Annotated in this window: 58 protein-coding genes, 1 tRNA gene and 1 pseudogene (1 of these 60 only partly in view); 37 read left to right on the forward strand and 23 right to left on the reverse strand. The window is 38.7% G+C overall.

The window, feature by feature from the left end; all coding sequences use genetic code 11:
* The 5 genes from HWV58_RS19695 to HWV58_RS19715 all read left to right on the forward strand — a co-directional run.
* Positions 1-10, forward strand: partial view of a Maf family protein gene (locus tag HWV58_RS19695; protein WP_175635733.1) — the 3' portion only. It extends 557 nt beyond the left edge of the window; 10 of the gene's 567 nt are visible here — the last part of the coding sequence; the start codon falls outside the window, past its left edge; it ends in the stop codon at positions 8-10.
* 94 nt (positions 11-104) lie between these two features.
* The gene (locus HWV58_RS19700) at positions 105-623 is read left to right on the forward strand and encodes a hypothetical protein (RefSeq protein WP_175635734.1); all 519 of its coding nucleotides are present in this window, start codon (positions 105-107) and stop codon (positions 621-623) included.
* Positions 624-671: 48 nt separating this feature from the next.
* Entirely contained in the window at positions 672-1,058 is a 387-nt protein-coding gene (locus HWV58_RS19705) for a hypothetical protein (RefSeq protein ID WP_175635735.1), read from the forward strand.
* Positions 1,059-1,088: 30 nt separating this feature from the next.
* Positions 1,089-1,574 (forward strand): hypothetical protein, encoded by a 486-nt coding sequence (locus HWV58_RS19710; RefSeq protein WP_175635736.1) that lies wholly within the window; start codon positions 1,089-1,091, stop codon positions 1,572-1,574.
* A 54-nt stretch (positions 1,575-1,628) separates the two neighbouring features.
* A complete protein-coding gene (locus tag HWV58_RS19715; protein WP_175635737.1) occupies positions 1,629-2,315 on the forward strand; it encodes a hypothetical protein in 687 nt (228 codons plus the stop codon).
* 79 nt (positions 2,316-2,394) lie between these two features.
* Here HWV58_RS19715 and HWV58_RS19720 read toward each other — a convergent pair whose 3' ends face one another.
* From HWV58_RS19720 to HWV58_RS19760, 9 genes are all read right to left on the reverse strand, one after another.
* Entirely contained in the window at positions 2,395-3,309 is a 915-nt protein-coding gene (locus tag HWV58_RS19720) for a Ppx/GppA phosphatase family protein (protein WP_175635738.1), read from the reverse strand.
* Between the two features lie 175 nt (positions 3,310-3,484).
* Positions 3,485-4,198: a DUF72 domain-containing protein gene (locus HWV58_RS19725; RefSeq protein ID WP_175635739.1), complete on the reverse strand. Its 714-nt coding sequence runs from the start codon at positions 4,196-4,198 to the stop codon at positions 3,485-3,487.
* A gap of 162 nt (positions 4,199-4,360) precedes the next feature.
* A complete protein-coding gene (gene dnaJ / locus HWV58_RS19730; protein WP_124562278.1) occupies positions 4,361-5,524 on the reverse strand; it encodes a molecular chaperone DnaJ in 1,164 nt (387 codons plus the stop codon).
* Between the two features lie 153 nt (positions 5,525-5,677).
* Positions 5,678-6,259 carry a nucleotide exchange factor GrpE gene (locus HWV58_RS19735; protein WP_175635740.1) on the reverse strand — a complete coding sequence of 194 codons (582 nt, stop codon included), beginning with the start codon at positions 6,257-6,259 and terminating at the stop codon, positions 5,678-5,680.
* A 128-nt stretch (positions 6,260-6,387) separates the two neighbouring features.
* Positions 6,388-7,071, reverse strand: a complete 684-nt coding sequence (locus HWV58_RS19740; RefSeq protein WP_175635741.1) for a cell division ATP-binding protein FtsE — start codon at positions 7,069-7,071, stop codon at positions 6,388-6,390.
* Between the two features lies 1 nt (position 7,072).
* The gene (locus HWV58_RS19745) at positions 7,073-7,276 is read right to left on the reverse strand and encodes a hypothetical protein (RefSeq protein WP_039476747.1); all 204 of its coding nucleotides are present in this window, start codon (positions 7,274-7,276) and stop codon (positions 7,073-7,075) included.
* Positions 7,277-7,327: 51 nt separating this feature from the next.
* Positions 7,328-9,271: a gliding motility-associated C-terminal domain-containing protein gene (locus HWV58_RS19750; protein WP_175635742.1), complete on the reverse strand. Its 1,944-nt coding sequence runs from the start codon at positions 9,269-9,271 to the stop codon at positions 7,328-7,330.
* 87 nt (positions 9,272-9,358) lie between these two features.
* Entirely contained in the window at positions 9,359-9,784 is a 426-nt protein-coding gene (locus HWV58_RS19755; protein ID WP_175635743.1) for a hypothetical protein, read from the reverse strand.
* Between the two features lie 24 nt (positions 9,785-9,808).
* Complete coding sequence (locus tag HWV58_RS19760; protein ID WP_175635744.1) at positions 9,809-10,822, reverse strand: acyl-CoA reductase; 1,014 nt, start codon at positions 10,820-10,822, stop codon at positions 9,809-9,811.
* A gap of 78 nt (positions 10,823-10,900) precedes the next feature.
* On the opposite strand from HWV58_RS19760, the gene HWV58_RS19765 reads away from it, so the two are divergent.
* A complete protein-coding gene (locus HWV58_RS19765) occupies positions 10,901-11,251 on the forward strand; it encodes a 4Fe-4S dicluster domain-containing protein (protein ID WP_090770007.1) in 351 nt (116 codons plus the stop codon).
* A gap of 164 nt (positions 11,252-11,415) precedes the next feature.
* Here the strand turns inward: HWV58_RS19765 and HWV58_RS19770 are convergent, their stop codons facing one another.
* Entirely contained in the window at positions 11,416-11,868 is a 453-nt protein-coding gene (locus tag HWV58_RS19770; protein ID WP_175635745.1) for a universal stress protein, read from the reverse strand.
* Between the two features lie 111 nt (positions 11,869-11,979).
* On the opposite strand from HWV58_RS19770, the gene HWV58_RS19775 reads away from it, so the two are divergent.
* From HWV58_RS19775 to HWV58_RS19785, 3 genes are read left to right on the forward strand one after another with little or no spacing between them, the layout of a single operon-like run.
* Positions 11,980-12,765, forward strand: coding sequence for a C40 family peptidase (locus HWV58_RS19775; protein WP_175635746.1), 786 nt, complete (start codon positions 11,980-11,982; stop codon positions 12,763-12,765).
* Between the two features lie 38 nt (positions 12,766-12,803).
* Positions 12,804-13,565 carry a hypothetical protein gene (locus HWV58_RS19780; protein WP_175635747.1) on the forward strand — a complete coding sequence of 254 codons (762 nt, stop codon included), beginning with the start codon at positions 12,804-12,806 and terminating at the stop codon, positions 13,563-13,565.
* A gap of 17 nt (positions 13,566-13,582) precedes the next feature.
* Positions 13,583-14,338 carry a carboxypeptidase-like regulatory domain-containing protein gene (locus HWV58_RS19785; protein ID WP_175635748.1) on the forward strand — a complete coding sequence of 252 codons (756 nt, stop codon included), beginning with the start codon at positions 13,583-13,585 and terminating at the stop codon, positions 14,336-14,338.
* A 115-nt stretch (positions 14,339-14,453) separates the two neighbouring features.
* On the opposite strand, the gene HWV58_RS19790 is transcribed toward HWV58_RS19785, so the two are convergent.
* The 10 genes from HWV58_RS19790 to hisG form a co-directional block, all read right to left on the reverse strand.
* Entirely contained in the window at positions 14,454-15,350 is an 897-nt protein-coding gene (locus tag HWV58_RS19790) for a WD40 repeat domain-containing protein (RefSeq protein ID WP_175635749.1), read from the reverse strand.
* A gap of 82 nt (positions 15,351-15,432) precedes the next feature.
* Positions 15,433-16,035, reverse strand: coding sequence for a bifunctional phosphoribosyl-AMP cyclohydrolase/phosphoribosyl-ATP diphosphatase HisIE (gene hisIE, locus HWV58_RS19795; RefSeq protein ID WP_175635750.1), 603 nt, complete (start codon positions 16,033-16,035; stop codon positions 15,433-15,435).
* Positions 16,036-16,095: 60 nt separating this feature from the next.
* Positions 16,096-16,851, reverse strand: coding sequence for an imidazole glycerol phosphate synthase subunit HisF (gene hisF / locus HWV58_RS19800; RefSeq protein ID WP_175635751.1), 756 nt, complete (start codon positions 16,849-16,851; stop codon positions 16,096-16,098).
* 88 nt (positions 16,852-16,939) lie between these two features.
* Positions 16,940-17,143 (reverse strand): hypothetical protein, encoded by a 204-nt coding sequence (locus HWV58_RS19805; RefSeq protein ID WP_175635752.1) that lies wholly within the window; start codon positions 17,141-17,143, stop codon positions 16,940-16,942.
* Between the two features lie 46 nt (positions 17,144-17,189).
* Positions 17,190-17,939, reverse strand: a complete 750-nt coding sequence (hisA, locus tag HWV58_RS19810; protein WP_124562288.1) for a 1-(5-phosphoribosyl)-5-[(5-phosphoribosylamino)methylideneamino]imidazole-4-carboxamide isomerase — start codon at positions 17,937-17,939, stop codon at positions 17,190-17,192.
* A 1-nt stretch (position 17,940) separates the two neighbouring features.
* Positions 17,941-18,534 (reverse strand): imidazole glycerol phosphate synthase subunit HisH, encoded by a 594-nt coding sequence (gene hisH / locus HWV58_RS19815; protein ID WP_175635753.1) that lies wholly within the window; start codon positions 18,532-18,534, stop codon positions 17,941-17,943.
* A 184-nt stretch (positions 18,535-18,718) separates the two neighbouring features.
* Complete coding sequence (gene hisB / locus HWV58_RS19820) at positions 18,719-19,852, reverse strand: bifunctional histidinol-phosphatase/imidazoleglycerol-phosphate dehydratase HisB (protein ID WP_175635754.1); 1,134 nt, start codon at positions 19,850-19,852, stop codon at positions 18,719-18,721.
* The gene (gene hisC / locus HWV58_RS19825) at positions 19,852-20,892 is read right to left on the reverse strand and encodes a histidinol-phosphate transaminase (protein WP_175635755.1); all 1,041 of its coding nucleotides are present in this window, start codon (positions 20,890-20,892) and stop codon (positions 19,852-19,854) included. Before hisC ends, hisB begins: the two co-directional genes overlap by 1 nt.
* Before the next feature lie 119 nt (positions 20,893-21,011).
* Positions 21,012-22,334, reverse strand: a complete 1,323-nt coding sequence (gene hisD, locus HWV58_RS19830; RefSeq protein ID WP_175635756.1) for a histidinol dehydrogenase — start codon at positions 22,332-22,334, stop codon at positions 21,012-21,014.
* Positions 22,335-22,383: 49 nt separating this feature from the next.
* Positions 22,384-23,235 carry an ATP phosphoribosyltransferase gene (hisG, locus tag HWV58_RS19835; protein WP_175635757.1) on the reverse strand — a complete coding sequence of 284 codons (852 nt, stop codon included), beginning with the start codon at positions 23,233-23,235 and terminating at the stop codon, positions 22,384-22,386.
* A 277-nt stretch (positions 23,236-23,512) separates the two neighbouring features.
* Here hisG and HWV58_RS19840 point away from each other — a divergent pair, with 277 nt between their 5' ends.
* The 26 genes from HWV58_RS19840 (at position 23,513) to hscB (ending at position 46,875) form a co-directional block, all read left to right on the forward strand.
* Entirely contained in the window at positions 23,513-25,075 is a 1,563-nt protein-coding gene (locus HWV58_RS19840) for a L,D-transpeptidase family protein (RefSeq protein WP_175635758.1), read from the forward strand.
* Positions 25,076-25,094: 19 nt separating this feature from the next.
* Positions 25,095-25,499 (forward strand): hypothetical protein, encoded by a 405-nt coding sequence (locus HWV58_RS19845; protein WP_175635759.1) that lies wholly within the window; start codon positions 25,095-25,097, stop codon positions 25,497-25,499.
* 65 nt (positions 25,500-25,564) lie between these two features.
* On the forward strand, positions 25,565-26,257 hold the full coding sequence (locus HWV58_RS19850; protein ID WP_175635760.1) for an NUDIX hydrolase: 693 nt from the start codon (positions 25,565-25,567) through the stop codon (positions 26,255-26,257).
* A gap of 68 nt (positions 26,258-26,325) precedes the next feature.
* Positions 26,326-27,159: a ribose-phosphate diphosphokinase gene (prs, locus tag HWV58_RS19855; RefSeq protein ID WP_175635761.1), complete on the forward strand. Its 834-nt coding sequence runs from the start codon at positions 26,326-26,328 to the stop codon at positions 27,157-27,159.
* A 6-nt stretch (positions 27,160-27,165) separates the two neighbouring features.
* The gene (locus HWV58_RS19860) at positions 27,166-27,651 is read left to right on the forward strand and encodes a nucleoside 2-deoxyribosyltransferase domain-containing protein (protein WP_175635762.1); all 486 of its coding nucleotides are present in this window, start codon (positions 27,166-27,168) and stop codon (positions 27,649-27,651) included.
* Between the two features lie 11 nt (positions 27,652-27,662).
* Positions 27,663-29,147: an ADP-ribosylglycohydrolase family protein gene (locus tag HWV58_RS24455; RefSeq protein ID WP_235972774.1), complete on the forward strand. Its 1,485-nt coding sequence runs from the start codon at positions 27,663-27,665 to the stop codon at positions 29,145-29,147.
* Between the two features lie 54 nt (positions 29,148-29,201).
* Positions 29,202-29,615: an ADP-ribosylation/crystallin J1 gene (locus tag HWV58_RS19875; protein ID WP_175635763.1), complete on the forward strand. Its 414-nt coding sequence runs from the start codon at positions 29,202-29,204 to the stop codon at positions 29,613-29,615.
* A complete protein-coding gene (locus tag HWV58_RS19880) occupies positions 29,612-30,124 on the forward strand; it encodes an O-acetyl-ADP-ribose deacetylase (protein ID WP_175635764.1) in 513 nt (170 codons plus the stop codon). Before HWV58_RS19875 ends, HWV58_RS19880 begins: the two co-directional genes overlap by 4 nt.
* Positions 30,125-30,128: 4 nt before the next feature.
* Entirely contained in the window at positions 30,129-30,680 is a 552-nt protein-coding gene (locus tag HWV58_RS19885) for an RNA 2'-phosphotransferase (protein WP_175635765.1), read from the forward strand.
* 3 nt (positions 30,681-30,683) lie between these two features.
* Positions 30,684-30,809: a metallophosphoesterase gene (locus HWV58_RS24320; protein ID WP_217707033.1), complete on the forward strand. Its 126-nt coding sequence runs from the start codon at positions 30,684-30,686 to the stop codon at positions 30,807-30,809.
* A gap of 30 nt (positions 30,810-30,839) precedes the next feature.
* On the forward strand, positions 30,840-31,412 hold the full coding sequence (locus HWV58_RS19890; protein ID WP_217707034.1) for a metallophosphoesterase family protein: 573 nt from the start codon (positions 30,840-30,842) through the stop codon (positions 31,410-31,412).
* A gap of 2 nt (positions 31,413-31,414) precedes the next feature.
* Positions 31,415-31,885 carry a macro domain-containing protein gene (locus HWV58_RS19895; RefSeq protein WP_175635766.1) on the forward strand — a complete coding sequence of 157 codons (471 nt, stop codon included), beginning with the start codon at positions 31,415-31,417 and terminating at the stop codon, positions 31,883-31,885.
* 11 nt (positions 31,886-31,896) lie between these two features.
* Positions 31,897-33,360, forward strand: coding sequence for a nicotinate phosphoribosyltransferase (locus HWV58_RS19900; protein ID WP_175635767.1), 1,464 nt, complete (start codon positions 31,897-31,899; stop codon positions 33,358-33,360).
* A 167-nt stretch (positions 33,361-33,527) separates the two neighbouring features.
* On the forward strand, positions 33,528-35,567 hold the full coding sequence (locus tag HWV58_RS19905; RefSeq protein WP_175635768.1) for a BatA domain-containing protein: 2,040 nt from the start codon (positions 33,528-33,530) through the stop codon (positions 35,565-35,567).
* Positions 35,564-36,820: a dihydroorotase gene (locus HWV58_RS19910; RefSeq protein ID WP_175635769.1), complete on the forward strand. Its 1,257-nt coding sequence runs from the start codon at positions 35,564-35,566 to the stop codon at positions 36,818-36,820. The genes HWV58_RS19905 and HWV58_RS19910 overlap by 4 nt, the downstream gene beginning before the upstream one ends.
* 132 nt (positions 36,821-36,952) lie before the next feature.
* Entirely contained in the window at positions 36,953-37,621 is a 669-nt protein-coding gene (locus HWV58_RS19915) for a hypothetical protein (RefSeq protein WP_175635770.1), read from the forward strand.
* 16 nt (positions 37,622-37,637) lie between these two features.
* On the forward strand, positions 37,638-38,207 hold the full coding sequence (locus HWV58_RS19920) for a DUF4199 domain-containing protein (RefSeq protein WP_175635771.1): 570 nt from the start codon (positions 37,638-37,640) through the stop codon (positions 38,205-38,207).
* 45 nt (positions 38,208-38,252) lie between these two features.
* Positions 38,253-38,843: a zeta toxin family protein gene (locus HWV58_RS19925; RefSeq protein WP_235972775.1), complete on the forward strand. Its 591-nt coding sequence runs from the start codon at positions 38,253-38,255 to the stop codon at positions 38,841-38,843.
* Positions 38,844-38,848: 5 nt separating this feature from the next.
* Positions 38,849-39,016, forward strand: a complete 168-nt coding sequence (locus HWV58_RS19930; RefSeq protein WP_175635772.1) for a hypothetical protein — start codon at positions 38,849-38,851, stop codon at positions 39,014-39,016.
* Positions 39,017-39,187: 171 nt separating this feature from the next.
* The gene (locus HWV58_RS19935; RefSeq protein ID WP_175635773.1) at positions 39,188-40,138 is read left to right on the forward strand and encodes a glycosyltransferase family 2 protein; all 951 of its coding nucleotides are present in this window, start codon (positions 39,188-39,190) and stop codon (positions 40,136-40,138) included.
* Between the two features lie 73 nt (positions 40,139-40,211).
* Positions 40,212-41,180, forward strand: coding sequence for a glycosyltransferase (locus tag HWV58_RS19940; protein WP_175635774.1), 969 nt, complete (start codon positions 40,212-40,214; stop codon positions 41,178-41,180).
* Positions 41,177-41,965 (forward strand): hypothetical protein, encoded by a 789-nt coding sequence (locus tag HWV58_RS19945; RefSeq protein ID WP_124562309.1) that lies wholly within the window; start codon positions 41,177-41,179, stop codon positions 41,963-41,965. The genes HWV58_RS19940 and HWV58_RS19945 overlap by 4 nt, the downstream gene beginning before the upstream one ends.
* Before the next feature lie 51 nt (positions 41,966-42,016).
* Positions 42,017-43,516 (forward strand): GH3 auxin-responsive promoter family protein, encoded by a 1,500-nt coding sequence (locus HWV58_RS19950; RefSeq protein WP_175635775.1) that lies wholly within the window; start codon positions 42,017-42,019, stop codon positions 43,514-43,516.
* 163 nt (positions 43,517-43,679) lie between these two features.
* Entirely contained in the window at positions 43,680-44,840 is a 1,161-nt protein-coding gene (locus HWV58_RS19955) for a 1-deoxy-D-xylulose-5-phosphate reductoisomerase (RefSeq protein WP_235972776.1), read from the forward strand.
* Positions 44,841-44,869: 29 nt separating this feature from the next.
* Positions 44,870-46,258, forward strand: a complete 1,389-nt coding sequence (gene rseP / locus HWV58_RS19960; protein ID WP_175635777.1) for an RIP metalloprotease RseP — start codon at positions 44,870-44,872, stop codon at positions 46,256-46,258.
* A 77-nt stretch (positions 46,259-46,335) separates the two neighbouring features.
* Positions 46,336-46,875 (forward strand): Fe-S protein assembly co-chaperone HscB, encoded by a 540-nt coding sequence (gene hscB, locus HWV58_RS19965; RefSeq protein WP_175635778.1) that lies wholly within the window; start codon positions 46,336-46,338, stop codon positions 46,873-46,875.
* A gap of 80 nt (positions 46,876-46,955) precedes the next feature.
* On the opposite strand, the gene HWV58_RS19970 is transcribed toward hscB, so the two are convergent.
* The gene (locus HWV58_RS19970; RefSeq protein WP_175635779.1) at positions 46,956-47,117 is read right to left on the reverse strand and encodes a hypothetical protein; all 162 of its coding nucleotides are present in this window, start codon (positions 47,115-47,117) and stop codon (positions 46,956-46,958) included.
* 58 nt (positions 47,118-47,175) lie between these two features.
* On the opposite strand from HWV58_RS19970, the gene HWV58_RS19975 reads away from it, so the two are divergent.
* Entirely contained in the window at positions 47,176-47,487 is a 312-nt protein-coding gene (locus tag HWV58_RS19975) for a DUF3817 domain-containing protein (protein WP_175635780.1), read from the forward strand.
* Between the two features lie 79 nt (positions 47,488-47,566).
* Positions 47,567-47,646: transfer RNA gene (locus HWV58_RS19980), tRNA-Leu, on the forward strand.
* A gap of 728 nt (positions 47,647-48,374) precedes the next feature.
* On the opposite strand, the pseudogene HWV58_RS24630 reads toward HWV58_RS19980, so the two are convergent.
* Both HWV58_RS24630 and HWV58_RS19990 read right to left on the reverse strand, forming a co-directional pair.
* A pseudogene (locus HWV58_RS24630) lies at positions 48,375-48,776 on the reverse strand (recombinase family protein); the annotation flags it as partial.
* A gap of 58 nt (positions 48,777-48,834) precedes the next feature.
* Positions 48,835-48,989 (reverse strand): transposase (locus HWV58_RS19990; protein ID WP_175634835.1); only part of this gene is annotated, 155 nt, incomplete at its 5' end.

Here is a 48,989-nt window from a genome sequence, read left to right on the forward strand (position 1 = left end):
ATTTGTTTAACAGCTAAATATGCTAAATATTTGCCATATTGATTATGGAAAATATTTAAAAAGCTCATCATCTGTTTCAAATGCTAATCTAAATTATAGCCATTATGAAACAGATCCTGATTTTGCTGATTTCTATTTATTCATTTAACTGCTCAGCACAAACCGAATTCCAAAACACCGATAATACCCTTATTTATCCTGACAGTACGGTTAAAAAGTTGAAATTCATTGTCGACTCATTGAATTTGAAGTTCAAAGTCTGCGATCTTAACCGAACATTCCACGCAAAACCGCAAACCAGAGCTAACTACATATCGTTTTCGGGAAAAAATATAATTGAAGCAAAAAAAGATCTTGAAGCTAATATTTCGTGGGATAGCTTTTTAAAAAAGTACCCTAATGTAAAAGCTGAAAACGAATTGCTGATAATTAAATTCAGTTATAAAAACTATCAGCAAAAACCGGTTATAGAATTTAGCAGCATGGAGCTGAATGGTAAATTTCAGCATAGTCTTGTTTTTGAACAGCATCTGGATCGCTATGCGGTTATTCCGAAAAATTCGTGGATTATGCTTTACGAGCCTGCCACCAGGTATTCAACCGAATCGTTAAGTGCATTTTAAATTACTGAAGATTTTAAACAAAATCCGCTTCCGGCGCATTACGCTAAAATGTTTCAGTATTCGGATTGTTTAATTGATACCTCTACTCAAATCTTCGCTAAAAAGGCAATAAGAAGTGGCGTATACTACAATGCAAAACAAACTAAGATAGGGGAGTTTGAAACCTATATTTTTGGAAAAACACAGAGGCCTGTTTATGCGAGTGAAGATAAAAACTATAATAAAAAGATAGAATTATGGTATTCGAACAAGGCCTCCAAAATTGACAGCTTAAGGAAACAGGATGGCCGTTTTACTGAGCTGTTTAATGCAGCACTTGCTGAGGCGATAGAAAAAGGTGGTGGTAATGATGATTTTGAAGAAATGGTGGCCTTATATCACAATAAAGAAATGGCCCTTCAATTAAAAAGAAACAGGATTGTTGTTGGCACGTGAAGTATGGATGATAGTCCGAGGCGACATGCCATGAATATTGCCAAACTCTCGGCAGAGACAGCCAAATGGGAGATATTTCTCCGGGCTCATCTTGATATTATGAACGATCGGTTTGATAGAATGAGTGATGGAAGTTATGCCCAGGCCGGACGAAAAACATATATCCGCGAGCTGGAAGTTTTAGATATTAATGTACTCGATTTATTGCTCGGAATTAGTTTGCGCGTTGAAGACGCAAGCAATAACCACTATTATGGCAGCATTAGCAGATTGGGTAGGGCATTGTCAGAAACAAAAGATAGGACCATTATTGAAGACAAAATGTTAAGCACTATTGCCGACAGTAACCTTGACGACTACAACAGGATGCTGATTTATTACCTGTATCTTAATTATAATGGAAATTTAAGCGATAAAACGCTACAGAAAGCCAATTCGAAAAAGCTGGATTTAGCTGTTAAAACTTTGCCAAACTATTTAGCAAGTAAGTTAGGTGCCAATGAAAAAGGTAAATAATTTTTTTGTTATGGAATTTTTTAAGGATTGTCATCATACCTGAAACCAACACCAATGAAAACAAGAATTTCCGAAATAACCATAGCCGAACCCTGCACGCAAAACTGGGATGAAATGGAAAAAGGTGCAGGCTTTAATTTCTGTACGGCCTGCAGTAAAAATGTAATCGATTTCTCGGGTTATACCAACGCCCAAATCATTCAAACACTGGCGGGCGCCAGTTCAACGGTGTGTGGACGCTTGACTCAGCTGCAATTAAACCAGCTCAACTACCATTTAATCGTTGTACCTGCAAAGAACAGGAACTGGATGAAATACCTGGGCGTATTGGCCATTGGAGCGAGCATTTTAACACAGAGTACACATGCAACACCAAAAAGGGAATCTGTTGAGCTTATTAAGCCAAAAAACGATCATCAGGCAAATAAACCTGATGAGCCTGTTATTTTGAGAACATTTTATGGTTATATGTTTTTGAAAAATAACAACGCCAATGTTCCAATGGCTGGTTTAAAACTCAGGTTAAAAGGTACCAACCTTACCACAGTTACTGATAAAAACGGACGTTACGAATTTAAAGTAGACGACAGTTTATACTGGAAACATAATGAGTTAATTGCTGAAGGCAGCGAATACCTGGTTGCACTTAAATTGGATAATAAAACTGTTAAGCAGCAAGATTATTATCCATATAAAGCAGAATATGCAATTATGGGCAAGATTAATGTTTCCTATAAATAGCCCTCTTATTAAAAAACACTAAATATAAATTACGCTTTCATTCTCTCAATGATCTGTACATTTTGTATGGATCATTTTTTTATATCTGGCTGGCCAAAACGCCCATTTTTAGATCATAAGTAGAAAGTGTAAGCCTGTTTATTTTACAACGGCCTAAAACATAATTCGTAATCAGGGAGGCAATTACAATCATATCTACCCGTAGCGGAATAATTCCGGGCATTTCTACCCTTTGCTGGTGGGTAGAGTTGATCAGCCTCAGCGCTATTTCAATGTAATCATCATAGTTAAACAGATAGGTTTTGATCTGTGCAATATCTATAGCCTCGTTATGCTTTCGGGTAAGGAGTTCGGCGAAGGTTTCGAACGCACCAGCCGAACCAATTAAAATTTGCGGTTTATATTTTTCACAGATTTCAAAAAGATCTGTCAGTTGTTCCTGAATGCGAAAGAGTATGGCTTGTTTATCTTCGTCAGAAAGGGGATCAGATTTAAAGAACTGTTGCATCAGGCGTGCCGCCCCAATGTTATAGCTTTTTTTCCAGATCAACTGTTCCGCGTTGCAGAGAATAAATTCTACGCTGCCACCACCAATATCCATAATTAGCGATAGCTCTTGTATGGCACCACTTAATTTTACGCCCTGGTAAATTAATTCGGCCTCTTCATCGCCGCTAATCGTTTCGATACTGATGCCGGTGGCTTCTTTAACAGCCTTTACAAAATCATTTCCATTCCCGGCGCTTCTCACTGCCGAAGTTGCAGTTGCCCTTACACGATCTACATTATACTCAGCAATAGTATTTTGAAAGTTTTTAAGGCAGTTTACACCTCTTTCAAAAGCAGCTGGGATAATAACATTATCGTTAATTCTGCCTTCACCCAGCTTAACCGGAACATTGGTTTTGTACAGAATTTCAAATGTAGTTGTATTTACTTCTGCAATAAGCAAATGAAAGGTGTTAGTGCCCAGATCGATAACAGCAATGCGCATAATAGTAGGTTTGTGAAAACAAAAATAAAGGACCTTCGGTACTGTAAGTCCTGCTATCCGTTAAATTTTGTTATTGTTGGTGCTAAATTAAGGTTCGTATAACAAAATATCATGGTTAACGGGCTTATTTTATTTCAGTTTTACCATTAGGTATATAAAATAGCCTGAAAATTTATTACACTGCCATTTGTAATTGTCTGGCATTATGCAGTGCCGCTGTGCCCCATGTATTGTTAAAATAAACATAAACTTCCTTAATATCTGCTTTAATTTGCATGGCGAAAGCATCAATCAATGCTTTATCATATTCCGATTTGTAAAGTACGGGCTTGCCATGAAAGCGATAATACACCTTATCCGTATTTTGGATCACCGTATCTGGTAGATCAGCAGGGTAACTCTGACCGCTAAAAATAATGTCACATTGAGAAAGTTCCTGATAAATCTCCTCGTTAAACCAGCTGAGATGACGAAACTCTACAACATTCTGAAAATCGGGATTTAGATTTTCGATTAGCCTGGCCAGCCGATCGGTTGTATATTCAAATTTGGGTGGAAACTGAAATAATATACAGCCTATTTTCTCTTTTAAGCCTGATTGAACTGCGGCATAAAAATCGTTAATGAGTGTTTTACAATCATTAAGTTGTTTATAATGTGTAATTAAACGTGGAGCCTTGATGGTAAAAATAAATTCGCCGGGACTTTCATCATACCATTTGTCGAATGATTTTTGAGGTGGCATTTTATAAAAGGTAGAATTGATTTCTATCGTATTAAAATGCTCACAATAATACTTAAACCAATCTTTTTGCACCAAGCCTTTCGGATAGAAGACTTCTTTCCATTCGCGGTAATAAAAACCAGAACAACCAATTCGCCATTTCATTTACAGAAAACAGTGTATATACTGAAAGGTTTATTAGAAACGAAAATGGTGACAGATTACATAAAGTGAATATTATCACTCTTTCTCTCGAGCCGAAATTACGCCTTGAAAACAAAAAACCGATGCTTGCGACACCGGTTTTTTAAATTTATGTGGAATTAATTACTCAAAATATTCTTTCATTCTTTCGAAGAAGCTCTTGTCGTTTTTGCCAGGTTGTGGCTTAAAGTTTGGAGATTCGCGTAATTTCTCTAAAGCACTGCGTTCATCGCTGCTTAGCGCTTTAGGTGTCCAGATGTTGATGTGGATAATTTCATCACCTCTGTGGTACGAGTTCACCTCTGGTAAACCTTTGCCTTTTAAACGCAATAGTTTTCCGCTTTGGGTACCCGGATCAATTTTAATTTTGGCTTTACCATCAATTGTAGGTACTTCTATGCTCATTCCTAAAGCAGCATCTACAAAACTTAAGTGTAAATCGTAAACAATATTGTTGCCTTCGCGTTTTAAGGTTTCGTGTGGAGTTTCTTCAATTAAGATAATCAAATCGCCCGGAATACCGCCGTTTGGTGCTGCATTTCCTTTACCGCTCATGCTCAGTTGCATGCCTTCGCTCACACCTGCAGGAATGTTAATGGTAATAGTTTCTTCACCACGTACCACGCCATCACCATGGCAAACATTACATTTAGCTGTAATTTGCTGACCGCTTCCGTTACAGGTAGGGCAGGTTGATGCAGTTTGCATCTGGCCTAAAATGGTATTGGTTACCCTGCGTACCTGGCCGCTGCCACCGCAAGTACCACAAGTACTTACCGATGATTTATCTTTTGCACCAGAACCGTCGCAGGTTTTACATACAATCAGTTTATTAACCTTAATTTTCTTTTCAGCACCGTGCGCAATTTCTTCAAGTGTTAATTTAACCTTAATGCGTAGGTTAGAACCTTTAGCTACACGTCGGCCACCACGTTGCTGGCCACCGCCGCCACCACCAAAAAAGCTTTCGAATGGGTTATGACCACCAAAAATATCCCCAAAATTACTGAAGATATCATCCATGTTCATGTTGCCACCACCATAACCACCAGAGGCACTGCTGCCTACACCGGCATGGCCAAACTGATCGTAACGCTGTTTTTTCTCCGGGCTGCTTAAAACTTCGTATGCTTCTGCAGCTTCTTTAAATTTATCCTCAGCGGCTTTATCTCCCGGGTTTTTATCTGGGTGATATTTGATCGCCATCTTACGGTAAGCTTTCTTTATCTCGTCAGCAGCTGCGCTTTTGGTTACGCCTAATACGTCGTAATAATCTCTTTTACTCATTTTCTTTATAAACGTTAAAATGTTTGAAGGTTGAAACGATCAACGTTATGCTACCCAACAAACATTCTATTTATTATTTTATGGTTTGGAACTGGTTATTGAAATTATTGTCTACAACATTCCAACCGATAACCTTCCAACTTTTCAATTTTTCTAAGCGCCAACTACTACTTTAGCAAAGCGGATTACATTATCATTTAAAGTATAACCTTTTTCAACCTCATCAATAACCTTACCCTTTAATTCTTCGGTAGGGGCAGGGATATTGGTAATGGCCTCGTGGAAATCGGTATTAAAAGGCTGGCTGATGCTTTCTACATCTTTTAAACCTTTTTGCGCCAAAGTGTTTTTTAATTTGGTGCTAACCAATAAAACACCTTCTTTAACCGGAGCAACCTCACTTGCGCTTTCCATTGCTTTTAATGCACGGTCAAAATCATCTAAAACCGGTAAAAGCGAAACAATTACATCTTTACCAGCGGTTTGTAACAACTCTACGCGTTCTTTTTGTGTACGGCGTTTGTAATTGTCAAACTCTGCATATAAACGCAGGTATTTATCATTAAGTTGTTGAACTTCTGCCTGTAATTTCTCTTCAGCAGTTAGTTCCGGAGCCTGCTCAGTTACATTTGCAGCAGCATCAGTATTTTCTACATTTTCAGTAGGATTTTCTGATGTATTTTCAGTATTCATTATATTTTCTTCTTTATCGTTATTTTTCTTCTTATTAAACATAATACCAGGCTGAATTTTTTTGTGTTAATCTCAACTATTTTGCCATAAACGGAAATCAGCCAAGCTGTCAGATTTATTTGTAATTATCTGAACAGTTTGGCTGATTAGCTGACGGATGTCAGAATTTTTTATGCTATTTGTGCATCTTCGTGAACAATACCATTTTCGCATTTGATGATACGCGATGGGAAAGTACGTATGATGTGGTAATCGTGTGTAGCCATTAAAACGGCGGTTCCGGCCTGACTGATTTGTTTCAATAGCGTTACAATTTCTTCCGAAGTTTCGGGATCTAAGTTACCTGTCGGTTCATCGGCCAATATAATTTCCGGATCGTTTAACAAGGCCCTTGCAATTACGATGCGTTGCTGCTCGCCACCAGAAATTTCGTGTGGCATTTTTTTAATCTTCGAGCGTAAACCCACTTTATCCAAAACATCTTTTACGCGCTCGTTAATCAGCTTTTCGTCTTTCCAGCCAGTAGCTTTGAGTACAAATTCGAGGTTTTTTTCAATTGTCCTGTCTGTAAGAAGCTGAAAATCCTGAAAAACCACACCCAGTTTACGACGTAAAAAAGGCACCTGGCTTTCTTTCAGGTTTTTAAGGTCGAAGCCTGCAATGTTACCTTCGCCGCTACCAATATGCAAATCGCCATATAATATTTTAAGCAAACTACTCTTGCCCGAACCGGTTTGACCGATTAAGAATATAAATTCGTCTTTTTCGATGTGTAAATTTACGTTTGAGAGTACCAGATGTTTCTGTTGAAAAACATCAACATTGCTTAAATGAATTACTGCGTTACCTGTCATATTATATTTCTAATTTTGCAATCTGCCCAAAAGGCAGGTCTTTAACCATTTCCATAATGTAATCCTGTTTGTCACCCAAACCCAGTTTTTCCAACGATTTATCAGGCCTGTCTACCCTAAAATAAGCTAAAAGTGTAAACTTGTCATCTCTTAACTGTACGTAATCCGGAATTTTGGCTATGCCTTTAACTTTAACGATATACATTGTGCTCAAAAATAGCATTTCCAAATGATAAGCGAAAGTATGAAGCCCTTTTTATCTGACCAACATGAGCCAGCCGGTGTAGGTTTGGAAATCTTCGTTTAAATAAACCGAATAATAATACACTGCAGGAGGAAGTTCTTTCCCGTTCATTTTGCCATCCCAGGGCTTAAATGGTCCGGTACTTTGGTAAACCAGGTTGCCAAAACGATTGATAATTTTGACTACCGGATTAGGGAATGACGCTGCTGCTGGTATATTCCAGGTATCGTTTACGCTATCGCCATTTGGTGAAAAAGTGTTGGGGATAACCACTTTTGGATAAACAGTTATGGTAACATCATCACTACTGCTGCTGCAGCCCGAATTTGAGGTAGCGTGTAAAGTGTAGGTGATATCGCGCGGTGGTGTAGCAACAGGGTTTAGTTTAGTTGGATCATTAAGATAATCGGCAGGTGTCCATAAATAGGTAACATCTCCAGAAACCTTACCACTTAAAGTTATTTTTTGCCCATCTACGATCTTCTGATCCGCTCCGGCATCTGCCAAGGCATTTTTATTTACATTAATGGTTATTTGCGCTGTTTCGGAGCATGTGCCGTTGGTAACTTTTACTGTATAGGTGGTGGTTTCGGTAGGGGAAGCAACAGGGCTAGCACTTTTAGGGTCTGACAGGCCAATGGCAGGTTGCCAAAGGTATTCGGTGCCACCAGCTGCTGCTAACTGGATTGATTTCCCCTCGCAAATAGTAGCTGCTTGTATGTTGGTTGTAACCTGTACAGGATCGTAAACCAGCACATGGGTTGATGCGTTTGCTGAACAACCATTTGCCGAAACAGTAACCGTATATTCGCCGTCCATGGCTTTGGTTGCATTAATGAATGTTGGACTTTGGGCTGTTGATGTAAACCCATTTGGCCCGGTCCAGCTGTAGCTTGTTCCACCCGATGCATTTAGTTGAATGGTGTATCCAATACAAAAAGGACCAAAATTTTCAGCTTTGGCAATGGGCAATGGGTTTACCATTACTGTTATGGGATCGGATACTGCCCGACAGTTCACTTTATCTATATTTCCGTTTATGGCAGTAATTAAGCGGTATTGGTAGGTTCCAACTGGTTTGTTTAAAAAATCGATTGTAGCCTGTTTTGTAGTTGCTGCAGGAATATCAATCCAGCCAGAACCTGTTTTTTCTTGCCACTGATAAACCGGATTGTTATACTCTGGCGAAATATTAGCATCTACCGTAAAGTTACCAGTATTGCCCACACACATATTTAATGAAGTGTTGTTGAGGTTGAAAAAGGGGGTGATGCCTGGACCGCAAGCCTGTACGGTAATATCGTCGAGCGCAAAATCATTACCACTGTTGGTCTGTGTGTCGTTTATCAGTTGCAGCGTTACAGTAGAATTGTTCCCGTTGCTAAAATCGAGCGAATATTGATGCCACCTTCCATCTGCTGTAACATTTCCGGTTGAAGTACTGCCCAAAAGATTGCTATTGGGATCAATTACCTTTAAAATCATATTGGGTGGCTGGGCATTTGCAGCGGCCGAATTGGTATTAAGTACCCAAATAGATAAACGCAAAAGGGTATTTGGACAAAGATTATCCATGCTTTGTTCAAAGAACACTGTTTTGGTAGCTATACCATCTATTAAAAGCATTAATCCATTGCTATCGCCGGTATGGTCTGCATGTGGTTGCCAGTAACTAGGGTAGGGATTGCCTGGAGTAGCTGGTGTTTTAACCAAACCTGATTGATTTGGCGCTAAAGCTCTTGAATTTGGCCCAGGAGGCCCCATGAAAGTTGTAAATGTAGTTGCTCCCGGAGCATATTGCGCTAACGGACCATACCAGTTATCGGTATTATTACCCTGTCCAAAAGTCTGGTTAATTAAAGGCTGACCAAAAGTGCCTATACATACCTGTGCCTTAGCAAAATTTGCAAATAGGAAAATGCAAAGAAAGGATAACGCTTTTATGAAACGATACATCTACTGGCTCAGGTGAATCAGCGAATATCTAAATAAAAAATTATAATTCAATTTAAATATTAACTAGCTTTTTGGTCAGTTTATTAGCTATTTGTCTATAATAAAATTGGTGAGGTAGTTTGAGATATTATTTGATATAATAGGATTAAACAGGAAGAATTTTGTCTCTATCTTTCGCTTTTTTAGTGATTTGTAAGCCGCTATAAAATGTTTTAGCTCTTCTGTAGTTAATGATGAAAATGCATTATAAACGGTGAAATTTTTAAAATCCTGAAAATTTAATTTTGCCTTTGTTTTTTCAAGTTTATCGTTAGTCCATTTATTTTTTTTAGAAATATTATCAATTTGAGAAATACAGGATCTTTCGAACAGCACTTTATAACTACTAACTTCCATTAGCTCATCTATTAAAAGCTTGTTAGAATTTGTAGGCTCTGCCATGGCTGGAGGACCTTGAGCTTTTACAATTGAAAACGTAAAAATAAAAAAGGCGATGAGCAGTAAATTTTTCATAAATTAAAATTAATGCAAATAAGTTTAAAATCTATTCAAAAACTCAATTGTATTTACATTATCGGCATAATCCCAAAGTTTTGGGTGTTGGCTTTGGCCGAAATCAAAACTGGCTACATTTATTGGCGTTTTGGTAACCACGCATTGAATATCTGCTGCTTTATCTTTCAGTTTATTTTCTACATCCTGAAGGTTTTCGTACTCCTCGTAATAAAGCACTGCTAAAGGCGAAGCCAGGCTTTCGTCTTCTTTTAATAATAAAAAACCATTATCGAAATGTTTGGCGGCATTTACCAGGTAAATAGATTTATTGTAATCGTAATTGTTTTGGTATTTAAAGTGGTTAATGATTTGATTGTTGCTTTCAATGCCTTCGTATAAGTGGGCAATATCGTAACCTTTCGGGAAATATACTTTAGAAACATTTCTGCAACCTAATCCAAAATAGTCGAAAATATCGGCTCCTAAGTTTTGGATATCCTCTTTACTTTCGGTGCCATCCAAAATGGCAACGCTGTTTCTGTTTTTGCGGATAATGTTGGGCACTTTGCTAAAATAGTAATCGAAATACCGCGATGAATTGTTACTTCCGGTGGCAATTACAGCGTCAAAGTCTTTTAAACGCTCTACATATTCAATTTTATCTGCAAAGGCAGGTTCGATATTAATTAACTCCTTAATAACAGTTTTAATCAGTTTGTCGTCAGACGAAGAAAGTTTAATTAGCGCAATATTTCCTGTAGCTAAAACGCTTAAAACATCGTGTAAACCCACCAGAGGAATATTGCCGGCAAGGATTAGCCCCACTTTTTTAGGCAATGTACTAAACTTTACTGATTCGAACCAAAGTGCTAAATCGGCCTCATTTAGCATGGCTGCAAAAGATAAAACAGATTTTTTTATATTTTCTTGAGTGAACCATGCATTGGCACTTTCGGCACTATAAAGTGCATTTCCTAGTATGTCAGTAGGGTTTGTAAGCTTTTTACCTAGTTCACCAAATGCGATTATTGCTTTTTCTTGAGTTAATGCTGACATATTTAGAATTATTATTAATTGATTATATCTTATATTTGCAGCGCAAAGGTAAACTAAGCAAAAGAATTAGACGAAAACATGGCAATTAAAATAACAGATGAGTGTATAAATTGTGGGGCATGTGAACCAGAATGTCCAAATAACGCAATTTACGATGCCGGAACTGCATGGCGTTTTTCTGATGGTACCAATTTAAACGGTATCATTGATTTTGGTAATCAACAAATCGAAGCTGATGCAACTCAGGAAGCAGTTTCAGACGAAGTATATTATATCGTATCGGATAAGTGTACTGAATGTAAAGGTTTTCATGATGAGCCTCAATGTGCGGCAGTATGCCCGGTTGATTGCTGCGTAGATGACGAAGATATCCGCGAAACAGAAGAAGAATTATTGGCTAAGAAAGCCTGGTTACACCAGGAAGGTTAATAATTAAAAGATATTAAATTAAAAAGTCTCGGTTATTAATCGAGACTTTTTTTTGTGCTGGTTCTTAAAATAACCAATTATCAATAAATCAATTTTCAAACTGTATAAAACACCAGGTTTAGACGAACGTAGTGTTTGATTATTGTGATTTGAATATTGGTTATTTAATCCACCTCACACTTATTAGGGATAATCAAAACCGGACAAGCTGATTTCCGTGCCACATGTTCGGCTACGCTTCCCATCAAAAAATGGTATAATCCGGTTCGGCCATAGGTTCCGATTACAATCAGGTCAGATCCCCATTCGTCTGACTGCTGGATAATGCCATGTGCTGCGGTATCTACAATGCTTAAATAGGTTGTTTTAATATCCCTGCCATATTTTGTTTCCATTTCTTTGAGCAAAACATGACTGTTCTCTTCGCTATTGTCGTAGGTTTCTAAAAATACTGGTGCCAATGTTAAATCGGGATTTACGTTGGCTGGGATAGGCTCGATAATATTAACCAATGCTACTTCTGCTCCAAATTTTTCTGCCATGTCGTAACCGGCTTTTGCCGCTTTTTCTGAGCAGGTGCTATTATCAACGGCAATTAATATTTTTTTAAAGTTCATAGCGTTTATATTTAAAAGGTTATCATCATAAAAATAACAAATTTGCAGGCAAAATGTTAGGCAATGGATGTATTTTATTAGTTTTACTCTACTAATTTACAGGTACATTAAATGGAAAACCAATACGGTATTTGCAGGGTTGCTGTGGCACCTTTGCGGGCAGATGCATCAGATCGATCAGAAATTGTATCCCAACTTTTATTCGGCGACCACGTTGAAATTATCCAAAAGGAAGAACGCTGGTGGCTGGTTCAAAACGGATACGATGGTTATGAAGGCTGGATGGATTTCAGGCAGCTGGCACCCATTAGCCAGGATCAGTTTGCCGAAATGCACGATTGCCATTTGCTGGCACCTTTAAGTTTTAACAACACCTTAACGGCCGAAGACGGGAGTTTATATCACTTGTGCCCGGGTAGTAACCTCGCGTTTTTAAAAGATGGGATTTGTTACGCCGGAGCTGAAGCATATAAACTAGGCTTTGATGCGCACGATAGTCAGAAAACAGATTTTAAGGCTGATGTTACAGCTACAGCCAAATTTTTCCAGAATATCCCTTATCTGTGGGGTGGGCGGAATTTATTTGGATTAGACTGCTCAGGTTTTACACAATTAGTATTTAAACTGCTGGGCATCAAATTAAACCGTGATGCTTCGCAACAAGCCGAACAGGGCGAACTTGTGGGGTTCCTGGCCGAATGCAAACCCGGCGATGTTGCTTTTTTCGATAACGATGAAGGTAAAATTACGCATGTGGGTATTATGTTAAGTGCTAACGAAATTATCCATGCTTCTGCCAAAGTGAAAATTGACCCGATTGATGATCAGGGGATTTTTAATAAAGAGCTTGGCAAATATTCGCATAAACTTAGAATTATAAAACGGTTTGTGGAATAGTGGCTTGAAATGTATCTTATTAAAAAGATCATTTTTTTATGCCAGCTAAGTTTAAAATTCAAATCTCTAATCCTTGTCATGAGGAATGGGACGAGATGCAACTTGATACAAAAGGTAAATTTTGCGGTTCCTGCCAAAGGGCTGTAATAGATTTTACTCAGTTTTCTGACCGCGCCTTACAAGATTGGTTTAACCAAAATCAAGGTGAAAGCTGTGGCAGGTTTAAACAGGAGCAGCTTGATCGGTATATTGGCACCAAGAACAGATCATTTTTTGCGATTTTTAAACCTGGATTAATTGCAGCTTCGGTTTTTACATTTTTAAGTGCGCCTAAATTCACCTATTCAAAAAATATTAATTTATTAACGCCGGTACTTAATGCTCAACATCGGCAAATTTCTGATGAAAAGGATGGAGCATATACTTTTATAAAAGGAAGCGTATATGATCAGAATGGGATTGGCCTGAACAATATAAATGTCGAATTAAAAGATCAAAACATTTATACTAAAACGGCAGCCGACGGGTCGTTCTACATCAAGATTAAGAAACCCAGGAACAGGACTATTTCTGGGTTAATCTTTACATCAAATTCTTTTGAAACTAAAATGTGTTTATTCCTTTTAGGTGAGGAAAAAGAAATTTTGGTAGTATTACAAGCTGTAAATAAAATGGATTTTTCAAGACAAGTGGCAGTCGATGAGTTAAGTGCTAAACTTGTTGGAAGGCTTGGCGGTATTTCAATAAAAACAACGTTAACCAGAAGAATTGCAAGCAAGGTTTTAAAAATTTTTAGATAATTTGATAAATTGAATTTATGAGTTCAGGTTTTAAAATCCATATTCCTAATCCTTGTTTCGAAAAATGGGGGGAGATGCAAGCCAACGCAAAGGGTAAATTTTGCGGTTCCTGCCAAAAGGCAGTAATAGATTTTACTCATTTTTCTGATCGCGACTTACAAAATTGGTTTAACAAAAATCAAAGCGAAAGCTGTGGCAGGTTTAAACAAGATCAATTGGACCGTTTGATTCAGGGAAAATCAAATTATACGCTTACTAAATTTAAGCCAGGCCTGGTTGCTGCTTCTTTATTGGCTTTTTTAAGTTTTCCGAAGTTGAGCAAAGGAGAAATTGTAAAACCATCGATAATTCAAACTGAAAAAACGCCCACCAATTTTGAGGAGAAGATTCAGGATAAAGAATTTTCTGATTCACTACGGGTTATAAAAGGAAAAATTACAGATAAAGATAAATTGGCATTGCCAGCAGTAAGCATCCGTATTTTAGGAGAAAAATATGGCTGTTCGACCAATGCAAACGGCGAGTTTTCGCTTACTTATCTTGTTCAAAAGGAAATTGATTTAAAAGAACTGGAGATAAGATACATAGGTTGTGAAAATAAAAATGTTAAATTCAAATCAACTGATGCTTATCTTAATATTACATTAAACGAAGATCCAACTGCGTTTATGGGTGATGTTGTTGTTGTGAGGACACCATTTTGGAGAAAAATCTACAATAAAACGCGAAATCAATTAAGGGATATTAATCCATTTTATAAGAAGCTGAATTAATTTTATAAAAACGCTATCGTCATGCTGATCTGATAGCTATCGGATTTGTTTCAGCATCTTCAATTAGAGGCCCTGAAATGAATTCAGGGCGACGACTACTCTGAATAATTGTAAATTATTCCATCTCCCAAATCATCACCTGTTTATCATCCCCTGTCGAAATAAGGTATTTGCCATCATTGCTCCAAACAATTTTATTAATGGAATGGGTATGGCCGATTCCTGCTTTTTCGAGACTTAAAATTTTATACAGTTTGAAGTTTTCGGCATCCCATAACTTAATGCTCTTATCCTGACTGCTGGTTGCAAAATAGGGCAGCGTAGGATGGAAAGCAATGTCGTAAACAGTAAACATATGGGCCGGAACGGTTTGCAGCAGCTCATAATTTGGCAGACTCCATATTTTAAGCTGTGCATCGCGGCTTCCTGAAATTAAATACCTGCTTTCCGGATGATAGGCCAAAGCAGTTACCGGAAGTTTATGTCCTTCGAGGTTTTGTTTCAGGCTGTAATCGCTCAGGTTATAGACTTTAATCAGATGGTCTTTACAGCCAAAGGCAATCTCCGTTTCATCCGGAGAGAGGGCAATGGTTCGTACGGTGTCATAAGCCGCCTGGAAGCGGTAGATCTCTTTAAAATCGGTTAAGGACCAAACCGCAACTGTTCCATCTTCGCCTGTGGTAATGAGCTCATTTTTGGACTGAACAGTTTTAATGTTGAAAATCGGTTTCAAATGCGCGTTCACACGCACAACCACTTCCTGTTTGTTTAAATCGTAAACACTAAATGCGCCACTTCTTTCGCCCACAAATAACTGATTGTTATAATAGTGCAGGTAATAAACAGAGCTTTGCACGGGCATTTTAACCTTAACAAAAGCCATCTGGGCTAAAGACCATTCTACAATGCCTTTATCGTTACCGGCACTAAAAAATATATCATCATGATCGGAATGTGCAAGTGCATATACCGGATTTTGGTGGCCTGGAAGGGTTTGTATGTGTTTTAACATTTTTTGAAATTTAAGCATAAAGCTGAAAGACCAAAGCGAAAGATAAACTAAGGCTTTCTCCTTTCAGCTTTTACCTTTACGCTTACTTATGTCTTTTCTCTAAATTCTTAGCAATATCCTGAATTGATAAGCCTTTTTCTTTTAGCAAGAACATCAGATGGAAAAGCAGGTCTGATGCTTCGCCAATAAGTTCTTCTTCACTTTCAGCAAGTGCTGCAATTACGGTTTCAACACCTTCTTCGCCAACTTTCTGCGCAATTTTATTCAAACCCTTACTGCGCATTTTGTTGATGTACGAACCTTCTACAGGATTTTCGTACCTGTCGTTGATGATATTTTCCAGCTCAAAAATAAAATTCTGGTTGAAATCTGTTTTAAAACAACTGCGGCTACCGGTATGGCAGGTAGGGCCTACTGCATTTGCCTTAATCAAGATGGTATCATTATCGCAATCAACAAAAAGTTCTTTTACGTACAAAAAGTTATTGCTGGTTTCTCCTTTCGTCCAGAGGCGGTTTTTTGAGCGTGAAAAGAAGGTTACTTTGCCTTCGGCCTGGGTTTTCTCCAAAGCCTCTGCGTTCATATAGCCCAGCATTAAAACCTCTAAGGTTTTGTAATTCTGAATAATTACAGGCAATAAACCTGCAGTTTTATCCCAATCAAGGGAATTGGTATCGATTGTCATTTTATTTCTTTATTTCGGAAGAACAGACTCATGACTATGGACTGCTGACTCCGGACTAATTTATATTCTTACCGGAATCTGATTTCTTCTTAATTCCTGTTTTAAATCGGGGATCAAAATTTCTCCGTAGTGAAATACCGAGGCGGCCAATGCGGCATCTACGTTTGCTTTTTGGAAAACTTTGGTAAAATGATCCATGTTACCGGCACCGCCCGAAGCGATAATCGGAATGTTAATTATTTGATTTACCTTACTTAGCAATCCGCAATCAAAACCCGCTTTAGTCCCGTCGTGGTCCATTGAGGTTAACAGGATTTCGCCAGCACCTAAATCTTCTGCTTGTTTAATCCAGTTTTCTGTTTCCAGTTCGGTAATTAACCTGCCACCATTTAAATGTACCATGTTTTTACCGTCAACATGTTTGGTATCGACCGCTAAAACCACGAATTGTACCCCGAAAGTTTTAGCCAGTTCTTCAATCAGTTTAGGATTGCGAACAGCTGCCGAATTGATGCTGATTTTATCGGCACCAGCGTTTAACAAGGCTTCAGCATCGGCAATTTCCGTAATTCCTCCACCAATGGTAAAAGGAATGTTTAATTGTCTGGCAACCGATTTAACCATTTCGATCATCGTTTTGCGACGCTCGTGTGTAGCGGTAATATCGAGGAAAACCAGTTCGTCGGCCCCTTGTTGTGCGTATTGGGCAGCCAGTTCAACCGGATCTCCCGCATCGCGTAAATCAACAAAGTTTACACCCTTTACCGTGCGGCCATCTTTAACGTCAAGACAGGGTATTATTCTTTTACTTAGCATTTGTTTTGGTTTTCGTCATTGCGAGGCAGGATAACATAGCGATTGTTGTAGGATTGCTTCGTGCCTCGCAATGACGGATATTATTAAATTAAATTTTTACGTATCCAACGATTAAAAGTGCAAGTCCAATAAGAAAAAACGGGCCGCAAAGAATAAAAGAATATTGACCTGTGATGCTCATTATATTATTGAAATCGCCACGATAGGTAAACATATGGATTCCCCAAATTGCCATGATAATACTCACTGCAACTAAAGCTATTCCTGAATAAAATATTGTTTTACCTTTCATTGCTGGAGATCCTTAGTTTATGAGGATGACATAAATATTTATGCAATTAAATCGAGCTCAAAGCCTTCAAATTCCACTCTTTAATCTCTTCGATGGTGATGCGGTTTTCGTAAATCGCTTTTCCAACCACTACGCTCCTGATTGGGTATTTAGCCAATTCGTAAATATCATCCATTGAACTTACACCACCAGAAGCAATCAATTTAATCATTGGCGAGTGTTCCAGTAGTTTTTCATATAAATCGATGGCTGCGCCACCTAATTTTCCATCTTTGCTGATATCGGTACACAGGAAACGGAAGAAACCCAGCGAAAGGCATTTATCCACATAATCCATCAGTTTAATCGGCGAGCTTTCCATCCAGCCCGAGTATTTGATCACTTCATCCAGCACATCGATTGCAATAACAATACGGTTGGCGTAATCGTCTTTTTTGGCGAAAGCCTCGCTTAACGAAGGAAGGAAATCAGGATTGGTAATGGCCTGAGTACCGACAATTACCCGGTGAATACCAGCATCAAGCAAGTTGGTAACCTGTTCAATGGTACGGATACCGCCGCCATACTGCACCCTCATTTCTGTTTTCTTAATGATCTCGAAAAGTGACTTCTGGTTGCTGAAATCGCCTTTTGCACCATTCAAATCGATAATGTGGATGAAATCTGTACCGTTAGAACGGTATTTTTCGATCATCTCGGCAATGGAAACATCGTATTCCGTTTTTTGGTTGTAATCACCTTCACGCAAACGAACAACCTTTCCGTCTAAAATATCAATAGCAGGTATTATATACATTTTATAAGCTTAAGTTTGAAAAATTCTTTAATATTAATTCACCGGCTTTTCCAGATTTCTCCGGGTGGAACTGAACACCGTAAAAATTATCTTTTTGTACTGCTGCCGAAAACTTTAAACCATAATCAGCAGATGCAATGTCAAAAGTAGGGTTATATTCAATAAAGTACGAATGCACAAAGTAAAATTGTGTATTATCTTCAACACCTTCAAATAGCGAATTGTTTTGGGGGCTCACCGCATTCCATCCCATGTGTGGGATTTTGATATTCAGTGCTTTATCAAATTTTTTGGTTTTTACAGGTACAATGTCTAAGAGTGCAGCATCGCCTTCTTCCGAATGTTCGGTAATGAGCTGCATGCCTACGCAAATGCCCAGCACCGGTTTGCTGAGCTTTTTAATCGCTTCAACCAGGCCCGTACCTTTCAGTTTTTCCATAGCAGCACCTGCATGGCCTACACCCGGGATGATGATGTGGCTATATTTTTCCAGGTCAGCTTCTGTATCAACCATGCCATATTGCAGGTTTAGGCGATCTAAAGCTGCGGTAAGAGAGAAGATGTTACCTGCTCCGTAATTTACTATTCCAATCATAATTTAATAATTCAGACTCTTTTTTAAAGGTTTGAAAATGAATGCCAGTTTTTTATAGGTTCTGCAGTCCCGCTATCGCTTATAGTCCTCGCTACGCTACGGGCTATTCCGCTCTATCGGGTTTATTTAACAACGAATGAGTTTCAAAACCCTCCGCCTTAAACCTTTCTGCTTTCTACTTTGCTTACAGCAGCCCTTTTGTGCTTGGCAATACCATTTTCTCGGCATCGCGTTTTACCGCCATTTTAATGGCTTTGGCAAATGCTTTAAAAATCGCTTCAATTTTGTGGTGCTCGTTGTCACCTTCGGCTTTGATATTCAGGTTACATTTTGCGGCATCGCTAAACGACTTAAAGAAATGATAAAACATTTCAGTTGGCATATCACCCACTTTTTCGCGTTTAAACTCGGCATCCCAAACAATCCAGTTTCTGCCACCAAAATCGATAGCCACCTGTGCCAGGCAATCATCCATCGGTAAGCAAAAACCATAACGTTCAATTCCTAATTTATTGCCTAATCCTTTGGCAAAAGCTTCACCTAAAGCAATTCCGGTATCTTCGATGGTGTGGTGCTCGTCAATATGCAAATCGCCTTTGGTAATTACCTCCAAATCCACGCTTCCGTGTCTGGCAATCTGATCAAGCATGTGGTCGAAAAAGTTCAATCCGGTTTCAATTTTTGCTTTTCCGGTACCGTCTAAATCAAGGTTAATGGTGATGTCGGTTTCGTTGGTTTTGCGGATCTGGCTAATTTTTCTGCTTCCTGCTTTCAAGAGATTATAGATATCTTCCCATTTTTTCGTTTCTAAAATGATAATATCTAAAAGCGTTTCATGTTTGTCCAACGCTTCGGTAGAACCAAGTGCATCATTCTGGCGGAGGAAAATTGCTTTAGCACCTAAATTTTTCGCCAGCACCACATCATTTAAGCGGTCGCCAATTACATAAGAGTTTTTTAAATCGTAATCGCCATTCAAATATTTAGTAAGCAAGGCGGTGCCAGGTTTGCGGGTAGGGGCATTATCTTTTGCAAAAGTACGGTCAATCACAATCTCACTGAAATTAACACCTTCTCCTGCGAAAGTATCTAACATGAAATTATGGATCGGCCAGAAATTTTCTTCCGGATTTGAGGGAGTGCCCAGTCCATCCTGATTGGTTACCATTACCAGTTCGTAATCCATTTCGCTGGCAATTTTCGACAGATAATATAACGAGCGCGGATAAAATTTTAGCTTGGCAAAACTGTCTACCTGTTCATCATCCGGTTCAATGTTCAGTGTGCCGTCGCGATCGATAAATAATACTTTCTTCATTATAAATTTTTTAATACGGTTAACAGTTTGTCATTCTCTTCTTTTCTGCCCACGGTAATGCGTAAACAACCTTCGCAAAGTGTCACTTTTGAACGGTCGCGCACAATGATTCCTTCCTCTACCAGATCATCATAAATTTTAAGTGCATCGGTTACTTCTGCCAATACAAAATTTGCATCAGAAGGATAAACTTTGGTTACGATTTCGAGTTCGTTTAAAGCGATAGATAAACGCTGTCTTTCGGCAACAGATTCTTTAATCCATTCGTTAACTTGTGAGATGTTTTTTAGCGCTTCAAAAGCTAAATCCTGCGTGGCCTGATTGATGTTATAAGGTGGCTTAATTTTGTTTAAAACATCGATCACTTTTGTTGATGAAAATGCCATGCCTAAACGCAAAGCAGCAAGTCCCCAGGCTTTCGAAAAAGTTTGTAAAATTACCAGGTTTCCGTACTCGGTTAACTCTTGTATAAATGTTTTTTGACGGGCGTAATTGATGTAGGCTTCATCTACCACAACGATGCCATTAAAGTTGGCTAAAATCGTTTCGATATCTTCGCGGTTTATCGAATTTCCGGTCGGATTATTTGGCGAACAAATGAAAATTAATTTCGTGTTTTTATCAATCGTTTCTGCAATCTTTTCCATGTCTAACTGGAAGTTCGGAAGCAGACTAACTTTGCGGATTTCTACATCATTTATATTCGCCGAAACTTCGTACATACCGTAAGTTGGCGGCAAAATAATTACGTTGTCTTTACCTGGATTACAGAAGGCACGAAACAATAAATCGATGGCTTCGTCGCTGCCGTTTCCTAAAAAAGTATTCTCAATGGGAACGCCTTTTATTTTGCTTATTGCATCTTTTAAATCCAGTTGCAACGGATCCGGATAACGGTTGTAATTGGCTGGTAAAGGCGAGCCATAACTGTTCTCGTTGGCATCTAAAAAAATCGATGCCTGGCCTTTAAATTCGTCCCTTGCAGTAGAGTAGGGGCGAAGGTTTTTTATATTTTCTCGTACTAAATCGTTAATGTCCATTATTTGAGGTAAAAGGTAAAAGGTAAAAGGTAAAAGGGATTGGCGATTCGCCTAAAGCTTTCTACGTTATACTTTCTACAGAATTTATTGAATGATTTAATCTTATTTTCGTTTTTGTTTTATCCTGATTTATCTTCTGACTCCGGACTTCTGACTCCCGACTCAAAACCCAATCTGATACTCACCGCATTCTTATGCGCCTCCAATCCCTCGGCTGCAGCGAGTGTTTCAACAGTTGTACCAATGTTGTTTAAACCTTCGGTTGACAGGTGCTGAAAAGTAATTTTCTTAATAAAAGCATCAACAGAAACGCCTGAATATGCTTTAGCAAAGCCGCTGGTTGGTAAAGTATGGTTCGTACCCGAGGCATAATCGCCTGCACTTTCGGGTGTGAGGTTTCCTAAAAATACCGATCCTGCATTGGTAATCAACGGAATAAGCTTTTGGTACTGCTCAGTTGCCAATATCAGGTGTTCGGGCGCATATTCGTTTGAAAACTGCATGGCAAGCTCGATATCATCAGCTAAAACAGCATAAGAATTATCAATTGCTTTAGCAGCTATTTCCTTTCTGGGTAGGGTAGCAAGCTGTTTTTCAACTTCTTTAAGTGTTTTGGCTATGATTTTATTTGAAGTAGAAACCAGTATGGCCTGACTATCAGTTCCATGTTCAGCTTGCGCAAGCAGATCAGCGGCAACAAATGACGGAATGGCAGTCTCATCGGCTACTACCAGTACTTCCGATGGACCAGCGGGCATATCGATAGCCACTTTGTTTTGTACCATGGTTTTCGCCGTGGTTACGTAGCGATTACCCGGACCAAATATCTTGTACACCTGTGGCACTGTTTCGGTGCCGAAAGCCATTGCAGCTACGGCTTGTGCACCACCAATCATGAATATTTTTTCGATACCAAGCAGCACCGCGCAATAGGCCAGATAGCAATTTGTTTTGCCATCCTGCTGCGGTGGCGAGCATACAATTATTTCTTTACAGCCCGCAAGAAGTGCTGGTGTAGCCAGCATTAAAAAGGTGCTCGGTAAAACTGCAGTTCCACCCGGAATATAAAGTCCAACCTTTTCAATTGCCCTTGCTTCGCGCCAGCAAACTACACCAGGCATAGTCTCTACTTTCTCCTCCGTTTTTAGTTGCGACTCGTGAAAGTTTTTGATGTTCTGGTAGGCTACATCGATAGCTTTTTTTGCTTCGGCCGGAATGGTAGCTGCGATGGTTTTTAATTCTGCCGCATCCAGAAAAAGTTTTTCCAGTTCAACTTTATCAAAGGTTTTTGCAAAATTAAAAAGGGCATTATCTCCATTCTCTTTTACCGATTTTATGATGTCGGTAACGCGGCTTTCAACCAGTTTATCGTCTTCAATCTGTCTTGAACAAAGTTCTTCAATTTTTGATTTAGATAAATCCTTATAATTGTAGATTTTCAATGTTTTATATTTTAAAATTAACTAATAGTTAATATGAATTTAAACGATTTTATTTGATTATTTTCTCAATTGGCATTACTAAAATACCTTCTGCGCCAGCGGCTTTTAAGTTGTTTATTTTATCCCAGAAATCGGCTTCTGCAATTACCGAATGTACGGCTACCCAATTCGGTTCGAAGAGTGGAACTACCGTTGGACTTTTAACACCTGGAAGTAAATCGACTACTTTTTGAAGGTTGTCTTTTGATACATTCAGTACAACATATTTGTTCGATTTTGCACTGAGTACCGAGCGGATCCTTTGCAGTAATTCTGCCACTTCCGGATTGTCGGATATGGATTTATTTCCGATTAAAACAGCCTCCGATTGCATCACATCTGCAAATGGTTTTAATCCGTTGCTCTTTAATGTTCCGCCGGTAGAAACGATATCAAAGATCGCATCACTTAAGCCTAAACCCGGACCAATTTCTACAGAGCCTGAGATTGTTCTGATATCCGATTTAATGCCTTTTTCCGTTAAGAATTTTTCGAGAATTACCGGGTAAGAAGTAGCTACAGCTTTACCATTTAGCTCTTCTAAATTTTGAATGGTACTGGTGGCCTGAACAGCAATTTTTAGAGTGCATTTTCCAAAACCGAGTTTCTGAAGATAGTCAACTTCGGCCTTGGTTTCTACAATTACGTTTTCGCCAACGATACCCAGATCGGCAATACCATCCTGTACGTATTCCGGAATATCATCATCGCGAAGGAAAAGAATTTCTAAAGGGAAATTGGTAACTGTTGAAATGAGTGAACTTTTGTAGTTTTCGAATGCTAAACCACAGTTTTTAAGGATTTCTACAGATTTTTCGTTTAACCTACCCGATTTCTGGATAGCAATTTTAAGTGTTTTCAAAGTATTGAATATAGAGTGGACAAGAAATTATTTTACGGAAAAAACGTTTTGAAGTACAAAACAAACATATATCATCGCCTATCGGCGATGGTGCAAATGTAAGTGATGGTTCAAAGTTAAGTTCATAAATTTATTTCTGCCAATATCAATGCTTTAGCTGATTAGCGATGGCAAATATAGTGTTTGAAATGGTAAAACAAAAAATAATGGCACTTAATTTGCCATTATGCTGTTTTTATTGCCAACAACACTTATTTTGTATTAAATTTTTAACAAATTGAAAAAGTTTCGCTTTCTGGTTTTGCCCTTTGTGCTGTTCATTTCTGCTTGCGGATGGTTTAAAAGCCCACCTGAGATTGGAAAAGTATTGTCTGAGCATTTTAAGAACAAAATGTACAAAGATTTTGATACTGTAGCTTACGACAGCATTTTTGTTAAAACAATGGATAGTCTTTCGGGCAAATTCATAAATCCGAAAACCATTAAGGCATTTTATAACCATAACTTTAACGAACCTAAGCTGGTTGCCCGCTTTTATATTGATGGAGAGCTCGATTCGCTGGTGTCTTATTTAAATGAAAGTGAGGTGCATGGTTTCAATCCCAAAATATTTAAAGGCGATGAGATAACTGACTTATTGGAGCTGTTAACCGCTAATAAATTTAAGAAAGTGGAGGAGAGCTATCCGGTAATTGCAAAACTCGAACTTTTATCGGCTAATGCTTATTTAAATTATACCAATTATTTGAAATATGGTGTGGTAAATCCACGTAATATTTTCTCGCGTTATTACATCAAAGTGGGGCGGCCTGATAGTGCCGGAATGCTGCAACTTTTAGATGCAAAAAATCTGGTTGATAACCTGAAATCAGCGCAGCCAAAATCACCGCAATATAAGGCTTTGCAGTCTGCATATTTGAGTGCAAATTCTGATGCAGAAAAGCGGATTTTATTGCTGAATATGGAGCGCTTTAGATGGCAAATGCCAGCCACCGGAAATAACTATGTACAGGTAAATATTCCCGACTTTAGATTAACCTGGCTGGATAACCTGGATACCGTAATTTCGATGAAAGTTTGTGTTGGCGGTAAGCGCGAAAACGGTTACGAAGATAAGCTAAAAGCCTTTGCAAAATCGGGCAATTTAGACGATAAACCGAAGAACCACGAAACGCCATTATTGTTTAGTAAAATCAATTCTATTCAAGCCAACCCGATATGGAATATTCCGGTAAGTATTGCCCAAAGTGAAATCTACTGGATGGCCCGAAAGGATCCTTTTTATTTATCGAACAGTAATATTAAAGTTTACTACAAAGATAAGCTGATCGGAGAGCCAGATACCATTAACTGGAACCGCTATTCGAGAGATAAATTGCCTTTTAAATTTAAGCAGGGTTCGGGTGGTGGAAACGCCCTTGGCAAGTTCAAATTTATTTTTGATAACAGCTCGAGCATTTACCTGCACGATACCAATAATAAGAATGGATTCAATTTAACCAACCGTGCCATTAGCCATGGTTGTGTGCGGATTGAAAAACCTTTAGAGTTTGCCGAATTGTTGGTGAAAGATAGTTACACCTACGATAAGCTGAGGGCCGAAGTAGATTTGCCTCCAATTGATAGTACGCATGTAAAATGGTACAAAAAACGCATGGCCCAAAAAGCCGATACACTTAAAACCTTTCAGTTGAAACCAGCCTGGTTTGCGCCTAAAGATCCGGTACCTTTAATCATTACCTATATAACAGCCTGGGTGCAGAACGATAGGGTAGAATATCGCCCGGATGTTTACGGAATGGACGAAAAACTTTGGGCTGCCATGAAAAAGTATCGATAAGAAAGCTTTATTTTGCACCATGCAAGAAAATCCAACCTTCAACCACCAGGCCGATTTGGTAAACAGCGCAATTCGTTTTATCAACTCGTGGTTTAAGCAATCTAAAACCATCACTGCAGAACTTAGCAATTTCTTTATTCTTCCGGGAAATAAAGTGATTGGCAAAGATGTGATTGTTGCCCGGTTGAAAGGAATTTTCGGTCGGTCAGATGAATACGTTGGCGGGAGGTACGATATCATCGATGTAAATTTCGAACTGATGGGCGTAGAAAAAGGGATGGGCTTTGTTGAGGGAGTTGCTGGTTTCAGGGCGGTATTAAAAAATGAATCGAAAATTATCAGCGGTCCGTTTAAACTGTACTTTGCACTTCAAAACGGAAGCTGGAAGATTGTAAATATCGAATTTCCTGGCTTTGCTTATTAAATAATCCATCATTTCTGCTTAACCGATATCTTTTTTAGATTTGTGTTTCTTTTACACAAATCTTTATGATCAATCAGAATATTAAAATCGCTGTCGATGCCATTGTTTTTGGCTACGAAAAAAACGTGCTTTACGTTTTGGCCGTTCAACAAAAATACGGGGTGTTTAAAGATAGGTGGGTTTTGCCCGGCGGTTTTATCAAAGATGATGAATCACTAATTGATGCAGTTAAACGAGAGTTGCAGGAAGAGGCAGGTATCAGGGTAAATTATTTAGAGCAACTGAGTACATTTGGCGATGAGGTAAATCGCGATTCCCGCGGACGGGTAATCTCAGTCGCCTATTTTGCCCTGGTTAATCCACAAAATTTTATGCTTAAAGCCGATACCGACGCAAAAGATGCCCGTTGGTTTCCGGTTGATGAGGTTCCGGTACTGGGCTACGACCATAATGAAATGGTAAAACTGGCGCACAAAAGATTAAAAGCCAAATTAACCTATCAGCCTATAGGTTTCGATCTGTTAGATGACGAATTCCTTTTCTCCGATCTCGAAAATTTGTATTGCTCAATTCTTGAACGCGATATTGACAGGAGAAATTTCAGAAAAAAAATACTAAGTTTTGGTATCATTACCGAAACGGATAGGATGGTTAAAACTAGCTCCAGTGGTCGGCCGGGTAAGTTATTTAAGTTCGATAAAGCCAAATACGACCAGTTGTTGCAAGAAGATTTTCAGTTTGAAATAAAGTTTGCGTAAAAATAACGCAAATAATATTTTGACTATCGAAAAGTGTTTTTATATTTGTGTAATTAATACGCAAATATATGATCAACTTAGATAAAAATTTCAGCCCGCTAGGCACAGAAAATGCTGTTCAGTTTCAAACTTTCGTATTTGCCGGTGGCGAACCGCACATTAAAATAAGTGGCAGTTTCGATCCCGTATCGGCTGTGCAGCTTACACACCGCATTAATTCTTTCAACGATCTGGGTTTAATCTGTACCACTGTTGATGCATTAAAGCGAATGGGGGTTAAGGCGATTAAGTTGTTTGTTCCTTATTTTCCGGCTGCAAGGCAAGACCGGGTAATGATACCGGGCGAGCCTTTAACGGTTAAAGTTTATGCCGATATCATTAATGCACTTGGTCTTGATAACGTAACTGTTTTCGATCCGCATTCGGAGGTTACACCAGCTTTGTTAAATAACTGCACGGTAATTCCAAATCACGTTTTTATTCAAAAAGTTGTTGCACAAATTGGAGAAGCGGTAAAACTGATTTCTCCTGATGGCGGTGCCTTGAAGAAAATTTATAAAGTTTCTGAATTTCTGGGTGGTGGAGAGGTGGTAGAGTGCTCGAAAAGCAGGGATGTTAAAACCGGCAAATTATCGGGATTTAAAGTTTATGCCGACGATTTAAAAGGGGCAGATTGTTTAATCGTAGATGATATATGCGATGGCGGTGGAACCTTTATAGGCCTTGCCGAAGAACTTAAAAATAAAAATGCCGGCCATTTATACCTGGCCATTAGCCACGGTATTTTTAGTAAAGGCTTTAGCGAACTAAGCAAACATTTTGATCAGATTTTTACCACCGATTCTATCAAAGAAATTGACCATACCGGTGTAATACAGCTAAAATTAGCAGATATTTTATAAAGAAAGATGAAAACCATTAATCCACCGAAGGTTATTTCTGCATCTGATGTTTCGTTATTCCTTGCCGGTACCATTGATATGGGGAATGCTGAGAATTGGCAACAGAAATTTATCGATCGGGCAAATGTGGAGAAAATGTTGGATAATGTAATTGTTTTCAATCCGCGCAGGGCATCCTGGGATCATAGCTGGACGCAGTCGATCGAAAATGCCCAATTTAACGAGCAGGTTAACTGGGAACTGGATGCGATGGAAAAGGTAGATGTGATTTTGTTATTCCTGGATGCTAATTCCAAATCTCCCATTTCGATTATGGAGTTAGGCTTATTTGCCGATTCTGGTAAATTAATGGTTTGTTGTGAAGACGGGTTTTGGAAAAAAGGCAATGTTGATATTGTTTGTAAAAGAAAAGGTATCGATCAATACAAAACATTTGATGAGTTGGGTACTGCAGTAATTGCGAGGCTTAGAAAATTAACTGATATTAAATAAACACAAAAAGGATGAAAACTACAGCTATCCATAGTGCAATATTCGGATTGGTGGTCGGTGATGCTTTAGGAGTGCCGGTCGAATTTAAGAGTAGGGATTTCCTAAAAAAGTTTCCGGTAACAGATATGCTGGAGTATGGCGTTCATCATCAGCCGATGGGCACTTGGAGTGATGATAGCTCGCTTACTCTTTGTTTAACTGAAAGTCTTTGCAATGGTTACAACTTGGATGATATTTCGCAGAAATTCCTTCAATGGTTCAATGCTCAAATTTGGACGCCGCACGGAAGAGTTTTCGATATAGGTATTGCAACAACTGCTGCTATTAAGCTGATAGACCATGGAGCTGACCCCGTTTTATGTGGTGGGGCATCAGAAATGGACAATGGGAACGGATCTTTAATGAGGATTTTGCCTTTACTGTTTTATTTAGAGAAGGAAAGCGATTTGAAAGTTATTTTTCAACGAGTAAAAGAAGTTTCATCGATTACCCACGCACATTTCCGTTCTGTTTTTGCCTGTTTTATCTATATTGTTTATGGCCAGGAATTATTAAAAGGCATTAATAAAAGCGAAGCATACCTGAATATGCAATACAAGCTTAAAAACTTTATCGCTAACAATGATTTCGATGCAAAAGAAATTAAGCTGTTTAAAAGACTTTTGGTAGATGACATCTCAACAGTTCCTGAAAATGAGATTTATTCTTCCGGTTATGTGTTGCATAGTCTCGAAGCAAGCTTGTGGTGTATCCAAACTACAGGATCTTATGAGGATGCTGTTCTGAAAGCGGTTAATCTTGGCGATGATACCGATACAACAGCTGCAATTACTGGTGGTTTAGCAGGTTTGATTTATGGGCTTGAATCAATTCCCGAAAGATGGCTTAATGCCATTGTGAAGAAAATTGAGATCGAAAGACTCTGTTCAAAAATGAATACTGTGTTTATGGAAAAGCAAAAATATAACATTTCAGATCTAAATGAATACGATGAATTCCTGTTTTTTTGGGGACACCAAAGAAGCAAAGACGGATCGGTTGTTAAAACCTGTATGAGCCAATGGTGGCCAGCTCCATTTATTGAAAATCATATCACTTATCAAACAGCAGAGCATTATATGATGGCGAAAAAAGCTTTATTGTTTAATGATCAGCAGGTTTTTGAAAAAATATTAACAAAAGAGTCTCCGAAAGATGTAAAGGATTTGGGTAGGCAGATCCAAAATTTTGATGCAGATATTTGGGATGTGCATAAGTTTGATATTGTAAAACAGGCCAACCTGCTTAAGTTTTCTCAAAATGAAGCTTTGAAGTCGTTCCTCTTGCAGACCAAAAGTAAAATTCTGGTCGAAGCCAGCCCGGTTGATGCAATTTGGGGAATTGGATTAGCGGAGGATAATGCCAATGCTTTAATTCCCAAAAACTGGAAAGGTTTAAATCTATTGGGTTTTGCCTTGATGGAAGTAAGAGATGAGATATTAAAAAAAGAAATTTAAAGCCTAAAGATGGTAGCTGTCGGATCAGTATGAAGATGACTCTATATATAAATTATGAAAACAACAACATTGTTCAGGCCGGTTGGGTTAAAAGAAATGGAGCTTATTGCTAACAGTGGCTTTAAAGTCTTTCCTCCGAGATTAGTATGGCAACCGATTTTTTATCCAGTAATGAACCAACAGTATGCTGAGCAAATTGCATTTGAATGGAATACCAATGATGAATTTTCCGGTTTTATTGGCATTGTAACTGCATTTGAAGTTAATGAGGACTACTTGAAACAGTACGAAGTTCAAAACGTTGGTGGGGCAATACATAATGAACTTTGGATCCCTGCCGAGGAGTTAAATAATTTTAACAATAACATCGCTGGTAAAATAGATATTGTAAATGTTTATTTCACAGCTAGATCCGCAAAAGCAGAAAACCTGGTATTGAATAACAAATTAGAAAAATTTAAAAAATGATTTTAGAAGTCATCAAAGCCGATATAACAACCATTAAAGCCGACGCAATTGTTAATGCCGCAAATAGTTCATTGCTAGGTGGAGGTGGAGTAGACGGTGCCATCCACAGAAAAGGCGGTAAAGCAATTTTAGAAGCTTGTATAGTCATCAGGAATAACCAGGGTGGATGTAAAACCGGAGAGGCTGTGATCACAACGGCAGGCAATTTACCGGCAAAATATGTTATCCATACCGTTGGGCCGGTTTGGAACGGAGAAAGTGAAAAAAAGAATATTTTGCTCGCCAATTGCTATCACAACAGTTTAACCCTTGCAGTAGAAAATGGGATTAAAGTTATTGCTTTCCCAAACATCAGCACGGGGATTTATCATTTCCCAAAAGATAAAGCAGCAGAAATTGCCATTGCATCGGTAAATAATTTTGCTGAAAAGGAAAAGATAGAAAAAGTAATTTTCGTGTGTTTCGACGATGAGAATTACCAGCTCTATCTAGAGAAAATTAAAGAATAGTATTATGATCAGTAAGGACAATAAAATAACAAAAGGCATTAGCAAGCTACTAAGTTATATTTTGAGGCATTCGCCTGAAACAATAGGCTTAAAGCTCGATGAAAATGGCTGGGCAGATGTGGATGAGCTAATTGCCAAATTCGACCTTTATGATAGAAGGATAGATATCGAACAGCTGGAATACATTGTTGAAAATAACGATAAAAAAAGATTTGCCTTTAATGCAGATAAAACGAAAATCAGGGCAAACCAGGGGCATTCCATTTCGGTTGAGTTAAATTTAAATGAAACCGAACCCTTAGCATACCTGTATCATGGTACAGTTGAAAAGTTCTTGTCAAACATTAAAGCACTGGGCCTGCAAAAAATGAGCAGGCAGCATGTACATTTAAGCCCTGATAAGGAAACTGCAACCAAAGTAGGGGGTAGGAGAGGAAAACCGGTTATACTAACCATTGATAGTGGGGCCATGTACCGGGCAGGGTACAAATTTTATTTATCAGAAAACAAGGTGTGGCTTACAGATCTTGTGCCTGCTGAATACATAACATTTTAAAATATGAAAAGAACACTGGTAATAGGCGATATCCACGGAGGTTTAAAAGCCCTGATACAGTTGTTGGAAAGGGCTTCTGTAACTAAGCAGGACAGGCTCATTTTTTTAGGCGATTTTGTAGATGGCTGAAGCGAATCGGCACAGGTAATCCACTATCTTTTGCAACTGAAAGATGCGCAGGATTGTGTTTTTATCAGGGGAAATCATGATGTGTGGTGTGAAGATTGGTTAAGGACTGGTGTTGTAGATGAAATCTGGTATCAGCATGGTGGTAAAGAAACGATAGAAAGTTATGCCGGCATTGATGCTGATGAGCAGAAAAAACACCTTGCTTTTTTTGAGCAGATGGAAGATTATCGCGTAGATGAGCAAAATAAACTGTTCATCCATGCCGGGTTTTCGTCTATGCATGGGCCGGCTAAAGAGCGTTATGTTTCCAATTATTCGTGGGACAGGACCTTATGGGAAGTTGCGCTCACGATGGATAATCGGATTAAGAAAGACTCTGCCTTATATCCTAAGCGGCTTTTACTTTTTAACGAGATTTATATAGGCCATACCCCAACGCTCTATTATAATGTAGATGTTCCAATGAACGGTTGTAATGTTTGGAATATCGATACCGGTGCCGCATTTACAGGAAAATTAACCTGTTTGGATATCGAAACGAAACAATTTTGGCAGAGTGATACTTTACAAAGCCTGTATCCAAACGAAAAAGGAAGAAATTAGAGATGAAAAATATTGAATATAAGAAAGGTGACGCAACAAATCCCTCAGATAACGGAAATAAGATAATCGTTCATATATGTAACAATATTGGCGGATGGGGAAAGGGATTCGTATTAGCAATTTCAAAAAGATGGAAGGCTCCAGAAAATAGTTATAGAACCTGGTATCGATCGAAAGATAACTTCAATCTCGGTGAAGTTCAGTTTGTACAGGTGGAACAAGATTTATGGATAGCCAATTTAATTGGTCAGCATAAAATAAATAAAGATGAGAATGGCAATGCTCCCATAAGATATGATGCCGTTGAAGAAGGCTTAAGAAAGGTTGCAGATTTTGCAAGTGACATTAATGCCTCAGTGCACATGCCAAGAATAGGATGTGGTTTAGCAGGAGGAGAATGGGGAATAATTGAGCCAATTATTAAAGAAACAATTTTGACGAAAGATATTAATACAACAGTTTACGATTTTTAAAAGATAGAACCATGAACCCATTATTATTAACAGATGGTTATAAAGTTGACCACAGACGACAATATCCTGAACACACCATATTAGTCTACTCTAACTGGACACCAAGAAAAAGCCGATACGAAGAAATCAATCATGTGGTTTTGTTTGGCTTACAGTACTTTATCAAAAAATATATTATCGAAGAATTTGATAAAAACTTTTTCAGTCAGCCTAAAGAAGAGGTTTTAAAAAAATATGCCCGCCGAATTAACAATTACCTGGGCGATAACCTGGTAGGTACTGCCCATATTGGTGCTTTACACGATCTGGGTTATATTCCGATGGTATTTAAATCTTTGCCGGAGGGATCGAAAGTGCCCTTGCGTATTCCGATGTTTACCATGTACAATACGCTGCCTGATTTTTTTTGGCTGACTAATTATTTCGAAACATTGCTGTCGGCAGTGATTTGGTTGCCTTGTAATTCTGCAACGCTGGCGCTTCAGTACCGTGGCATTTTGGACAGGGCTGCAGCCGAAACTTCGTCAGTGCCCGAATTTGTAAACTGGCAGGGACACGATTTCTCTATGCGCGGTATGGGTGGCATAGAAGCTGCGGTTACTTCGGCAGCTGGTCATTTATTGAGTTTTACCGGAACTGACACTATCCCGGCCATTGATTTTCTGGAAGAATATTACAACGGCAATTCGGATGAGGAACTGATCGGCGGTTCAGTTGCTGCAACCGAACATTCGGGAATGTGCATGGGCACAAATACCGGCGAACTCGAAACCTTCAAAAGGCTGATTCTGGAGGGTTATCCAAAAGGGATTGTTTCTATTGTTTCCGATACCTGGGATTTATGGAAGGTTTTAACAGAATACCTGCCTCAGCTAAAAAATGAAATCGTTAACCGCGAAGGAAAAGTGGTAATTCGTCCCGATTCTGGCGATCCGGTTGACATTATCTGCGGCAACCCGAATGGGAAAGATGAAAACGAGCGGAAAGGCGTAATTGAGCTGCTTTGGGACGTTTTTGGCGGAACAGTAAATGCCAAAGGTTTTAAAGAACTTGTTCCACAAATTGGTGCCATCTATGGCGATAGCATTAATTTAGAAAGAGCCAGCCAGATTTGCGAAAGGTTAAAAGCAAAAGGTTTTTCTTCTACCAATGTGGTATTGGGGATTGGTTCTTTTACTTATCAGTACAACACGCGCGATACCTTTGGTTTTGCCATGAAAGCAACTTATGGAGAAGTAAATGGCGAAGGCCGAGAGATTTTTAAAGACCCCGTTACCGATGATGGTACCAAAAAATCGGCCAAAGGTTTGTTGCAGATTTTTAAAGATGCAGACGGCGAATATCAGCTAAAAGACCAATGCACCTGGGAGGAAGAAAGAAAAGGCGAACTCAAAGAAGTTTTCAGGGATGGAAAATTGCTGGTCGATCAATCCCTGGCCGAAATCAGGGCCCGCATAAGAGAAAGTCAGGTATAGTTTCTTTTTAACAAGGGATGCAATCAATTGTTTCATCCGGCAAAAATTGCCGGGTGAAGCGATTGGTCAGGTCCTGATTGCATAATAGTAGACGACGGAGCTAATCCTTTAAGTTTATTACAATCCTGATTCGCCACTTTCCATATTTTTTCTATCTTTGGTTTTTAATGAATTTCCTGTATCCAGGCTTTCTTTTCGCACTAATATCGGTTGCTATTCCGGTTATCATTCATTTATTCAATTTCCGTAAGTTTAAAAAAGTTTATTTCTCTAATGTTCAGCTTTTAAAAGAGGTTGAGCAGCAACATTCTTCAAAAGAGAAACTTAAAAACCTGTTAATCCTTTTCTCGCGGATTTTAGCTCTAATTTTTTTAGTACTTGCTTTTGCACAGCCCTACATTCCAGCTGATAAAGCCAAAACCACAGCAGTTGGCAATATTGCCAGTATTTATATCGATAATTCTTACAGCATGGAAGCCATTAACAAAGATGGTAACCTGTTGGATGAAGCCAAACGGAGGGCGAAAGAACTGGTTAAAGGTTTTGGTATAAACGATCGTTTTCAGTTGCTTACTAACGATTTTGAAGGTAAGCATCAGCGTTTACTCAATGCCGAAGAATTTTTAAAAGCACTGGATGAAGTGAAAATTTCGGCGGTTAACCGCAACCTGCAGCAAATTCTAAACCGGCAGGGCAATATATTAACCGGTCCTGAAAATAAGTACAGCTTTCTGATTTCCGATTTTCAGCAAAATATTTCGGTTGATAAAAAAGCCGAAACTAAGCCAGATATTCAATATTCGTTTTTAAAATTAAATGCCACTCCGCTGCCCAATGTAGCGGTTGATAGCGTTTGGGTACTTTCTCCCAACCATCAGCCCGGAGCTAACGAGCGTTTGGTGGTGCAGCTAAAAAATTATTCGGCAGAAGAAGCAAAAAATATTCCTTTAAAGTTAAGCATCAATAATCAGCAGAAAGGACTTGGTTCATTAACTATTCCGGCCGAAAAAATTACACGCGATACTTTAAACTTTTCGGGTTTAAAAGCAGGCTGGCAAAAAGGCGTAATCAGTATTAAAGATTTTCCAGTTACATTCGATGATACCCTTTCGTTTAGCTTTAAAGTAGAAGAAAGCTTTCCGGTATTGAGCATTAACGGACCTGCTGCCGGAAATTACATCAAAGCACTTTTTGCAGCCGATAGCTATTACAAACTGACCGAAAATTCGGAAAACAATGTGAATTATAGCGGTTTTACCAATTACGGACTTATTGTTTTAAATGGTTTAAAAAATCCATCGAGTGGTTTGGCTCAACAGCTGAAAAATTATTTAAACGCTGGCGGAACCATCGTACTCTTTCCCGATCTGGATGTCGATATTAATACTTACAATACTTTCCTAAATGCTTTATCGCTGCCGGCTATTCAGACTTTAAATACTGGCGAAACGAAAATCGATAAAATCGAATTGCAACATCCTGTATTTAAAACAGTTTTCGAAGAAATACCGAAAAATCTCGACCTTCCAACAGTGAACCGCTATTTTTCTTTTGCTGAAACGGCTTCGGCCAATAAAGAAAATATTTTATTGCTTCCGGGCGGCAAAATGTTTTTTGCTAAATATGGCATGGGTAATGGTTCAGTGTATTTATCGGCTGGTGGCTTAAATGCAAGCGACGGGAACCTGGCTCGTCATCCGGTTTTTGTGCCATTGATGTACCGCCTGGCTTTAAGTGGTGGCAATGAAGTACCTTTATATTACAATTTAGGCAACGATAATACATTGGCCAGCAAAAAAATAACTTTAGGCAAAAACCAGAGCCTGAGCATTACAGCAGATCATTTTGAAGCAACACCCGAAGTGAGGCAGGCCGATGGCAAAACCTGGATTTATGTTGCCGATCAGATTAAACGTGCAGGTTTTTATAACCTTAAACTGGCTGATTCGATATTGGCTGTTTATAGTTTCAATAATGGCCGGTCAGAATCTGATATGCATTACCTGGATAAAGCTATGCTTAGTGAACTTACAGGAAAGAACAATGTAAAAGTATTCGATACCGATAAAGATGCGGTTAAATTAATTGCAGGCGCTAATAAAATCGGACAGACTTTATGGAAACTTTGTCTAATTTTGTCGCTGGTTTTTATTGCAGCCGAAATCCTGCTCATCCGATTTTTTAATAACACAAAAAAAACAATATGAATCTCCTAGTTAAAAATGTAACCATTGCCGATCCGCAGAGTAAATTTAATAACCAGCAATGCGATATCAGGGTAGAAGATGGCAAAATTAAAAACATAGGTAAATTAACGGCTGATAAAAACGAAACGGTTTTTGAAGGGCAGGGAGCTTTTTTAAGTCCTGGCTTTTTCGACTTAAACTGCGCTGCAGGCGATCCGGGTTTTGAAACCAAAGAAGATATCCAAACCCTTACCGCTGCTGCACAGGCAGGTGGTTTTACAGGATTGGCACTGTTACCGCAAACCAGTCCGGTGGTACAGTCAAAATCGCAGGTCGAATATATCGTAAATAAAGCCAAAAACAACCTGGTAGATGTGTTGCCTGTAGGTGCCATAAGCCAGAACCGCGAAGCTAAAGAACTGGCTGAGCTGTTTGATATGCAACAGGCAGGTGCTGTGGCTTTCTCGGATGGAGATAAAGCTTTGCAGGATGATGGTTTCATGAGTCGTGCCCTGCAATATGCCAAAGGTTTTGATGCCTTGTTAATGGTGTATCCCGAAAATAAATCCATTGCCGGAAAATCACAGATCAACGAAAGTAAGAACTCCGTGCTGTTGGGCATGAAAGGCTTGCCTGCTTTGGCAGAAGAAATGCACATTGCCCGCGATCTTTTTTTAGCAGGTTATAACGAAACTAAAATCCACATCAGTAATATTTCTACCGCAGGTTCAGTAGCATTGATCCGCAAGGCGAAAAAAGATGGCATTCGTGTTTCTTGCGATGTAACTGCACACCACCTGGTTTTCACCGAAGAATTACTGGGCGATTTTGATAGCAATTATAAAGTTAAACCGCCATTACGCAGCAAAGCTGATGTTAAAGCGCTAATTGCAGGTTTAAAAGACGGAACGATTGATGCCATTACTTCGCAGCACCGCCCCGAAGAAATAGAATTTAAGAATGTAGAGTTCGAAATTGCACACTATGGCATTATTGCCCTGCAAACAGTTGTGCCTTTATTGCTAAAAGCTGGCCTGGATATTGGTCTTATTACAGAGAAGTTAGCCATTAATCCACGTAAATTGTTAAATTTAGCTGTTCCGGTAATTGAAGAAGGGGCGAAAGCAAACTTTACAGTGGTTAATGCCGGCGAAACGTGGTTGTATAATGCAGCAAGTAACTTTTCAAAATCGGCCAATAGTCCATTGTTAGGTACAGAACTTACCGGGAAAGTAACTTTGGTTTATAATAATAGCCAATACTCAGAAAGATAGAAGCTTTACAGGTAGAACTTTCTAAAACAATAGTTCAAAAATTAATCAATAAACACAGGTTTTTAAGGATGAATAGCATTTCTTTTGCGAAAAATGGTCTTATCACCCTAAAATCCCAAAAATTTTAATCCTATGGACAATAGAGTAAAAAAGGCGTTAAGCGCTTCAATTAATAAATATGCTGAAGTTTTGGCAACCAATGTAGCAGATTTTGAAACAGAATTACTGGCCGCTTTTGAGCTGGATGTAAATTTCCTGGATAAAGTAACTGCTTTTGATGCTGTTTTTGATTCACATCCGAAATTTGAAGAATTACGTGAAGTATTTTTCGATTTATTGATGGTAAATTTCTTTAGCAACGATGTTCAAAAACTCGAAGATGATTATTTGGAGAGCGATGAGTGGGCAAACATCGAAGAGGAAACCATAGAACGTGGAACTGAGTTGTTAAACCTATTGCTTTATATCAAAGAATGTAAAGATGAAGATTTAGATCCTGAATTGGGCGATTTCCTGAAAGAATTTTTATTGGTTGAAGATGATGAGTTTCAGGATGAGTTTGAAATTTATGAAGAACTGATCAGCAATCAGCAGCTGGCTGAGAGCAGCGTAGAGGATATCTGCAAAGCAGCGGGTAAGTTAAACATCAGCGAAGAGATGCAGGAATTGTTTGTGCCGTTTATGGTTTTCTTCCTCGATGTAGAAGGCAGCAAAGAAACTGAAAAAGAATTAATTCAGTTTAGTAGTAACAAAGCTTTCGATGTGGCATCTTATACATTGATCACAACAATCAATAACTAACTAAAATTTTAAAAAAATGGACAAGAGTGCTCTTATTTCCAAATTAGCTTTAAAAAATGGATTAATGCTGGCGGCGGTTTCGGTTATATTATCGTTAACCCTGCATTTTATTGATCCTGTATTAATCTACACCAGTTTTGTTGCACAAATAGGGATATTTATTTTGTTTATTGTCTTATTGGTAGTAGTAGGTATTAACATTCGCAAAGAAATTGGTGGTTTTTGGACATTTGGAGAAGCTTTTAAAGCTTTTTTAATTGTTTCACTAATTCTGGCATTAACCGCAACACTATATAATGTAGTGCTGATGAAAATTATCGATCCAGATCTTCCTGCCAAAGCTGCTGCTGCAATTGAAACTGCACAGAGAGCTATGATGGAGAAATTTGGAATGGCAAGCGAACAAATTGACGAAGCCATGGCTAAAGCAGGTAATATGCAGGAAAAACTTGAGCCAACTTTTAAAAATATCTTTACCAGTTTTGGTGTTTCGTTAGCCTTGTATGGTGTATTGTCATTAATTTTATCGGCTATATTAAAGAAAAAAGAGCCGGTTACCTTAAATTCGTTTCCTAACGAAGGCTAATTTCATTTATAAAATTTTGAACGTGCAGGTTTTATCATTATTTTGATGAAATCTGCACATTTTTATTTAATCATCATTTTAATGCATAACCTATATATTATTTCTGGTTGTAATGGGGCTGGTAAAACAACAGCATCTTTTACAGTTTTACCAGAAATATTAAATTGTAGAGAATTTGTTAATGCAGATGAAATCGCCCGTGGAATTTCCCCTTTTAAGCCTGAAAGTGTTGCTATTCAGGCTGGAAAAATTATGCTTAACCGGATTGATGAACTACTCTTGCAAAAAGTAGATTTTGCTATTGAAACCACGCTTACTACTAAATCGTACTTAAATACAATTAGAAAAGCTAAGGCTTTAGGCTATCAGGTAACACTACTGTTTTTTTGGTTAAACGATGTAGAATTAGCGATTGAGCGGGTTAAAACCAGGATACTCGAAGGAGGTCACAATATACCTGAAGATGTTATTAGAAGAAGATATGTGAAAGGAATGCAAAATTTGCCACAATTTATTAATTATGCAGATTTTTGGTTTGTGTTAAATAATTCTAATGAAAAGCTAGGTTTTATTGCTGAAGGTAATAAATCTGAAATCACTATATTTGAAAAAGAAATTTGGAAGAAATTAAGTTAAATAGCATGGAGGAAAAACAAACAGCTCTTCAGTTAATGCATAAAAAAATAAGTGAAGGGATGGCACTCACTTTCAAAAAGCTGGTTGCCTACAAAGCAAAAAACGATGGTGTTTTAGTTTTTTCCGACCAGGGAAAGATTGTAAAAGTTAAAGCTAAGGACATAAAATTATAATAAAGATCAAAAATTTTGAACGTGCAGGTTTTATCATTTAATTTGATGAAATTTGCACGTTTTTAATAACGCGTCATTGCGAACGAAGCATGGAAAGTGCGTAGGGGTGTGGCAATCTTTTATGATAGATTGCTTCGTCGTTCCTCCTCGCAATGACGATAATACTCAAAAATGGATATATCAGTTGTAGTACCCTTATTTAATGAAGACGAATCGCTGCCCGAATTAACGGCATGGATTGATAAAGTGATGATCGAAAATAATTTCAGTTATGAAATTATACTCGTTGATGATGGTAGTACAGATAAATCCTGGGCTGTAATTGAAGATTTAAGATTGCAAAACCAGGCCATAAAGGGTATTAAATTCAGGCGTAACTATGGTAAATCGGCAGCCTTAAATGTAGGCTTCGAAGCTACCCAGGGCGATGTGGTAATTACCATGGATGCAGATTTGCAGGACAGCCCCGACGAAATTCCGGAATTGTACCGCCGCATTAAAGAAGAAAAACTCGATCTCATTTCCGGCTGGAAAAAGAAACGTTACGATCCGATTACGAAAACTATCCCAACAAAACTTTTCAATGCCGCTACCCGTAAAATGAGTGGTATCGAGCTAAACGATTTTAACTGTGGCTTAAAGGCCTACCGCAACGATGTAATTAAAACCATCGAAGTATACGGCGAAATGCACCGTTACATTCCGGTTATTGCAAAATGGGCAGGTTTTAATAAAATTTCTGAGCAGGTTGTTGAACATCGCGCACGTAAATATGGCACTACGAAATTCGGTTTTAGCAGATTTATAAACGGCTTTTTAGATTTACTGTCCATATTTTTTGTGGGTAAATTTGGCAAGCGCCCGATGCACTTTTTCGGTTCGCTGGGTGTTTTAAGCTTTTTTATCGGTATTATCATGGCCTTGTATATCCTGTTCGAAAAGAAATATTTAATCTGGCAGGGATTGGCTTACCGTGATGTAACCGACCAACCTTTGTTTTATTTATCGCTGGTGGCCATTGTTGTAGGTTCGCAAATGTTTTTGGCAGGCTTCATTGCCGAACTTTTATCGCGTAACGCACCAGAAAGAAACCAATACTTGATAGAAAAGGAATTAAGGTAGAAAGCGTGAAGGCGGAAGGTTTGTCCGCCTAACACCCTCAACCTTTAAACCTTTCACCTTCAACCTCCAGAAAATGTTTTTCTCCATCATTATCCCGCTTTACAATCGTCCGCAAGAGATAGACGAACTGTTGAATACCCTAACCAAACAAACTTATTTACAGTTTGAGGTTTTGGTAATTGAAGATGGTTCGAAAAACGATGCGAAAGCCATTGTCGATTCTTATGCAGATAAGCTCGATATCAAATATTATTTCAAAGAAAATGCCGGGCAGGGCTTTGCACGTAATTTTGGTTTCGAAAGGGCTAAAGGCGATTACTTTGTTATTTTTGATTCCGATATCCTGGTTCCGGCCAATTACCTCGAAATTGTTAAAAACTACCTATACGAGCACCATTTAGATGCTTATGGCGGTCCAGACGCAGCGCATGATAGTTTTACGCCAGTGCAAAAGGCCATTAGCTATGCCATGACCTCGCCTTTTACTACCGGTGGTATTCGCGGTAACAAAAAGCATGTAGGGCAGTTTCATCCACGTAGTTTTAATATGGGGGTTTCGCGCCAGGCCTGGGAAAAGGTTGGTGGATTTATTTTAACCCGTTTGGGCGAAGATATTGAATACAGCATCCGTATTCACGAAAACGGCTTTAAAATCGGGTTGATTCCCGATGCAAAGGTTTACCATAAACGCCGCACCAGCTTTAGCCAGTTTTATAAACAACTGCATTTTTTTGGTAGGGCGAGGATCAATATCTACAAACATTTTCCTAATGAATTAAAACTGGTACACTTTTTTCCGGCGATATTTACACTGGGTTTTGGTTTCACTATTTTGTGTAACTTTATATATCCTCCATTGGCATATGTTTGTAACTTCTTGTTATTGATTTACTTTATGTTGATATTTTTTCATTCATGGTCTGTAAATAAATCTTTAAAAGTTGCATTTTTGAGCATTATATCATCCTTTATCCAATTAACTGCTTATGGTTTAGGATTTATACAGGATTTATTTAAACGTGTGGTACTTAAACAACAATGATAAACTATTTAAAAGAAAGCACATTCGCCGTTAATGATGTGATCCAAAAAGCCTGGAGCATAACCAAGAAACATTATTTCTCGATTGCAACGCTGTGCTTTTTGATGTTCATTACTGCCAGTGCATCGAGCTTAATGGCCTTTTTTATAAAGGATGTAAGTAAAGCGCTGAGTATCATCATGGTTATCATTTTTGTGCTGCTGTACTTTACCATTAACCTTTCGCTGTTCAAATATATTTTCCATTTAATGGATGATGAAGAAAGTGATGTTAAAATTGTAGATACATTACCAACCCGCCAGCAGATTATTCGATTTTTGGTGGCTACCCTTTATTTTGTAGGCTGTATTTTTGGTGTTTACCTGGTGGTAATCCTGGTGGCCTTTCCTTTTATTTATACCGGAATTAATGTAACCATTGTTAAAAATGTGGCTATTTCGGTAGGGATTATTGCCATTTTTATTACCTGGTTAAGGATTTCTTTCTTCCCGTTTTTCATCATCGATAAAGGAGCAACTCCGTTCGATTCTATTAAACTGAGTCTGGCAACTACCAAAGGGAATTTTACTAAAATTTTGTTGCTACTTGTGGTTTTGGGTGGGGGCTACTTAATTTATCTGTTGTTAAATTATCTGCAATGGCCTTTAGTGGCATTTATTGTAAATATATTAAGTTCGTTTATTATTGTTCCACTATCGAGTGTGGCCTTAACTGTTGCCTACCGCAAAATTTCGAGCGAATATAAAGGCGATGAGCACCCGGATATTTTGCATAATATCGTTTAGATAATATTCGCAACTCAATCATTTAATCATTCCGTAACTCAATCATTAAAAATGGGATTAAAAGCAGCATTAAGTAAACCCTTTGCAGCGTTTGCAGTTTGGCAAATTAACAAATGGAAGTATAATGCCGTAAGTGCCCAAAATAACATCCTTAAAAAGCTTGTTGAGGAGGCTAAACATACTGCATTTGGTAAAGACCATCACTTTGCTGAGATTAAAAGCTACGCCGATTTTAAAAAGCATGTTCCTGTTCAGGATTATGAAGGACTAAAACCTTATGTTGACCGCGTTGTGGCCGGAGAAGCCGATGTGCTTTGGAAAGGTAAACCACTTTATTTCGCTAAAACATCGGGTACCACTTCGGGGGTAAAGTATATTCCACTTTCAAAAGAGTCGATGCCCGAGCACATTAAAGCTGCCCGTAATGCCATCTTAACTTATATTAACGAAACCGGGAAAACTGGTTTTGTAAACGGTAAAATGATCTTTCTACAGGGGAGTCCGGTGTTGAGTGTAAAACATGGCATTAATGTGGGCCGATTATCGGGTATTGTGGCGCATCATGTGCCTGCTTATTTGCAAAAAAACCGTTTGCCATCCTACCAAACCAATATTATTGAGGATTGGGAACAAAAGGTTGATGCCATTGTGGAGGAAACCATCAACGAAGACATGACCTTGATTTCGGGTATTCCGCCGTGGGTACAGATGTATTTCGATAAACTTTCGGAAAAAACTGGCGGCAAGAAAATTGCAGAAATTTTCAAAAATTTTAGCCTTTTTATTTATGGTGGCGTAAATTTCGAACCTTACAGGGCTAAAATTGAGCAGAGCATCGGCAAGAAAATAGATGCCATTGAAACTTACCCGGCTTCAGAGGGATTTATAGCCTATCAGGATTCGCAAAAAGAGAAAGGCTTGTTGTTATTGGCTGATGCTGGTATTTTTTACGAGTTTATCCCAGCCGATGAATACCATAACGATCAGCCTACACGCTTATCGCTCGCAGAGATTGAACTGAATACCAATTACGCGCTGATTTTAAATACCAACGCCGGTTTATGGGGTTATAGCATTGGCGATACTATTAAGTTTGTATCTAAAAATCCTTATAAAATTGTGGTTACCGGTCGTATTAAGCATTTTATTTCAGCTTTTGGCGAGCATGTTATTGGCGAAGAAGTAGAGCACGCCCTGCTAAGCGTTGCCAACGAAGAAAAAGTTGAAATAACCGAATTTACCGTTGCACCACAGGTTAACCCAAAAGCAGGCGAACTGCCTTACCATGAGTGGTTTGTAGAGTTTTCGACAGCACCAAAAGATATGGCTGCCTTTAGTAAAAAGGTAGACGAGGCTTTGCAAAAGAAAAATATTTATTACTTTGACCTGATTGAAGGCAATATTTTGCAACCTTTAATTATCCGACCTTTGCAGAAAGATGCTTTTGTAAGTTATATGAAAAGCGAAGGGAAACTGGGTGGACAAAATAAAGTGCCAAGATTGAGTAACGACAGGAAACTGGCTGAGGGGTTGGAGAAATATATAGTTTAACAGGTAATCCGTCATTTCGAGCGTAGTCGAGAAATCTATATAGATCTCTCCGTTCGCTGCGCTTCAGTCGAGATGACGATCGTTCTTCCGGATGTTGTTTGGAAGAACAGCTATAAAAATTGATAAAAGCTTAATTGATTTAAGCGCTACGAGATTAAAAGATTTGAAAAGAATAACCATACTAGGTTCTACAGGAAGCATAGGTACGCAAGCATTAGAAGTTGTAAGAGATCATCCTGCAGCCTTTAAAGTTACCGTGTTATCGGCACTGAAGAACGCTACATTACTTATTCAGCAAGCGCTTGAATTTAAGCCTGCTGTTGTGGTAATTTGCGATGAAAGCAAGTACAATGAAGTTAAAAATGCCTTATCTGCCACACAAATAAAAGTTTTGGCAGGCGAAGCAGCTTTGGCCGAAGTTGCTGCTTATGGCGATAGCGATATTGTACTTACCGCGTTAATGGGATCTGTAGGCTTAAAACCTACCATTGCTGCCATTAAAGCAGGGAAAAACATAGCACTCGCCAATAAAGAAACCTTAGTGGTTGCCGGTGAGTTAATTACCCAGCTGGCTACAGCGCATCAGGTTAAAATTTTACCAGTAGATTCTGAACACTCTGCTATATTTCAGTGTTTAGTGGGCGAGGAGCACAATGAAATTGAGAAAATTTACCTCACTGCATCTGGCGGACCGTTTTTAGGCAAAACAAGAGATTTTTTGTCGACAGTAAAAAAAGAACAGGCACTTAAACATCCCAACTGGGTTATGGGGGCTAAAATTACGATCGATTCTGCTTCGTTAATGAACAAAGGACTTGAAGTAATCGAAGCCAAATGGTTATTTAACCTGGAGGCCTATCAGGTTGACGTAATTGTACACCCGCAGTCTATTATCCACTCGCTGGTGCAGTTTACCGATGGGTCGATGAAGGCCCAAATGGGACTGCCCGATATGAAATTGCCTATTCAGTACGCCATAAATTATCCCGACAGGCTAAAAAACAATTTTAAACGTTTTAATTTTCTGGATTATCCAAACTTTAGCTTTCAGCAGGCAGATATAGAAACCTTCAGGAATTTAGGTTTGGCCTATCAATCGTTAAGAAAGGGCGGTAACATGCCATGTATTTTAAATGCAGCCAATGAAATTGTGGTAGCAGCATTTCTGGAAGATAAAATTGGTTTTTTGGAGATGAGTGATGTAATTGAGCAATGCATGGAGGAGATTGGTTTCATTGAAAAACCGCAATTGAGTGATTATTTAGAAACTGATAAACATAGCCGTATCTTAGCCGGCGAATTAGTAACAAAAAGTATAGTTTAACATCTAACCTAAAAATTTTAAAAGAAAATATGAACGGATTGATTATGGCGGGGCAGTTGCTGCTCGGATTGTCTTTATTGGTTATTTTACACGAATTAGGACATTTTCTGGCAGCCAGGGCATTTGGTATTAAGGTAGAGAAATTTTATTTGTTTTTTGATGCCTGGGGTTTTAAGCTTTTCAGCTTCAAAAAAGGAGATGTTGAATATGGAGTGGGGTGGTTGCCTTTGGGCGGTTATGTGAAAATTGCCGGCATGATTGATGAAAGCATGGATACCGAGCAAATGGCCCAGCCGGCACAACCCTGGGAATTTCGTTCTAAACCGGCCTGGCAACGTTTAATTGTAATGCTGGGTGGTATTATTGTGAATGTAATTGTTGGGATAATCATTTTCTGGATGCTTACCTTTAAATATGGTCAAAGTTATACGGTTAATGGTAAGTTGAATGATGGTATCTCGGTTGGTACACTGGGTAAAGAAATAGGCCTGAAAAATGGCGACCGCATTTTGGCCATCAACGGAAATAAGTTAATCCGTTTCGAAGATGCCATTTCGAGCAAAGTCTTGTTTGATGGTGCACAGTTAACCGTGTTAAGAGGTAACCAAACTTTATATGTATCTGTTCCGGATACGATTTTGAACAAACTTTCTAAAAACGATAAAGAGAATTTTATTACACCACGTTACCGTATGGCTAGTGTGGCTACTGTTTTGGCACCTGATGAAAAAGCAGATCAACCTTCTTTTTTTGATAAACTTTTCAAAAGAAAATTCGAAAAACCGGTTTATCCGGCCTATGCAGCAGGGATAAAACCTGGTGATAGTATTTTATCGGTTAACGGTAAGGCTATTACTTTCTTCGATCAGTTTAAGGAAGAAGTTTCGGGTAATAAAAATAAACAGATTTCAATTCAGGCTTTGCGTAAAGGAAAAGCAATTGAATTTAATTTAAAGGTTGGCAAAGATGGTACCATTGGTGTTGGGCCTAACTTTAAAATGCCTGAAACGGCACATGTCGATTTTGGCTTTATTGAGTCATTGCCGGTAGGGGCCAATATGGCCTGGAGTACTTTTGTAGATAATGCAAAGGGGATTGGCAAAATGATTACCGGTAAGCTAAGCGCACGTAACATCAGCAGCCCTATTGGTATTGCTAAAGTTTACGGTAGTACGTTTGACTGGGTTAAATTCTGGACTTTAACCGGATTGATTTCAATGGCACTGGCTTTTATGAATTTATTGCCTATTCCGGGCTTAGATGGGGGCCATGTAGTGTTCTTATTGATTGAAATGGTACAACGTAAGCCTGTTAGTGAAAAAGTGCTTGAGCGGGCCCAAATTGTGGGTTTCGTGATCCTGATTTGTTTAATGGTGTTTGCTTTTGGTAATGATATTCTAAAATCATTCGGTAAGTAAAACCAAATTTATAATATTGCCACAGATGTGCAGCTCCTTTGGAAAGCATATCTGTGGCTTTTTAATTTAATACCAGTATGAGCAAACAACAGCAACAGCCCGATTATTTTGAATTTTATGGGCTCCCTATACAGTTTAATCCCGATCAGCAAGAAGTGAAAGCAAAATTTTATGCCTTCAGCAAGCAGTATCACCCCGATTTTTATGCCAATGAGAGCGAAGAAAAGCAGGAAGAAGTTTTAACCCTGTCTACACTTAATAATAAAGCTTACCAAACTTTAAGCAATGCAAAAAAACGGTTGAGATATGTTTTAGAACTGAAAGGTATTGTTGAAACGGATGAAGGCTATCAGTTGCCTCAGTCATTTTTAATGGAAATGATGGATATTAACGAGGCTTTGATGGATTTACAATTTGAACCGGATGCCGAAAAGCTGGATGAGGTACGTAACAATATTGCTTCTGTTGAAAAGGAACTGAAAGGGGAGTTAGAAAACCTGATGGGCCAGTTCGATGAAAATCCTGCAGCTGCATCGGAGGTTTTATTTGCTGCGCTAAAGGATAATTTTTACCGCCAGAAGTACATTGATAGGATCAGGGAAAAACTGGTGAAATAAATGGAAAATGGAAGATGTAGGATGGGAAATGTAGGATGGAAGATGTATGATGGAAAATGGATGATGGGGAGAGAAGTAGCTCAATAAGCATTTGGTATCGGCCTTTCAGCTTTAGTCTTTGAGCTTTCCTCTTTAATCTGTGGCCTTTCAGCTTTAGTCTTTGCACTTTCTCCTTTAATCTTTGGCTTTTCAGCTTTAGTCTTTTGCGCTTTCCCCATTAAAACACCAGATTGTAAAATCATTTTTTAGTTTTTGATAGACAAACGCTTTGTTTTACTTTCGGAGCAAACAATCAGATATATGAATAGTTCAGTTTCTATTTTTCGTAAGGTAGCCGTTGCCGAGGGGATTTCGTACCTGCTTTTATTGTTCGTGGCGATGCCATTGAAATATTTCGCAAATATGCCATTATATGTAAAGTATACCGGATGGGCACATGGTTTGTTATTTGTGCTTTATGCAGCAACACTTGTTTTGGCCTGGCAGGAACAAAAGTGGAAATTTGGTAAAGCAGTCCTTATTTTTGTAGCTTCTCTATTACCTTTTGCCCCCTTTATTGTAGATAAGAAGCTGAAAGATGAACGGCCTGAAAATGCAAGCCGCATACTGTAAGCCAGTTGCAGGTTATTTTAAAATATTTTTTGCATTGTAAGTTACATTATCTACATTTGCAACCCCGTCTAAGACGAATGCCCAGCTGGCGGAATTGGTAGACGCGCTGGTCTCAAACACCTGTGGGAAACCGTGCCGGTTCGACTCCGGCGCTGGGTACTAACCGGGCTCAGGCCCAAAACCTTAAAGGGTTGCTCGTTAAAAAGCAACCCTTTTTGCTTGACTTTCAGTATGTTATCGTTGAACGTTGGGTCAATAAAAGCGGTTCTAAACATATCGTCACCCCATACCAGATTATCTTTGAACACCCCCCTCATCAGCGTATGCTTCTGTGTAATGTTGCCTTTTTGATAAATCTCATAGAGGTTAGTTAGGTTAGGTAAAATTCGGTCAATAAGCTCATCCTCGTTTCGGATTTTAGATGGTTGATTTCCACTTAATGAATATTCAAGCATTGCCTTTTCTTCTTTGTATTTTTGAAACCAGGTTTGATAGGTCGAACTCTCTATCTCATTATTCATCAATCGTTCTTCAAGCTTGAAAATCTTTTCGTTTAGCTCATGAAGCTTTCTGATTTTATTTTGATGTTGTTCTTTCTTTAACTTCTGCGGCTCTATCAATAAGGCCTTTGCTGTTTCCCTCACAAATTGGACTTGATGGGTAGAGAAGCTTAAGCCTTTTAATACCGCTTCGATAGCGTCATGCAACTTGTTGCCTGCTAAATTATAATTTGTATGCTCTGTACAACGATAATACAAGTAATAGCTTTTACGGCCTTTAGTATATCCAGCTGTCATTCCCTTTCCACACCAACATTTAAGAATGCCCCTCAATGGAAAATCCTCCGCTGGTTGAACACGTGTTTTTCTCTTGCTTTTATTCAACATATTCTGCACCAGCCAATACTCCGCATCTGAGATTATCGGCAAATGGATTGACTTCACAAATTTTTCTGGCAGTTCCTGAAAGGGTGGGACCCTGATTAGTCCTGCGTAGACACAATTCATAAGGATCTCCTGGATAGCAGACTTGCTGGTTCTTGTAAAGCCTAATGCTTTGACATTTTTATAAATGATATATTGTGGAATACCGATGATAAATTCCCTGAATATTCGCTCAACTATTAAAGCTTCGCCTTGATGGATCTCTATTAGGTTTTTTCTGGTTCCATCAATAATATTCCTATAACCGTAAGGTGCCCTTCCGAGATAACGGCCACTTTCCTTTGCATTTCTGACGCCCTGCTTTGTACGCTTGCGAATATTAAACAATTCCTTATTGGCCATCATGTACTCAAAGGCTCGTTTGGGGATTTCGGCAATAGTGGTTCTTCCCCAATTTTGGTGGTCAATCCGGTGCTAATACCAGTCTTTTTCTGAGTAAATCGAAGCTTGCCCTTCCATACATTTGACGTTTAATAGTTTTCAGTTTGTTAACATTGCCTTCGACTGGACCATTGCTCCAATGTAGATTGATAGCATTTTCTATGGAATGGAGGTCAG

The organism is Pedobacter ghigonis (genome assembly GCF_903166585.1).
Classification (GTDB): domain Bacteria; phylum Bacteroidota; class Bacteroidia; order Sphingobacteriales; family Sphingobacteriaceae; genus Pedobacter; species Pedobacter ghigonis.

Coding starts and splice junctions, on each gene's coding strand:
- HWV58_RS19780 (WP_175635747.1), top strand. CDS start 12,804: ATGCCAGCTAAGTTTAAAATTCAAATCTCTAATCCTTGTCATGAGGAA.
- dnaJ (WP_124562278.1), bottom strand. CDS start 5,524: ATGAGTAAAAGAGATTATTACGACGTATTAGGCGTAACCAAAAGCGCA.
- HWV58_RS19875 (WP_175635763.1), top strand. CDS start 29,202: ATGAAAACAACAACATTGTTCAGGCCGGTTGGGTTAAAAGAAATGGAG.
- hisA (WP_124562288.1), bottom strand. CDS start 17,939: ATGTATATAATACCTGCTATTGATATTTTAGACGGAAAGGTTGTTCGT.
- HWV58_RS19805 (WP_175635752.1), bottom strand. CDS start 17,143: ATGAAAGGTAAAACAATATTTTATTCAGGAATAGCTTTAGTTGCAGTG.
- HWV58_RS19720 (WP_175635738.1), bottom strand. CDS start 3,309: ATGCGCATTGCTGTTATCGATCTGGGCACTAACACCTTTCATTTGCTT.
- HWV58_RS19885 (WP_175635765.1), top strand. CDS start 30,129: ATGATCAGTAAGGACAATAAAATAACAAAAGGCATTAGCAAGCTACTA.
- HWV58_RS19860 (WP_175635762.1), top strand. CDS start 27,166: ATGAAAACCATTAATCCACCGAAGGTTATTTCTGCATCTGATGTTTCG.
- hisF (WP_175635751.1), bottom strand. CDS start 16,851: ATGCTAAGTAAAAGAATAATACCCTGTCTTGACGTTAAAGATGGCCGC.
- HWV58_RS19710 (WP_175635736.1), top strand. CDS start 1,089: ATGAATATTGCCAAACTCTCGGCAGAGACAGCCAAATGGGAGATATTT.
- HWV58_RS19935 (WP_175635773.1), top strand. CDS start 39,188: ATGGATATATCAGTTGTAGTACCCTTATTTAATGAAGACGAATCGCTG.
- HWV58_RS19930 (WP_175635772.1), top strand. CDS start 38,849: ATGGAGGAAAAACAAACAGCTCTTCAGTTAATGCATAAAAAAATAAGT.
- HWV58_RS19705 (WP_175635735.1), top strand. CDS start 672: ATGTTTCAGTATTCGGATTGTTTAATTGATACCTCTACTCAAATCTTC.
- HWV58_RS19750 (WP_175635742.1), bottom strand. CDS start 9,271: ATGTATCGTTTCATAAAAGCGTTATCCTTTCTTTGCATTTTCCTATTT.
- HWV58_RS19845 (WP_175635759.1), top strand. CDS start 25,095: ATGCAAGAAAATCCAACCTTCAACCACCAGGCCGATTTGGTAAACAGC.
- rseP (WP_175635777.1), top strand. CDS start 44,870: ATGAACGGATTGATTATGGCGGGGCAGTTGCTGCTCGGATTGTCTTTA.
- HWV58_RS19850 (WP_175635760.1), top strand. CDS start 25,565: ATGATCAATCAGAATATTAAAATCGCTGTCGATGCCATTGTTTTTGGC.
- HWV58_RS19785 (WP_175635748.1), top strand. CDS start 13,583: ATGAGTTCAGGTTTTAAAATCCATATTCCTAATCCTTGTTTCGAAAAA.
- HWV58_RS19790 (WP_175635749.1), bottom strand. CDS start 15,350: ATGTTAAAACACATACAAACCCTTCCAGGCCACCAAAATCCGGTATAT.
- HWV58_RS19905 (WP_175635768.1), top strand. CDS start 33,528: ATGAATTTCCTGTATCCAGGCTTTCTTTTCGCACTAATATCGGTTGCT.
- HWV58_RS19900 (WP_175635767.1), top strand. CDS start 31,897: ATGAACCCATTATTATTAACAGATGGTTATAAAGTTGACCACAGACGA.
- HWV58_RS19770 (WP_175635745.1), bottom strand. CDS start 11,868: ATGAACTTTAAAAAAATATTAATTGCCGTTGATAATAGCACCTGCTCA.
- HWV58_RS19765 (WP_090770007.1), top strand. CDS start 10,901: ATGGCAATTAAAATAACAGATGAGTGTATAAATTGTGGGGCATGTGAA.
- HWV58_RS24320 (WP_217707033.1), top strand. CDS start 30,684: ATGAAAAGAACACTGGTAATAGGCGATATCCACGGAGGTTTAAAAGCC.
- hisB (WP_175635754.1), bottom strand. CDS start 19,852: ATGAAGAAAGTATTATTTATCGATCGCGACGGCACACTGAACATTGAA.
- hisH (WP_175635753.1), bottom strand. CDS start 18,534: ATGATTGGAATAGTAAATTACGGAGCAGGTAACATCTTCTCTCTTACC.
- HWV58_RS19700 (WP_175635734.1), top strand. CDS start 105: ATGAAACAGATCCTGATTTTGCTGATTTCTATTTATTCATTTAACTGC.
- hscB (WP_175635778.1), top strand. CDS start 46,336: ATGAGCAAACAACAGCAACAGCCCGATTATTTTGAATTTTATGGGCTC.
- HWV58_RS19975 (WP_175635780.1), top strand. CDS start 47,176: ATGAATAGTTCAGTTTCTATTTTTCGTAAGGTAGCCGTTGCCGAGGGG.
- HWV58_RS19910 (WP_175635769.1), top strand. CDS start 35,564: ATGAATCTCCTAGTTAAAAATGTAACCATTGCCGATCCGCAGAGTAAA.
- HWV58_RS19950 (WP_175635775.1), top strand. CDS start 42,017: ATGGGATTAAAAGCAGCATTAAGTAAACCCTTTGCAGCGTTTGCAGTT.
- HWV58_RS19735 (WP_175635740.1), bottom strand. CDS start 6,259: ATGTTTAATAAGAAGAAAAATAACGATAAAGAAGAAAATATAATGAAT.
- HWV58_RS19760 (WP_175635744.1), bottom strand. CDS start 10,822: ATGTCAGCATTAACTCAAGAAAAAGCAATAATCGCATTTGGTGAACTA.
- HWV58_RS19970 (WP_175635779.1), bottom strand. CDS start 47,117: ATGATTTTACAATCTGGTGTTTTAATGGGGAAAGCGCAAAAGACTAAA.
- HWV58_RS19745 (WP_039476747.1), bottom strand. CDS start 7,276: ATGTATATCGTTAAAGTTAAAGGCATAGCCAAAATTCCGGATTACGTA.
- prs (WP_175635761.1), top strand. CDS start 26,326: ATGATCAACTTAGATAAAAATTTCAGCCCGCTAGGCACAGAAAATGCT.
- HWV58_RS19880 (WP_175635764.1), top strand. CDS start 29,612: ATGATTTTAGAAGTCATCAAAGCCGATATAACAACCATTAAAGCCGAC.
- HWV58_RS19740 (WP_175635741.1), bottom strand. CDS start 7,071: ATGACAGGTAACGCAGTAATTCATTTAAGCAATGTTGATGTTTTTCAA.
- HWV58_RS19925 (WP_235972775.1), top strand. CDS start 38,253: ATGAAATCTGCACATTTTTATTTAATCATCATTTTAATGCATAACCTA.
- HWV58_RS19715 (WP_175635737.1), top strand. CDS start 1,629: ATGAAAACAAGAATTTCCGAAATAACCATAGCCGAACCCTGCACGCAA.
- HWV58_RS19755 (WP_175635743.1), bottom strand. CDS start 9,784: ATGAAAAATTTACTGCTCATCGCCTTTTTTATTTTTACGTTTTCAATT.
- HWV58_RS24455 (WP_235972774.1), top strand. CDS start 27,663: ATGAAAACTACAGCTATCCATAGTGCAATATTCGGATTGGTGGTCGGT.
- HWV58_RS19945 (WP_124562309.1), top strand. CDS start 41,177: ATGATAAACTATTTAAAAGAAAGCACATTCGCCGTTAATGATGTGATC.
- HWV58_RS19725 (WP_175635739.1), bottom strand. CDS start 4,198: ATGAAATGGCGAATTGGTTGTTCTGGTTTTTATTACCGCGAATGGAAA.
- HWV58_RS19940 (WP_175635774.1), top strand. CDS start 40,212: ATGTTTTTCTCCATCATTATCCCGCTTTACAATCGTCCGCAAGAGATA.
- HWV58_RS19915 (WP_175635770.1), top strand. CDS start 36,953: ATGGACAATAGAGTAAAAAAGGCGTTAAGCGCTTCAATTAATAAATAT.
- HWV58_RS19895 (WP_175635766.1), top strand. CDS start 31,415: ATGAAAAATATTGAATATAAGAAAGGTGACGCAACAAATCCCTCAGAT.
- HWV58_RS19775 (WP_175635746.1), top strand. CDS start 11,980: ATGGAAAACCAATACGGTATTTGCAGGGTTGCTGTGGCACCTTTGCGG.
- HWV58_RS19920 (WP_175635771.1), top strand. CDS start 37,638: ATGGACAAGAGTGCTCTTATTTCCAAATTAGCTTTAAAAAATGGATTA.
- hisIE (WP_175635750.1), bottom strand. CDS start 16,035: ATGACAATCGATACCAATTCCCTTGATTGGGATAAAACTGCAGGTTTA.
- hisC (WP_175635755.1), bottom strand. CDS start 20,892: ATGGACATTAACGATTTAGTACGAGAAAATATAAAAAACCTTCGCCCC.